This is a genomic window from Streptomyces sp. NPDC043996 (assembly GCF_056435225.1).
This window is the reverse complement of the sequence record NZ_JBWKEY010000015.1, coordinates 118,002-172,824: the sequence shown is the minus strand read 5'-3', so window position 1 is coordinate 172,824 and position 54,823 is coordinate 118,002. Positions and strand designations below refer to the sequence as shown.

Annotated in this window: 55 protein-coding genes and 1 pseudogene (1 of these 56 running past the window's edge); 23 read left to right on the top strand and 33 right to left on the bottom strand. The window is 72.7% G+C overall.

Features of this window, described 5'->3' with window-relative positions; genetic code table 11:
• Together AC07A4_RS33400 and AC07A4_RS33395 are read right to left on the bottom strand one after the other, a co-directional pair.
• A protein-coding gene (locus AC07A4_RS33400) for a response regulator (protein ID WP_478606033.1) crosses the window boundary here: on the bottom strand, positions 1-197 show its beginning. 325 nt of this gene lie to the left of the window's left edge; only the first 197 of its 522 coding nucleotides appear in the window; it begins with the start codon at positions 195-197; the stop codon falls past the left edge of the window.
• A gap of 184 nt (positions 198-381) precedes the next feature.
• On the bottom strand, positions 382-1,584 hold the full coding sequence (locus AC07A4_RS33395; RefSeq protein WP_478606030.1) for a geranylgeranyl reductase family protein: 1,203 nt from the start codon (positions 1,582-1,584) through the stop codon (positions 382-384).
• A gap of 219 nt (positions 1,585-1,803) precedes the next feature.
• Here AC07A4_RS33395 and AC07A4_RS33390 point away from each other — a divergent pair, with 219 nt between their 5' ends.
• Positions 1,804-3,162: a M20/M25/M40 family metallo-hydrolase gene (locus AC07A4_RS33390; RefSeq protein WP_478606028.1), complete on the top strand. Its 1,359-nt coding sequence runs from the start codon at positions 1,804-1,806 to the stop codon at positions 3,160-3,162.
• Between the two features lie 21 nt (positions 3,163-3,183).
• Here the strand turns inward: AC07A4_RS33390 and AC07A4_RS33385 are convergent, their stop codons facing one another.
• Complete coding sequence (locus AC07A4_RS33385) at positions 3,184-3,864, bottom strand: response regulator (RefSeq protein WP_478606027.1); 681 nt, start codon at positions 3,862-3,864, stop codon at positions 3,184-3,186.
• A 19-nt stretch (positions 3,865-3,883) separates the two neighbouring features.
• Positions 3,884-5,089 carry a sensor histidine kinase gene (locus tag AC07A4_RS33380; RefSeq protein WP_478606024.1) on the bottom strand — a complete coding sequence of 402 codons (1,206 nt, stop codon included), beginning with the start codon at positions 5,087-5,089 and terminating at the stop codon, positions 3,884-3,886.
• A gap of 470 nt (positions 5,090-5,559) precedes the next feature.
• Here AC07A4_RS33380 and AC07A4_RS33375 point away from each other — a divergent pair, with 470 nt between their 5' ends.
• The 3 genes from AC07A4_RS33375 (at position 5,560) to AC07A4_RS33365 (ending at position 8,992) form a co-directional block, all read left to right on the top strand.
• Positions 5,560-6,912 carry a tannase/feruloyl esterase family alpha/beta hydrolase gene (locus AC07A4_RS33375; RefSeq protein ID WP_478606022.1) on the top strand — a complete coding sequence of 451 codons (1,353 nt, stop codon included), beginning with the start codon at positions 5,560-5,562 and terminating at the stop codon, positions 6,910-6,912.
• A gap of 137 nt (positions 6,913-7,049) precedes the next feature.
• Positions 7,050-7,766, top strand: coding sequence for an MBL fold metallo-hydrolase (locus tag AC07A4_RS33370; RefSeq protein WP_478606262.1), 717 nt, complete (start codon positions 7,050-7,052; stop codon positions 7,764-7,766).
• A gap of 230 nt (positions 7,767-7,996) precedes the next feature.
• Positions 7,997-8,992 (top strand): helix-turn-helix domain-containing protein, encoded by a 996-nt coding sequence (locus tag AC07A4_RS33365; RefSeq protein WP_478606020.1) that lies wholly within the window; start codon positions 7,997-7,999, stop codon positions 8,990-8,992.
• Between the two features lie 15 nt (positions 8,993-9,007).
• Here the strand turns inward: AC07A4_RS33365 and AC07A4_RS33360 are convergent, their stop codons facing one another.
• Positions 9,008-10,051, bottom strand: coding sequence for an NUDIX hydrolase (locus AC07A4_RS33360; protein WP_478606018.1), 1,044 nt, complete (start codon positions 10,049-10,051; stop codon positions 9,008-9,010).
• Here AC07A4_RS33360 and AC07A4_RS33355 point away from each other — a divergent pair.
• Positions 9,948-10,745, top strand: a complete 798-nt coding sequence (locus tag AC07A4_RS33355) for an STAS domain-containing protein (RefSeq protein ID WP_478606016.1) — start codon at positions 9,948-9,950, stop codon at positions 10,743-10,745. The genes AC07A4_RS33360 and AC07A4_RS33355 overlap by 104 nt on opposite strands.
• A 151-nt stretch (positions 10,746-10,896) precedes the next feature.
• Here the strand turns inward: AC07A4_RS33355 and AC07A4_RS33350 are convergent, their stop codons facing one another.
• Both AC07A4_RS33350 and AC07A4_RS33345 read right to left on the bottom strand, forming a co-directional pair.
• The gene (locus tag AC07A4_RS33350) at positions 10,897-10,974 is read right to left on the bottom strand and encodes a 50S ribosomal protein bL37 (protein WP_478606259.1); all 78 of its coding nucleotides are present in this window, start codon (positions 10,972-10,974) and stop codon (positions 10,897-10,899) included.
• Between the two features lie 154 nt (positions 10,975-11,128).
• On the bottom strand, positions 11,129-11,533 hold the full coding sequence (locus AC07A4_RS33345; protein ID WP_478606014.1) for a MerR family transcriptional regulator: 405 nt from the start codon (positions 11,531-11,533) through the stop codon (positions 11,129-11,131).
• 59 nt (positions 11,534-11,592) lie between these two features.
• Here AC07A4_RS33345 and AC07A4_RS33340 point away from each other — a divergent pair, with 59 nt between their 5' ends.
• Positions 11,593-12,522: an NAD(P)-dependent oxidoreductase gene (locus AC07A4_RS33340; RefSeq protein ID WP_478606012.1), complete on the top strand. Its 930-nt coding sequence runs from the start codon at positions 11,593-11,595 to the stop codon at positions 12,520-12,522.
• Between the two features lie 53 nt (positions 12,523-12,575).
• Here AC07A4_RS33340 and cpt read toward each other — a convergent pair whose 3' ends face one another.
• Complete coding sequence (gene cpt / locus AC07A4_RS33335) at positions 12,576-13,115, bottom strand: chloramphenicol phosphotransferase CPT (protein WP_478606009.1); 540 nt, start codon at positions 13,113-13,115, stop codon at positions 12,576-12,578.
• A 37-nt stretch (positions 13,116-13,152) separates the two neighbouring features.
• Entirely contained in the window at positions 13,153-13,866 is a 714-nt protein-coding gene (locus tag AC07A4_RS33330) for a TetR/AcrR family transcriptional regulator (RefSeq protein ID WP_478606007.1), read from the bottom strand.
• A 182-nt stretch (positions 13,867-14,048) separates the two neighbouring features.
• On the opposite strand from AC07A4_RS33330, the gene AC07A4_RS33325 reads away from it, so the two are divergent.
• On the top strand, positions 14,049-14,414 hold the full coding sequence (locus AC07A4_RS33325; RefSeq protein WP_478606004.1) for a hypothetical protein: 366 nt from the start codon (positions 14,049-14,051) through the stop codon (positions 14,412-14,414).
• 22 nt (positions 14,415-14,436) lie between these two features.
• On the opposite strand, the gene AC07A4_RS33320 is transcribed toward AC07A4_RS33325, so the two are convergent.
• The 4 genes from AC07A4_RS33320 to AC07A4_RS33305 all read right to left on the bottom strand — a co-directional run bounded on the left by AC07A4_RS33320 (position 14,437) and on the right by AC07A4_RS33305 (position 18,465).
• Complete coding sequence (locus AC07A4_RS33320; protein WP_478606001.1) at positions 14,437-15,201, bottom strand: hypothetical protein; 765 nt, start codon at positions 15,199-15,201, stop codon at positions 14,437-14,439.
• Between the two features lie 142 nt (positions 15,202-15,343).
• Positions 15,344-16,273 (bottom strand): carbohydrate ABC transporter permease, encoded by a 930-nt coding sequence (locus AC07A4_RS33315; RefSeq protein WP_478605998.1) that lies wholly within the window; start codon positions 16,271-16,273, stop codon positions 15,344-15,346.
• Complete coding sequence (locus AC07A4_RS33310) at positions 16,270-17,184, bottom strand: carbohydrate ABC transporter permease (RefSeq protein ID WP_478605996.1); 915 nt, start codon at positions 17,182-17,184, stop codon at positions 16,270-16,272. The genes AC07A4_RS33315 and AC07A4_RS33310 overlap by 4 nt, the downstream gene beginning before the upstream one ends.
• A 21-nt stretch (positions 17,185-17,205) precedes the next feature.
• Positions 17,206-18,465: an ABC transporter substrate-binding protein gene (locus AC07A4_RS33305; RefSeq protein WP_478605994.1), complete on the bottom strand. Its 1,260-nt coding sequence runs from the start codon at positions 18,463-18,465 to the stop codon at positions 17,206-17,208.
• A 277-nt stretch (positions 18,466-18,742) separates the two neighbouring features.
• Between AC07A4_RS33305 and AC07A4_RS33300 the strand changes: the two genes are divergently transcribed.
• Positions 18,743-20,800, top strand: a complete 2,058-nt coding sequence (locus tag AC07A4_RS33300) for an NPCBM/NEW2 domain-containing protein (RefSeq protein ID WP_478605991.1) — start codon at positions 18,743-18,745, stop codon at positions 20,798-20,800.
• An 85-nt stretch (positions 20,801-20,885) separates the two neighbouring features.
• Here AC07A4_RS33300 and AC07A4_RS33295 read toward each other — a convergent pair whose 3' ends face one another.
• The gene (locus tag AC07A4_RS33295) at positions 20,886-21,857 is read right to left on the bottom strand and encodes an ROK family protein (RefSeq protein ID WP_478605989.1); all 972 of its coding nucleotides are present in this window, start codon (positions 21,855-21,857) and stop codon (positions 20,886-20,888) included.
• Positions 21,858-22,406: 549 nt separating this feature from the next.
• On the opposite strand from AC07A4_RS33295, the gene AC07A4_RS33290 reads away from it, so the two are divergent.
• Positions 22,407-23,393 (top strand): LacI family DNA-binding transcriptional regulator, encoded by a 987-nt coding sequence (locus AC07A4_RS33290; RefSeq protein ID WP_478606256.1) that lies wholly within the window; start codon positions 22,407-22,409, stop codon positions 23,391-23,393.
• Between the two features lie 18 nt (positions 23,394-23,411).
• Here the strand turns inward: AC07A4_RS33290 and AC07A4_RS33285 are convergent, their stop codons facing one another.
• The gene (locus AC07A4_RS33285) at positions 23,412-24,722 is read right to left on the bottom strand and encodes a DUF6986 family protein (protein WP_478605986.1); all 1,311 of its coding nucleotides are present in this window, start codon (positions 24,720-24,722) and stop codon (positions 23,412-23,414) included.
• Between the two features lie 283 nt (positions 24,723-25,005).
• Between AC07A4_RS33285 and AC07A4_RS33280 the strand changes: the two genes are divergently transcribed.
• Entirely contained in the window at positions 25,006-25,911 is a 906-nt protein-coding gene (locus tag AC07A4_RS33280; protein ID WP_478605983.1) for an endonuclease/exonuclease/phosphatase family protein, read from the top strand.
• Between the two features lie 65 nt (positions 25,912-25,976).
• Here AC07A4_RS33280 and AC07A4_RS33275 read toward each other — a convergent pair whose 3' ends face one another.
• The 4 genes from AC07A4_RS33275 to AC07A4_RS33260 form a co-directional block, all read right to left on the bottom strand.
• Positions 25,977-26,939: an electron transfer flavoprotein subunit alpha/FixB family protein gene (locus tag AC07A4_RS33275; RefSeq protein WP_478605981.1), complete on the bottom strand. Its 963-nt coding sequence runs from the start codon at positions 26,937-26,939 to the stop codon at positions 25,977-25,979.
• A gap of 57 nt (positions 26,940-26,996) precedes the next feature.
• Positions 26,997-27,785: an electron transfer flavoprotein subunit beta/FixA family protein gene (locus AC07A4_RS33270; RefSeq protein WP_478605978.1), complete on the bottom strand. Its 789-nt coding sequence runs from the start codon at positions 27,783-27,785 to the stop codon at positions 26,997-26,999.
• 230 nt (positions 27,786-28,015) lie between these two features.
• Entirely contained in the window at positions 28,016-28,522 is a 507-nt protein-coding gene (locus AC07A4_RS33265; RefSeq protein WP_478605975.1) for a flavin reductase family protein, read from the bottom strand.
• A gap of 267 nt (positions 28,523-28,789) precedes the next feature.
• On the bottom strand, positions 28,790-29,125 hold the full coding sequence (locus tag AC07A4_RS33260; protein WP_478605973.1) for a thioredoxin family protein: 336 nt from the start codon (positions 29,123-29,125) through the stop codon (positions 28,790-28,792).
• A gap of 281 nt (positions 29,126-29,406) precedes the next feature.
• On the opposite strand from AC07A4_RS33260, the gene AC07A4_RS33255 reads away from it, so the two are divergent.
• Positions 29,407-30,135 (top strand): lysophospholipid acyltransferase family protein, encoded by a 729-nt coding sequence (locus tag AC07A4_RS33255; RefSeq protein ID WP_478605971.1) that lies wholly within the window; start codon positions 29,407-29,409, stop codon positions 30,133-30,135.
• Positions 30,136-30,170: 35 nt separating this feature from the next.
• On the opposite strand, the gene AC07A4_RS33250 is transcribed toward AC07A4_RS33255, so the two are convergent.
• The 7 genes from AC07A4_RS33250 to AC07A4_RS33220 form a co-directional block, all read right to left on the bottom strand.
• Complete coding sequence (locus AC07A4_RS33250; protein WP_478605969.1) at positions 30,171-30,860, bottom strand: B3/B4 domain-containing protein; 690 nt, start codon at positions 30,858-30,860, stop codon at positions 30,171-30,173.
• 164 nt (positions 30,861-31,024) lie between these two features.
• Entirely contained in the window at positions 31,025-33,268 is a 2,244-nt protein-coding gene (locus AC07A4_RS33245) for a glycosyl hydrolase family 95 catalytic domain-containing protein (RefSeq protein ID WP_478605967.1), read from the bottom strand.
• Positions 33,269-33,447: 179 nt separating this feature from the next.
• Positions 33,448-34,050 carry a transglutaminase domain-containing protein gene (locus AC07A4_RS33240; protein ID WP_478605964.1) on the bottom strand — a complete coding sequence of 201 codons (603 nt, stop codon included), beginning with the start codon at positions 34,048-34,050 and terminating at the stop codon, positions 33,448-33,450.
• 122 nt (positions 34,051-34,172) lie between these two features.
• Positions 34,173-35,243, bottom strand: a complete 1,071-nt coding sequence (locus AC07A4_RS33235; RefSeq protein WP_478605961.1) for a threonine aldolase family protein — start codon at positions 35,241-35,243, stop codon at positions 34,173-34,175.
• Complete coding sequence (locus tag AC07A4_RS33230; RefSeq protein WP_478605959.1) at positions 35,240-35,980, bottom strand: SDR family NAD(P)-dependent oxidoreductase; 741 nt, start codon at positions 35,978-35,980, stop codon at positions 35,240-35,242. The genes AC07A4_RS33235 and AC07A4_RS33230 overlap by 4 nt, the downstream gene beginning before the upstream one ends.
• Before the next feature lie 26 nt (positions 35,981-36,006).
• Entirely contained in the window at positions 36,007-37,410 is a 1,404-nt protein-coding gene (locus AC07A4_RS33225; RefSeq protein ID WP_478605957.1) for a DUF6421 family protein, read from the bottom strand.
• Positions 37,411-37,491: 81 nt separating this feature from the next.
• Entirely contained in the window at positions 37,492-38,526 is a 1,035-nt protein-coding gene (locus tag AC07A4_RS33220; RefSeq protein WP_478605955.1) for an alpha/beta hydrolase, read from the bottom strand.
• A 580-nt stretch (positions 38,527-39,106) separates the two neighbouring features.
• Between AC07A4_RS33220 and AC07A4_RS33215 the strand changes: the two genes are divergently transcribed.
• From AC07A4_RS33215 to AC07A4_RS33205, 3 genes are all read left to right on the top strand, one after another.
• Positions 39,107-39,853: a lysophospholipid acyltransferase family protein gene (locus AC07A4_RS33215; RefSeq protein WP_478605953.1), complete on the top strand. Its 747-nt coding sequence runs from the start codon at positions 39,107-39,109 to the stop codon at positions 39,851-39,853.
• 77 nt (positions 39,854-39,930) lie between these two features.
• Complete coding sequence (locus AC07A4_RS33210) at positions 39,931-40,056, top strand: hypothetical protein (protein ID WP_478605951.1); 126 nt, start codon at positions 39,931-39,933, stop codon at positions 40,054-40,056.
• Between the two features lie 76 nt (positions 40,057-40,132).
• The gene (locus AC07A4_RS33205; RefSeq protein ID WP_478605948.1) at positions 40,133-40,816 is read left to right on the top strand and encodes a glycerophosphodiester phosphodiesterase; all 684 of its coding nucleotides are present in this window, start codon (positions 40,133-40,135) and stop codon (positions 40,814-40,816) included.
• A gap of 51 nt (positions 40,817-40,867) precedes the next feature.
• Here AC07A4_RS33205 and AC07A4_RS33200 read toward each other — a convergent pair whose 3' ends face one another.
• A complete protein-coding gene (locus tag AC07A4_RS33200) occupies positions 40,868-41,422 on the bottom strand; it encodes a GNAT family N-acetyltransferase (protein ID WP_478605946.1) in 555 nt (184 codons plus the stop codon).
• Between the two features lie 102 nt (positions 41,423-41,524).
• Between AC07A4_RS33200 and AC07A4_RS33195 the strand changes: the two genes are divergently transcribed.
• Positions 41,525-41,911 carry a VOC family protein gene (locus AC07A4_RS33195; RefSeq protein ID WP_478605943.1) on the top strand — a complete coding sequence of 129 codons (387 nt, stop codon included), beginning with the start codon at positions 41,525-41,527 and terminating at the stop codon, positions 41,909-41,911.
• 10 nt (positions 41,912-41,921) lie between these two features.
• Here the strand turns inward: AC07A4_RS33195 and AC07A4_RS33190 are convergent, their stop codons facing one another.
• Both AC07A4_RS33190 and AC07A4_RS33185 read right to left on the bottom strand, forming a co-directional pair.
• Positions 41,922-42,455 carry a MarR family winged helix-turn-helix transcriptional regulator gene (locus AC07A4_RS33190; protein WP_478605940.1) on the bottom strand — a complete coding sequence of 178 codons (534 nt, stop codon included), beginning with the start codon at positions 42,453-42,455 and terminating at the stop codon, positions 41,922-41,924.
• Between the two features lie 44 nt (positions 42,456-42,499).
• A complete protein-coding gene (locus AC07A4_RS33185; protein ID WP_478605938.1) occupies positions 42,500-44,161 on the bottom strand; it encodes an FUSC family protein in 1,662 nt (553 codons plus the stop codon).
• 219 nt (positions 44,162-44,380) lie between these two features.
• On the opposite strand from AC07A4_RS33185, the gene AC07A4_RS33180 reads away from it, so the two are divergent.
• The 4 genes and pseudogenes from AC07A4_RS33180 to AC07A4_RS33165 all read left to right on the top strand — a co-directional run.
• Entirely contained in the window at positions 44,381-44,926 is a 546-nt protein-coding gene (locus AC07A4_RS33180) for a DUF5134 domain-containing protein (RefSeq protein WP_478605936.1), read from the top strand.
• A gap of 179 nt (positions 44,927-45,105) precedes the next feature.
• Positions 45,106-46,038, top strand: a complete 933-nt coding sequence (locus tag AC07A4_RS33175) for a M56 family metallopeptidase (RefSeq protein ID WP_478605934.1) — start codon at positions 45,106-45,108, stop codon at positions 46,036-46,038.
• Positions 46,039-46,071: 33 nt separating this feature from the next.
• Entirely contained in the window at positions 46,072-46,773 is a 702-nt protein-coding gene (locus AC07A4_RS33170; RefSeq protein ID WP_478605932.1) for a phosphatase PAP2 family protein, read from the top strand.
• 134 nt (positions 46,774-46,907) lie between these two features.
• A pseudogene (locus AC07A4_RS33165) lies at positions 46,908-47,042 on the top strand (hydrolase); the annotation flags it as partial.
• 29 nt (positions 47,043-47,071) lie between these two features.
• On the opposite strand, the gene AC07A4_RS33160 reads toward AC07A4_RS33165, so the two are convergent.
• Complete coding sequence (locus tag AC07A4_RS33160; RefSeq protein WP_478605930.1) at positions 47,072-47,260, bottom strand: DUF2630 family protein; 189 nt, start codon at positions 47,258-47,260, stop codon at positions 47,072-47,074.
• Positions 47,261-47,499: 239 nt separating this feature from the next.
• On the opposite strand from AC07A4_RS33160, the gene AC07A4_RS33155 reads away from it, so the two are divergent.
• The gene (locus AC07A4_RS33155) at positions 47,500-48,117 is read left to right on the top strand and encodes a TetR/AcrR family transcriptional regulator (protein ID WP_478605928.1); all 618 of its coding nucleotides are present in this window, start codon (positions 47,500-47,502) and stop codon (positions 48,115-48,117) included.
• A gap of 19 nt (positions 48,118-48,136) precedes the next feature.
• On the opposite strand, the gene AC07A4_RS33150 is transcribed toward AC07A4_RS33155, so the two are convergent.
• Positions 48,137-49,648, bottom strand: coding sequence for an LVIVD repeat-containing protein (locus tag AC07A4_RS33150; RefSeq protein ID WP_478605926.1), 1,512 nt, complete (start codon positions 49,646-49,648; stop codon positions 48,137-48,139).
• Positions 49,649-49,823: 175 nt separating this feature from the next.
• Here AC07A4_RS33150 and AC07A4_RS33145 point away from each other — a divergent pair, with 175 nt between their 5' ends.
• The gene (locus tag AC07A4_RS33145; RefSeq protein WP_478605925.1) at positions 49,824-50,537 is read left to right on the top strand and encodes a DUF305 domain-containing protein; all 714 of its coding nucleotides are present in this window, start codon (positions 49,824-49,826) and stop codon (positions 50,535-50,537) included.
• Positions 50,538-50,563: 26 nt separating this feature from the next.
• On the opposite strand, the gene AC07A4_RS33140 is transcribed toward AC07A4_RS33145, so the two are convergent.
• The gene (locus AC07A4_RS33140) at positions 50,564-51,355 is read right to left on the bottom strand and encodes a DUF6214 family protein (protein WP_478605923.1); all 792 of its coding nucleotides are present in this window, start codon (positions 51,353-51,355) and stop codon (positions 50,564-50,566) included.
• A 238-nt stretch (positions 51,356-51,593) separates the two neighbouring features.
• Here AC07A4_RS33140 and AC07A4_RS33135 point away from each other — a divergent pair, with 238 nt between their 5' ends.
• A complete protein-coding gene (locus tag AC07A4_RS33135; protein ID WP_478605920.1) occupies positions 51,594-52,958 on the top strand; it encodes an FAD-dependent oxidoreductase in 1,365 nt (454 codons plus the stop codon).
• Between the two features lie 104 nt (positions 52,959-53,062).
• On the opposite strand, the gene AC07A4_RS33130 is transcribed toward AC07A4_RS33135, so the two are convergent.
• Positions 53,063-53,431, bottom strand: a complete 369-nt coding sequence (locus tag AC07A4_RS33130) for an ArsR/SmtB family transcription factor (protein ID WP_478605917.1) — start codon at positions 53,429-53,431, stop codon at positions 53,063-53,065.
• Between the two features lie 169 nt (positions 53,432-53,600).
• Here AC07A4_RS33130 and AC07A4_RS33125 point away from each other — a divergent pair, with 169 nt between their 5' ends.
• Complete coding sequence (locus AC07A4_RS33125; RefSeq protein WP_478605915.1) at positions 53,601-54,686, top strand: NADH:flavin oxidoreductase/NADH oxidase; 1,086 nt, start codon at positions 53,601-53,603, stop codon at positions 54,684-54,686.
• Positions 54,687-54,823: the final 137 nt, after the last annotated feature.

The window sequence follows — 54,823 nt, the reverse complement described above, 5'->3', positions numbered from 1 at the left end:
ACGTCAAGCCCGTCTATGCCGGGCATCCGGACGTCTAGCAGGGCGACCGTCACGTGCCCTCGCAGAATCTCCTTGAGGGCGTCGTCCCCGTTGGTCGCGCATGTCGTCTCGTATCCGAGCGGAGCCAGCGCGCTTTCGAGCGCGAACAGGTAGTCCTCGTGGTCGTCGACCACGAGGATCTTCGAGTTCGACGGCATGTATGGAGTCCCCTCGTCCAAGTAACCAGCCTATGCCCCTGGCGAGTTGAGGAAACCTTCATGCATGGGCCAAGGCGATTTCTCTTTCGCCACAATGGTCACATCAAGCACAGAAACTTCATACGTGGCCGCCCTCAGGCGCCCGGGGCGGACACACGCGCAGTCGCCCGCCCCGTCCGGCGCGCTAGCGGTCGAGCCTGCCGAGCACGCGGTGCGCCATCGGGTGCGTGCGCACCAGATCGGCGAGCGTCGTCGAGCCGCGGGTGATCTTCGCGAACGCGTTCCACGCCGGGCGGAAGCCCGTGATCGCCGCGTGCAGCAGGCCGGGGCGGCGCTCGAAGACGGACAGCATGCGCCGCCCGACGCCCATCTCCACGCCGAGGCCCGCCTTGATGGCGAAGGCGTAGTTCAGCGCCTGGCGGCGGGCGTCCACCGCGTCGCTCGCCTCGGCGATGCGCACCGCCCACTCGCCCGCGAGCCGCCCCGAGCGCAGCGCGAACGAGATGCCCTCGCGCGTCCACGGCTCAAGCAGGCCCGCCGCGTCGCCGCAGACCAGGACGCGGCCGCGGGAGAGCGGCGAGTCGTCGCTGCGGCAGCGCGTGAGGTGTCCCGAGGAGATGCTCGGCTCGAAGCCCGCGAGGCCGAGGCGGGCGATGAAGTCCTCCAAGTACCGCTTGGTGGCGGCGCCTTCGCCGCGCGCGGAGATCACGCCGACGGTCAGCGTGTCGCCCTTGGGGAACACCCAGCCGTAACTGCCCGGCATCGGGCCCCAGTCGATGAGCACCCGGCCCGCCCAGTCCTCCGCGACCGTCGCGGGCACCGGGATCTCCGCCTCCAGGCCGAGGTCGACCTGGTCCAGCTTCACCCCGACGTGCGCTCCTATGCGGCTGGCGCTGCCGTCGGCGCCGACGACCGCGCGCGCGAGCACCGTCTCACCGCTCCCCAGGACCACGGCGACCGTGCGCCGGTCGGGCACCGCCGGGCCGTGCTGCTCCACGCGCGCGACGGTGGCGCCGGTGCGCAGCTCGGCGCCCGCCTTCTGGGCGTGCTCGACGAGCTGCTGGTCGAACTCGGGACGGTTGATGAGCCCGAACAGCGTCTTGCGCGAGCGGCGGGTGCGGGCGTACTTGCCGTCCAGGGAGAACGTCACCGCGTGCACGCGGTCGCGCAGCGGCAGGTCGAAGCCCGGGGGCAGCGCGTCCCTGGACGGGCCGATGATGCCGCCGCCACAGGTCTTGTACCGCGGCAGTTCGGCCTTCTCCAGCATCAGGACACTGCGTCCCGCGACGGCCGCCGCATAGGCCGCCGAGGCTCCCGCGGGGCCCGCGCCGACCACGACGACGTCCCACACCTGCCGCGCGTCGTCTGCTGACTTCTCGCTGCTCACGTTGGTCTTCCGCTCCCGATCCCCGTCTTGGCCGCGCTGTCCTCAGCTCTTCTGAGGCATCCTACGGCGCACGCTCCGGCAACCCTCCTGTGGGAGGATCAAGCGTGTGCGCCCCGCGCACCCCGTCCAGCGGCGGGCGCGGCGCCCACCCCTTACACCGTCGCGACACCGCCCCACCCCGTCCTCAGGGACAACGTCGCACCTACGAGGAGCGTGCCCATGCCGTCGCATCCGATCGCCGAGACCGTCGCCTCCCTCATGCCGCGGGCGAAGGCGGAGCTCACCGAGCTGGTGGCCTTCAAGTCGGTGGCGGACTTCGCGCAGTACCCGAAGAGCGAGAGCGAGGCCGCCGCGAACTGGGTGGCCGACGCGCTGCGCGCCGAGGGCTTCCAGGACGTCGCGCTGCTCGACACCCCCGACGGCACGCAGTCGGTGTACGGCTTCCTGCCCGGCCCCGAGGGCGCCCCGACGGTGCTCCTGTACGCGCACTACGACGTGCAGCCGCCCCTCGACGAGGCCGGCTGGGCCACGCCCCCCTTCGAGCTGACCGAGCGAGACGGCCGCTGGTACGGGCGCGGCAGCGCGGACTGCAAGGGCGGCGTGGTCATGCACCTGCTCGCGCTGCGCGCCCTGAAGGCGAACGGCGGCGTGCCCGTGAACGTGAAGTTCATCGCGGAGGGCTCCGAGGAGCAGGGCACGGGCGGCCTTGAGCGGTACGCCGAGGCGCACCCCGACCTGCTGCGCGCCGACTCCATCGTCATCGGCGACGCGGGCAACTTCCGCGCCGGTCTGCCGACGGTCACCGCGACACTGCGCGGCATGACCCTCGTCCGCCTTGAGGTCGACACCCTCGAAGGCAACCTGCACTCCGGGCAGTTCGGCGGCGCCGCCCCGGACGCGCTCGCCGCGCTGGTGCGGGTCCTTGACTCGCTGCGCGCCGCGGACGGCTCGACGACGATCGACGGGCTCGACGCCGCGGGCGTCTGGGACGGGCTCCAGTACGACGAGGACGCCTTCCGCAAGGACGCCAAGGTCCTGGACGGGGTCGGCCTGATCGGCGACGGCACGGTCGCCGACCGCATCTGGGCGCGCCCCGCGGTCACCGTCCTCGGCATCGACTGCCCGCCGGTGGTCGGCGCGACCCCGTCGGTGCAGGCCAGCGCGCGGGCGCTGATCAGCCTGCGGGTGCCGCCGGGCATGGACGCCGCGCACGCCTCCAAGCTGCTGCGCGCCCACCTGGAGGCGCACACGCCGTGGGGTGCCCGGGTGCGCACCGAGCAGGTCGGCCAGGGCCAGGCGTTCCGCGCGGACATCACGAGCCCGGCGTACGAGGCGATGGGCGCGGCCCTGAGCGAGGCGTACGACGGCCAGCGGATGCAGGCCTCCGGCATGGGCGGCTCGATCCCGCTGTGCAACACGCTGGGCGCGCTGTACCCGGACGCGGAGATCCTGCTCATCGGCCTGAACGAGCCCGAGGCGCAGATCCACGCGGTCAACGAGAGCGTGTCCCCTGACGAGCTGGAGCGCATGTCGGTCGCGGAGGCGCTGTTCCTCCAGCGGTACACGGCCGGGGTCTGACGGCCGCCGCCGCTGCCAGGGTCACAGCAGCCCGTTGTCGCGCGCGTAGAGCGCCGCCTGGGCGCGGCCGCGCAGGCCGAGTCGGGTGAGGATGCGCGAGATGTGGTTCTTGACGGTGCCCTCGCTGAGGTAGAGCCGCGAGGCGATCTCCCGGTTGGTGGCCCCGGCCGCGACGAGCCGCAGGATCTCGATCTCGCGGGCGGTGGGCGGCCCGCCCGGCGCCGGAGCGGCGGGCGGGGGCGCGGCCGCCGGTGGCGGGGGCGGCGCGGCGGCCAGGCGCCGGGTCACCGCCGGGTCGAGCTGGGCGACGCCCCGGTGCGCGAGCCGTACGGCGTCGGCGAGTTCGGCCGCGGGCAGGCTCTTCAGGAGGTAGCCGACGGCGCCGGCCCGCAGCGCCCGTACGACGTAGTCGTCGTCGTCGAACGTGGTCAGCATGACGGCCTTGGGGGCGGGCGCCCGCTCCCCGAGGGCATGGACGGCCTCGACGCCGTCCATGCCGGGCATGCGCACGTCCATGAGGACCACGTCCGGCCGCAGGGACAGCGCCGCGGCCACGGCCCCCGCGCCGTCGGCGGCCGTGCCCACCACCTGGATGCCGGGCTGGATGGCGAGCAGGGAGGCGATGCCCTCGCGGACCAGCTCCTGGTCGTCGACGACGAGCACGCGCACGGCGTCCGGGGGCCCGGGTTCCGGTGTGCTCATGCGGTACGTCCCGGTGCGCTCATGGCGTACGTCCCGTCGTCCCCGGCGCCGCCGCCGTCGACGCGGCGCGGGGCACCGTCACCGTCACCGTCGTGCCCGCGCCGGGCTCGCTGTCCACGCGCAGCTCGCCGCCGAGCAGGTGCAGCCGTTCGCGCAGTCCGCGCAGCCCGACGCCGGGGGCGTGCCGCGCGGAGCCGGGTCCCGGCAGGCCCCGGCCGTCGTCCGCCACGGTGAGCCGCGCGGACGCGGGGCCGTAGGCGACGCTGACCGTCACGGCCGTCGCCGCCGCGTGCCGGCGGGCGTTGGTCAGGGCCTCCTGAGCGGCCCGGTACAGGGCCGTCAACTGGGCCGTGCCGTACCCCGTCTCCTGCCCCGCGATGTCGAGGCCGACCCGGGGAACGCCGCCTTCCGCGTGCCGGACGAGGTCGGTGAGCGCCGCGGACAGCGAGAACGGCTCGTCCCGGTCCCGCAGGGCCCGTACCGACTGGCGGACCTCCTCCAGGGCGCGCCGCGCCGACCAGCGGGCGGCGGCGAGGGCCTGGTCGGCGGCCGCGGCGTCCCGGTCGCGGAAGGCCTCGGCCTTCTCCACTTGGACGGCGATGGCCGTGAGGTGGTGGCCGAGGCTGTCGTGGATCTCGCGGGCGAGGCGGTTGCGCTCCTCGGCCGTGGACAGTTCGGCAACCCGGGCCGCGTACATCCGCAGCCGGCCGTGGGAGGCGGTGAGTTCGGCGACCGTCGACTCCAGGCGCCGCCGCGCCTCCTGCTCGCCCGTCGCGACGGCCGCCATCGACACCGCGAGCACCAGGCCGAGCCCGAACATCAGCAGGTCGGAGATCGCCTCGACGTCCCGGTACCAGCCGTCGACGGCGAGGACGTACCAGCCGAGCAGCGCGCTCGCGCAGGCCGAGGCCAGGGTGAGGGCCACCCGCCGCCCGAACGCGAAGTAGGCGGTGAACGGCACCAGGACGAAGAGCACTCGCGACAGGCCAGCGCCGTCGCAGGCGGCCACCGCGACGAACAGGGCGAGGCGGGCGAGGAACACGCCGACCACGGCGGCGCGCGCCGCGGGTCCCGGCCCCCGTCGGCGCTCGGCCGCGTCCAGCGCGAACAGCGCGGCGAGCCCGGCCACGAATCCGGCCGTGCGCGGGAGCGGCTGGGGGTTCTCGCCCGCGAGTTCGTACGCCACGCCCGCGATCAGGACGGCCGCGTACAGCACGGGTGACACCCACGGCACGGCGCGCGCCGGGCGCACGGGCGGCGGCGCTAGGGTCCTGCTGGTGGATCTCCGTGGGTGAAGGAGCGGCGTTCGGTGCGTGCTCTCGGCGTGCCGGGCGGAAGTCCTAGTAGCGGAGCTACTTGGGCTTTCGTCCGGTGCGGCGAGAGGGCGTGCCGGGCGACGCGACGCCGCGGAGATCCACCAGCAGGGCCCTAGGGCGGTGCGGGTCCATGGTGTGGCCGTCATGCGCGCCTCCCCCGTCGGCCTGCGGTCACCGTACTGGGCGGGGGCTCGCCGCCACGACCCTCCGGGCGCGGCCGGTGGTGCTCTGGCCGTTCGGCACGTGCCGAACGGCTACGGCCGCGCGGTGGGTGCCCGTCCGCTGTCCGGTCGGCACTCACCGCCGCGGACCGCCGTTCCCTACGGTCGCCCTGCCCGTGCGCCCCTCCCAGGGCGCCGCATCGCGGAAGGGACCCCGCATGATCCGTCACCTCGCCTCCGTCACCGCGGCGTTGCTGCTCGCCGCGCTCACCCCGGCCGCGACGGCCGCGCCCCCGGACGGCTGCTCCGCCGAGCGGCTGCGGGTGCCCGGCGCCGAGAAGACCGTCGGCGCCTGTCTGCGGGACCTGACCACGGCGGGCACGGTCGCCTCGGGCCACACCGACCCCGCCGACTGGGCGGGCCTGGTGGCTCCCGGCACCCGCGGCCCGTCGTCGGAGGTGCCGGGCGTGCAGCTCGACGGCTACTTCCCCGACTCCTCACGCACGAACCCCACGCACGGCTGGGACCACGACAGCCAGTTCGTGATCCGGCTGCCCGAGCGCTGGAACGGCGGCCTGGTGGTGGCGGGGCCGCCCGGCGTCCGCGAGCAGTACGCCAACGACCGCACCATCGGCGACCACGTCCTGGCGCGGGGCTACGCGTTCGCGGCCACCGACAAGGGCAACACCGGTCCTACGCTGTACCGCGACGGGCGGCGCCCCGGCGACGCGATCGCCGAATGGCACCGGCGTCTGACCCAGCTGACCGTCGCCGCCCGGCTCGTCGCCGCCCGGCACTACGGCAGCGCGCCCCGGCACACCTACGCGGCGGGCATGTCCATGGGCGGATATCTGGTGCGCTGGCAGCTGGAGAACGTGCCCTGGCTGTACGACGGGGGCCTCGACTGGGAAGGGGTGCTCCTGACCCGCGAGTCCCCCAACCTCCTCGCGACGCTGCCGCCCGCGCTGCGCGCGTACCCGCGTCTGGTGGCGGGCGAGCCGGGGGCGCGCCGGGCCATGGCGGCCGCCGGGTACCCGCCGGAGTCCGAACCGCTGTGGGACGCGCACTACCGCGCACAGTGGGACACCTTCCAGCGGCTGATCCGCGAGGAGGTCGACCCCGGCTACGACGGCGCCACCGAGGCCGGGACGCCGTTCTGCCGCGAGGGCACGGGGCGGGGCTGCGACACGGACTACGACTACGCGGCGCGCCCGCGTGCCGTGCACGACACCGTGGCCCGCCTGGCCCTGACCGGACGCGTCGGGCGCCCCCTCGTCACCGTCCACGGCACCCTGGACGCGCTGATCCCCATCGGCCCGGGCTCCGACCGCTACGCGCGCCTTGTCGACACCGCGCGCCGGGGCGCGCACCACCGCTACTACCGGGTCGTCGGCGGCAACCACACGGACGGCCTGTACGGCGCGCACCCTGCGCTCGTGCGCCCGCTGCTACCGTGCGCGCGCGACGCCTTCGACGCGCTGACGGCCTGGGTGGAGGACGGCACGGCGCCGCCGCCCAGCCGCACGGTTCCGCGTCCGCAGGGCGACCCGGTGCATACCTGCGCGCTCTGAAGGGAACGCCCCGGCCGCCGCGCGGCGGCCGGGGCGCTGTTGGCGCTCGCGCTCTGCCCCGGGCAGAATCCGTCCGCTCAGGGTGAAGGGCCCTCGCCCCGGTGCCGGGGCGTTCGTACGGTCGCCGCATGAACGCGATCGAGATGACCGAACTCCGGCCCCGGCTCCACCTCTTCCGCTTCGCCATCGGCCAGGCCTACCTGTGGCGCGACGAGGACGGCCTCACCCTGATCGACGCGGGCCCGCCCGGTTCGGGGCCCGGCATCGTGGACGCGCTCACCGGGCTCGGGCTGCGCCCCGGCGACCTGCGGCGCGTCGTCCTCACGCACTTCCACAGCGACCACGCGGGCGGTGCGGGCGAGGTGGCAGCCCTGACCGGGGCGACGGTGCTCGCGCACTACCTGGACGCGCCGATGGTCCGGGGCGAGGCCCCGGGGACCGCGCCGGTCCTCCAGGACTGGGAGGAGCCGCTGTTCGCGACGGCGTCGAAGGACGTCCCGAAACCGACCGAACAGCGGGTGTACGCCGCCGAGGTCCAGGAAGTGACGGACGCCGACGTCCTGCCCTTCGGCGGCGGCGCGCGGGTCGTCGGGGCGCCGGGGCACACGTCCGGCAGCATCGGCGTCCATCTGCCGGAGCACGGCGTCCTGTTCACGGGTGACGCCGTCGCGCACGCCCCCGAGCCGGGTGTGCTCCTCGGCGTCTTCAACCAGGACAGGGCCCAGGCCGTCGCCTCGTTCCACCGCCTCGCCGCGCTGGACGCCGACACGGCCTGCTTCGGCCACGGCGACCCGGTCCGCACGGGCGCCACGGCGGCGCTGCGCGCGGCTGCGGCGCGATACGAGCGGGTCTGATCCCCTGCCGACGCCCGTGACCGGGGCCCACGATTCCGCTCCTCACCTCTGAGGAAGACCCGGTACCTCTGGGGAAAACCCGGTTCCTCGCCGCCGAAAAGAGACTCCTGCCGGGCCGAACCTGCTGGTAGAAGGGGGGCAACGGGGGCGACATCCGGGGGCCCCGTCCATGCGCCGCTCCGTGCTCCCGGGCGCCCCGCCACGGGGACGACCGGCACGGGGGAACCGGAATGCTCAGAATTCACTTCACCTCTGACGACCTGGCACGCACCCGGTTCAGCGAGGAACCGGACCCCATGTGGGAGGTGAACATCAGCCTCCACCGCCTCCAGCGCCGCGACGCCTCCGTCCTCTTCGGCCCCTGGCGGCAGCAGGTGGCCCCGCACCTGCCCGCGGCCACCCGCCAGCTCGCCGTCCTCTCCCCCGCCCGCGGCTACACCTGTGACTTCCTGACGCCGGGGACCGGCCAGAGCCTGGCCGCGCAGACCGAGGCCCTGCGCGCCACGCCCCGCCGACGGCTCCGCGCCGACCTGGAGACCTTCCACCGCATGCACCCGGGCGTGCGGCTGCCCGCGTGGGCGGCGGACCTCGCGACGGGCTCGGCGCGTCCGCTCGGGCGGCTCGCCGACACCGCCCAGCTCTACTTCACCACCGGACTGCGGCCGTACTGGCCGACCATCCGCGACGCCATCCGCCATGACGTGATGCTGCGCGCGCGGCAGGTGGCGCACGGCGGCTGGGCCGCCGTTCTCGGCAGTCTGCACCCGTCGGCGCACTGGCACTACCCGGTGCTCAGCCTGGACTTCCCCGTCGATCAGGACCTGCGCCTGGAGGGCCGGGGCCTGCTGCTCCAGCCCTCCTTCTTCTGCCGCTACCGCCCGACCGTCCTCTTCGACCCCAGCCTCGAACCCGTCCTCGTCTACCCCATCGAGCACCGGCCGGGCTGGGAGCGCCCCGGCCACGGCCCGCGGGCCCGGGGCTCGCTCACGGCGCTGCTCGGCCGGGCCCGGGCCCTGCTGCTCGACGCCGCGGCCGACGGCACGTTCACCACCGGTGAGCTGGCCCGGTACACCGGCCTGAGTCCCTCCAACGCCAGTCGGCACCTGGCGGCGCTGCGCGAGGCGGCGCTGATCTCCAGCCGCAGGTACCGCAACACGACGCTGCACACGATCACCGGGCTCGGGGCCGCGCTCCTGGACGGCCGTCGGCCCTCGCTGCGCGCCTGAGCGGGCCGCCCGGCCTCATCCGCCGACCGGCTCGCCCGCCTCCAGGTACAGCGACACGCCCCGCTCCCGCGCGCGCAGCGCCCAGCGGAGGCGTTCGTAGCGCACCGGCGGCAGCAGCCGGGCGGCCTCCTCCTCGGTGACGAAGCGCCAGTCGCGCAGTTCCGGCCCCGGCAGCAGCAGGCGCTGGACGTCCGCGCCGTCGAGGACGCCGCCGTCGAAGAGGAAGCGCATCCCTCCGTATCCGGGCGGCGCGGGCGGCTCCCAGTCCGCGACCAGCAGCCGGGGCGCCTTGGTGAGGAGCAGTCCGGTCTCCTCGGCGACCTCGCGCACCCCGGCGCGGGCGGGAGCCTCGCCGCGTTCGACGACACCGCCGGGGAACTCCCAGCCCGGCTTGTACGTCGGGTCGACGAGCAGCACCCGGTCCCGCTCGTCGAAGAGCAGCACGCCCGCGGCGACGGTCTCCGCGGTGGGCTCGGGGGTCTGCACGATGTCGCAGACAGAGGCGGCCCCGGTGCGCACGGCCTCGGCGATGCGCTCCGCCGTCTCGTACGGGGTCAGGGCGCTGGTGTCGAGACGGTGGGCGTCCGCGCCCAACCAGGCGGTGAGCGCGGCGAGGTAGGGCTCGATGTGGTCGAACGACCACTGCCGGACGCTCAGTTCGCCGTCGGGTGGGTCCGGAGGCAGGTCGCGCTCGGCTATGCGCGCACGCAGGATCGTTTCGTCCGGAGCGAGCAGAACATGGCGTATGGGTATGCGCCGGGAGGCGAGACCGCCGAATATCTCGTCGCGGTACTCCTGCCGCAGCAGTGTCATCGGCACCACCAGGACCCCGCCGAGCTCGGCGAGGAGTCCGGCGGCCGTGTCGATCACCAGGCGCCGCCAGATCGGCAGGTCCTGGAAGTCACCGACCTCGGCGAGGTGTTTCGCCGGCAGCAGATGCGGGAGCGCGCCGCCGATGACCTCGGGGTCGAAGAGCGTGCTGTTCGGGATCAGCTCGATCAGTTCCTGCGCGGCGCTGGTCTTTCCCGCACCGAACGCGCCATTGATCCAGACGATCACGGTTCCCCCTCTTCTGTTGGCCCCCAGTGGCTTGCCCGCAACACAGTGCCACGGAAACCAGCCGCTGATGAGGGCGACTACCGCCAGACCAAAAGCCGCCACATCATGTCAAGTCCCTCAGAACAACTTCCCCCCATCGAGTGGCACGGCCCCCGTACGAATCGTTCCCGCACCGCACGGCGGGCCCCTGGCCGCTAGCGTGATCCGCCAGGCACCCCGGCCCCTGGTGACCTCCTCATTCCGGTTGCTTCATCGCATCAGCCCCGGCTTCACGTGCCGACCGGGGCCCGCCCTGGGGGGACTAGTGCATCAGGACGAACTGAGCGAAATCGCTTGCGAGATTCCGGAGTTACCGCCTCGGGTCTATGAGTCCGGGGACAGCGTCGTGGTCGAACTGCACGGCGACATCGACGTCGTGGCCTTCCAGCGCGCGCTGCCCGTGGTCGACCCGGTGACGTCGGGAGGTGCCGAGACCGTCGTCATCGATCTGAGCCACGCGACGTTCTTCGACTGCTCCGGCCTCGCCCTGCTCCTGCGGGCACAGCGGCGCCTCGCCTCGCGGGGCGGCCGGCTGCGGGTGGTGTGCAGCGATCCGATGACGCTGCGCGTCATGGGCATCACCGGCGTACGGGTCAGTCTGTCGCCGGTGGCGTCGCTGCGGGAGGCGCTGGCGCGGCCGGGGCCCGAGCCCTAGGGCCCGGCGGCCTGCGCTGGCCGCGCCGCCTGCGCTGTTTCTGCCCTGTCTGCCCTGTCTGCCCGAAGATCGCGGGGCGGCCCGCTCCCCCGAGCCGCCCCGACCGCGCCCCGGGGCGCCCGGACCCATCGGCCCGGCGCCCCGGACGCGCTCAGGACTGCGGCCGCTTCCCGTGGTTGGCCGCGTGCTTGCGGCGGCTCTTCTTCTTGCGTCGTCGCCTCGAGGACATGGATGTGCTCCTCTCTCGGCCGGTTCGGGCGGGGCGCCCGGTGACACCGGGTGCGCCGCGAGCGGGCGGGGTGCGTTTCCGCCTGCTTGGCGCGTTTCCACCGTCGCACACCGCCGTCACGGCCGCGATTCGCCGCCGCCGCGCGCCCGCCGCGTCACGGCGCGCTCGCGTAGCAGGCCCCCTCCGCGCGGACCGCGTCGGGCGGGCCGGGCAGCGGCGCGGTGATGATCTCCTGTAGCCGGTCGCGGGCGGCGAGGAGACCGGCGATGGCCTCGTCGATGCGGTCGCGCTCCTTGGTGAGGTCGGGCAGCATGCCGGTGCAGGCGGGGGCGAGCACATCGCCGTCGTCGACCATGCAGGGCAGCAGCTCGGCGATGGTGGCGGTGTTCAGCCCGGCGGCGAGCAGGACGCGGATGCCGCGCACGGTGGTCACGTCCTCTTCCGTGTACTCGCGATAGCCGCTGGGCCGCCGCACCGGAGCGAGCAGCCCCTGCTCCTCGTAGTAGCGCAGCAGCCGCTGGCTGACCCCGGTCCGCCGCGCGAACTCGCCCATGCGCATGTGATCACCACCACGTTCCGTTGACTCTCACATCGATGTGAGAGATCAGTCTAGGGCGCATGACGAACCACGCATCGACGACCGCGACCACCACCCCAACTGCCAGCGCCACCACCCCCGTCACCGTTCTCGGCCTTGGCCCCATGGGTCTCGTACTCGCCGAGACCCTCCTGGCCAAGGGCCACCCGACCACGGTCTGGAACCGCACGGCCGAGCGCGCCGACCCCCTCGTCGCGCGGGGCGCGCGCCGGGCCGCGAGCGTCGCGGAGGCGCTGTCGGCGAGCCCGGTCACGGTCATGTGCCTGGACACGTACGACACGATGTACGAGGTCCTCGGCTCCGCCGGGGACGCCCTTGACGGGCGGGTCCTGGTGAACCTCAACTCCGGTACGCCGCAGGAGGTGCGGGCCGCCGTCGCCTGGGCTTCCGAGCGCGGACTCGGCTATCTCGACGGCGCCATCATGGTGCCGCCGCCCCTGGTCGGACAGCCGGACGCGGTCTTCCTGTACAGCGGACCGCGCCCCGTCTTCGAAGAGCACCGGGCGACGCTCGCGAGCCTCGGCGATCCCCGGTTCCTGGGCGAGGACCCGGCGCTCGCGGTGCTGTACAACACGGCTCTGCTGCACATGATGTACGCGACCATGAACGGATTCCTGCAGGCGTCCGCCCTTGTCGGCTCGGCGGGGGTGACGGCGACCGAGTTCTCCGCTCTCGCGCTCGACTGGTTCATGCCCTCGGTCCTCGGCCCCATGATGGCCGAGGACGTACCGCAGCTGGACGAGGGGAACTACCCTGGCGCCCTGGGCACGTTGGTGATGAACGTCAACGCCCTGGAACACATCGCTCGCGCTTCCGCCGAGCAGGGCGTCCACACCGAACTGCCGGTACTGATGCGGGAGGTCGCCGAGCGCGCGGTGGCCCAGGGACACGGCGCGGACAACTATCTGTCCGTGTACGAGATCTTCAAGCAGGCGTCACCGGCCGCCTGACGCCGTCGGCCCGCTGAGCGCACCATCGCCACCCGCCCCGTCTCGTCCCCCGCTCACCCCGGGCCGAGGCGGGCGGCGATGGTGCGCGCGCACTCCAGGGACTCGGTGTGCGTGGTGTCCACCTCCACGTCGTAGACCATGCCCTGGTGCACCGCGTCCGCCTGCGCGGCGGCCATGCCGAGGGCCCGGTCGCCTCGCGCGACCTCGCGACCGGCGGCGACCTCACTGGCGCACCGGACGCCGACCCAGAGCGCGGGCAGGTCGCCCAGCGCCTGCCGCCACCGGTCCTGGGACGCGGAGCCGCTGAGGAAGACCTCGTCGATGACGACCCTGGCGCCCGCGCGGACCATCGCCACCACGCCCTCCGTCCAGGCCGCCTCCAGCGCCCTGAACTCCGGCCCCACGCTCACCGTGCCGTCCGCGGCGATCTCGATCCCGTCGTCCGACGCCCGCATCCTCGCGGGCAGCGCGTCGACGAAGGAGTCGGCCCCGAACGCCAGCCACGGATCGGGGAGTACGGCCTGCAGGCACCGTACGATCCCGGACTTCCCCGAGCTGGAGCCGCCGTTGAGAATGATCAGTCGCGTGGTCATCGCGCCACCGTACGACGTGTCCGGTGATCGCCCCACGCTATTTCCGGTGCGCCAGCAGGCCGTCCAGCTCGGCCGCGAAGAGCTCGGCGGGGTCGAAGCCCATCCCGCCGAAGTGACCGGCGAGCTCCAGGGAAAGCACGCCGTGCAGCCGCGTCCAGAACGACAGGGCCCGGTGGAGGGCCGCGGGCGGGGCGGGGTGGCCGTCGGCCCAGTCCCGGTGGTCCGCCAGGTGGGCGCCGAACGGGGTCGTCGGGCCGTCCGGGACGAGCTCCGCGCAGGCGTCGAGCAGGGGCGCCATGATCTCGGAGGCGATGGCGGTGATGTCGTCGGGCGCGTGGTAGCCGGGGACGGGGGTGCCGTAGATCAGGAAGTACCGCTGGGGGTGCGCCAGGGCCCAGTCGCGCAGGGCGTGCGCGAGTCCGGCGAGGTCGGCACCGGCGGCGGAGGCCGCGCCGATGGTGTCGGCGAGGTCGCGATAGGCGTCCCGGACGAGTTCGGTGATCAGCTCGTCGCGGCTGGCGTAGTAGCGGTACAGCGCGGGGCCGCTCATGCCCATCCGCTTGGCGATCGCGTTGAGGGAGAGCCCGGACGCCCCCGCCGTGGCGATCTGCTCCCAGGCGTGCTCCTTGACCTCCGCGCGCACCTGGCTGCGGTACCGCTCCCGCGGGGTCTTCACCGCCGCCGTCCTGTCGGCCGCTCCGCCTGTCGCCGCGTCCGACTTCACGCCCGACTTCACGTCCGCCTTCGCCATGGCCCGCCGCCCCTCACCGCATCGCTACGCCCACAAGATTCAGTTAGAAGCTATCACGAACCCATTGACCTCCTCGCCCAGCGCGAGTTACAACTTCTAACGAGCACGCGGCCCCCTAGCTTCCGCGTGAGGCCTAGAGGCCGTGCCACCCACCCGCACCCCCCTTAGACGAGGAGAACGCCATGACCACGACCGTCGCAGCAGACACCGCCCGCGCAGTCCGGTACGTCCCGCTCTCGGTGACCGTCTCCGCCTGGGCGGTCCCGGTCATGGTCATCGGCCAGTTCGCCCTCATCTCAGGCGTCCCCGTACTCATCGCCCTGGTCGGCACCCTCCGCCGCGTCCCCGACCGCGCGGTGCGCGGAGCGGCCTCGCTCGTCGCCCTCACGTTCGCGATCCCGCTCACCATCTGGCTGACGCGGCCCGACGGGGCGCAGAGCCTGTCCAAGGACATGCACCCCGCCTTCGCCGCACTGATCGTCGCCGCGTCAGCCACCTTCCTCGTGACCCTTCACCGGGCCCGGGCCCGGCAACGCGCCACCCGCTGACACGACTGGAGTCGCCGTCCCGTCAGCGCGGCCCGTCGTCGTGCGGCGGTGGCTGGTTGTCGTGGTCGGCGGGCGCGACACGGTCGTCGATGACGATGCGCACGGGCCCCGCGTCGGGGCGGGGTGTGGCGCCGAGGGAGCGCACGGTGCCAGCGATGCGCTCGTACAGGTGCTGGGCGATGGCCGCGGTGCCGGGAGCGGCACTCGGGGCGTGATGGACGGCGCGCACCCGCGTGAGGGCGGCGACGAGGCTGAGGCCGGAGACGTCGACGCTGACGACTCCGTCGCTCTCGGAGACGGCGCCGGGAATGTGGAAGTGCCGGTCCTGTCCGGCGTGCTCGACGAGGAACGCCCAGGTGTCGCGGTGGACTTCGAAGTGAGCCGCCGAGACGCCCGCGGCCCTGCTGAGGAGCCCGGCGTGGTCGTCGCCGGTCTCGCCGCGAGGCACCGCGCCTTCGGCTGGAGACGCGGCGGCGGCCGGGGCGGGTGGTGACGGTTCAAGGCCGGGACCGCGGTGGTTGAGGGCATCCAATGCGGCACGGAGCGCGGCGAGTTCGGTGGCGATGGTCGCGAGCGGGTCGCGCACGGTGTCACCAGCGCGGTCGAGCCCGTCGCGGACGACGGAGCGGATCTCGGCGAGGCCGGTGCTGATGGCCGCGTTGGCGTCGCGGCGGGCCTGGTCGATGGCGTGCTGCTGATCGGCGACCCACTGGCGCAACTCGGCGAGTTCCCGAAGCGTCTGGTGGATCAGACCGGTGGTGTCGGCCCCCTTGCCGAAGACGGACATGCGCTCCCCTTTGCCTCGATGATCTCGATGACCTCGATGGAAAGGGAAAGCGTGGCGAGGTGCCGACATGTCGACAAGTGCGTGATCCGGACAGCGGCGCCGGGCCGTGGCGCTCCCGAATCCCCCGTCAAAAACGGCCCCCTCACCCCTTACTCGACCCCAGCGTCAGGCCCGCGATGAAGTGTCGTTGCAGGAGGAGGAAGACGAGGATCGTCGGCAGAGCCACCAGGACCGAGCCCGCGGCGAGCAAGTTGTAGTCGGTGAAGAACTGGCCGCGGAGGTTGTTGAGTGATGACGTGATGGGGAGTTTGTCCGGGTTCGAGATGAAGATGAGGGCCCAGAGGAAGTCGTTGTAGATCCAGGTGAATTCCAGGGTGGCGAGGGCCGCGAGGGCGGGGCGGCACAGGGGCAGCGTGATCCGCCAGAACTGCGTCCACACCCCGGCGCCGTCCACCACCGCCGCCTCCAGGATCTCCTTGGGCAGGGTGCGCATGAAATTGGAGAGGACGAAGACGCAGAATCCCACCTGGAAGCCGATGTTCACGACGATGACCGCCCAGTACGAGTCATAGAGGGTCATCGAGTCGGACATCCACCACGGCAGTTCGATCTCCAGGAAGAGCACGTACAGCGGCGTGACGAGGACCTGCGGAGGCAGCAGGTTTCCCGCCGTGAAGAACATCAGGAGCACCAGGCCGCCGCGAATGTTCAGGCGCGACACGGCGAAGGCGACGAACGACGCGAGGAACAGCGTCACGATCACCGCGGGCACGGCGATGATCAGCGTATTGGTGAAGTACTTGCCCATGCCGGAGGCGGTGTAGGCCTCGCGGTAGTAGTCGAAGGACAGCTTCTTCGGCAGGGAGAAATAGCCGTGCTCCGCCGTTTCCTCGTACGGGCGCAGACTCGCGTACACGGCGAGCAGCAGCGGGGCGACGAACGCCAGGCACACCGCGGAAAGGAAGATGTGGACGCCGTACTTTCCGCGGCGCGGCGGACGGCGCGACCCGGAGGGCTCGCGCGCCGGGGCCGTCTCGGCGGCCCGCGGCGTGGGGTGCGGTTCCGTGGTCATGTGTCGCGCGCTCCTCTCAACTCCTGGACCAGGAACGCCACGACGAACCCCAGCGAGACGCAGAGCAGCACGACCGCGATGGCCGAGCCGAATCCGATGCGGCTCGCCTCGCCGATGATGTTGTCGGTGATGAGGACCGACAGGAGTTCCAGGCCGTTGCGGCCCTTGTTCACCGCGTACACGATGTCGAAGGCGCGCAGGGCCTCGATGACGGTGATCACGCCGACGATGACGTTGACGGGGCGCAGGGTGGGAAAGGTGACGCGGAAGAACGTCTGGCGTTCGTTCGCGCCGTCGATCGCCGCGGCTTCCTTCAGGGCGGGGTCCACCGATTTGAGACCGGCCAGGTAGAGGATCATGACATAGCCGGTGTGCCGCCAGCTCGCGGCGAGCATCATCATCCACAGATTGACGCTGGAGTCGCCGAGCCAGTCGATCGGGTCGTTCTCATTGGCCAGGATGGTGTTGACGACGCCCTGGTCGGTGCCGAGCAGCAATTGCGCCATGAAACCGACGACGGCGAGCGAGAGCACGACGGGCAGATACAGCACGGACTGGTAGAAGCGGCTGAAGCGGATGCCCCGGTCGACGAGGACGGCGAGGAACAGGCCGAAGGGCGTCGCGACGAGCCCGAGGAAGGCGATCCACAGCAGGTTGTGGCGCACGGCGGGCCAGAACGCCGGATAGTCCTGGACCAGGTTCTCGTAGTTGTCACCGCCGACCCAGTGGATGTCCCCGATGCCGTCCCAGGATGTGAAGGAAAGGCCGATGGAAGCGAGGGCGGGACCCCACACGATGACGATGTCGAGCAGGACGGGTATGCCCAACAGCGCGGCAAGGACGGCGATGTCACGGCGGGTGAAGCGCCGCGTCGTCCGGCCCCGGGCGCGCCGCGCGGTGTTCTGCGGCACGAAGTGCGTTCCCCCTTCAGCTCACGTGGAGAAGATGTCCTTCTTCTGCCGTTCGATGCTGTTGACGAGCCCGTCGACGTCCTTCGGATTGCCGATGAAGTCCTGAAGGGCCTTGATCATGACGGTCTGGGCGAAATCAGGGCGCGTATCGCGGTCAAGGAACTGGGAGATGTGCTTGGCCTTGGAGACGAGCGCCGCGGATTTCTTCTGCAGCGGGCTGTACTTGCCTGTGTCGGCGCCGTCGTTGACGGCCACGTTGTTCGGGTCGCCCTTCAGATAGACGTCCTCGGCCTCGGCGGTGCCCAGCCACCTCAGGAGGTCCTTGGCGCCCTCGACGTTCCGGGACTTCTCGGGGACGAGGAATCCGTCGATGGGGGCTTCCACGGCGTCCCTGCCGTGGAGCGGGTCGATCTCGGGGAAGGGGAAGAAGTCGATGTCGTCGCGTTCGGCCGCGGGGAATTGCGAGCCCGGGTGCGGCATGCCGAAGACCGCCATCCCGGTCTTGCGCCGCTGGAGCCCCTGTCCGGCCTCCTCCCACGTCCTGCCGAGGGCCCCTTTTTGGTAGTACGGCATGAGTTCGCGCCAGACGTCGAAGACCCGCTTGACCTTCCGGTCGGTCCACGCCTCCTCGCCCGCCATCAGGCCCTTGTGGAACGCGTATCCGTTGAGGCGGAGATCGATGTAGTCGAAGGTGCCCATCGCGGGCCAGCCGTCCTTGTCGCAGAAGGCGACCGGGGTGCCGTCCTTGTGCATCTTCTTGGCGAGGGCGATGAACTGGTCCCAGTTGTCGGCCTTTTCATACCCCCGCTGCTCGAAGAGGCTCTTCCGGTGGAAGACGGCCCAGGGATAGTAGTAGTACGGCACGAAGTACTGCTTTCCCTCGTGCGTGGACTGTTCCCGCAGCGCCGGGGAGAATCCCTCGAAGCCCTTCCACACGTCGCTGATCTCGACGAGCAGGCCCTTCTCCGCAAAGTACTGCATGCGGTACCCGGCGAACCACATGAAGACGTTGTCGGGCGAACCCCGCAGATAGCGCGTGATGTTCTGCTGGAACTCGTTGTGCTCCGTGGTGTTGACCTTGACGCGCTTGCCGCTGTCCTTCTCGTACGCCTTGAAGGCCGCCGCGAACGCCGCCTTGGGCACGGCGTCGGAGGCGTTGGAGCCCACCGTGACCTCGTTCTTGTTCCCGCCGGGCCCGTCGCCGCACGCGCTGAGCAGCGCCGGAAGCGTGACCGCCCCCGCGCCGACGGCCACACCACGGAGGAGATTCCGGCGGGACATCCGATGTCCTGCCACGCTCTTCGGGGCAATCGGATCATTGGAGCCAGCGAACACTGTCCGTGCCATGTCCCCCTCCTCGGGGTGCAACCCAACACAACCGAACGCGAGGCTTGGATCTCACTCTCCACCGCCCCCGGCCGTCAAGGGGTTTGGCGTCGAATGCTCGAACCGTTACCGCTCCTCTTCCAACACAGTTCAACACGCTCTACCGTAAGCGCGCACACGCGACGCGTACATGAAGACATCCCATCTTCCGCGAGTACGGAGGAGCGTAACGATGCGTCACCTTCCCATCCCCCCAGCCCGCCGAAGAGTGGTCGGATCGCTCGCCGCGGCCCTGCTGTGCGCCGCGGGGCTCAGCGCGCCCGCCGTCGCGGGCGAGGCCGCACCCCCACGGCAGGGCCCGCCCCCGAGCACCGAAGGGCCCCGGCTGCCCGGCAGCCTCGCCCTCACCCCGCCCATGGGCTTCAACAACTGGAACGCTACCCACTGCCGCGCCGAGTTCGACGAGTCCATGGTCAAGGGGATCGCCGACATCTTCGTCGCGAAGGGCCTCAAGGACGCGGGCTATGAGTACGTGAACCTCGACGACTGCTGGGCGCTGCCCCAGCGCGACGCCCAGGGCAAGCTCGTGCCCGACCCCAAGCGCTTCCCCCACGGCATCAAGGCCGTCGCGGACTACGTGCACGCCAAGGGGCTCAAGCTCGGCATCTACACCAGCGCCGGCACGAAGACCTGCAACCAGGCGGGCTTCCCCGGCGCGCTCGGCCATGAGCGCGGCGACGCGCGGCAGTTCGCCGACTGGGGCGTCGACTACCTCAAGTACGACAACTGCAATAACCAGGGCGTCGACGCCAAGAAGCGCTACACGGCGATGCGCGACGCGCTCAGGGACGCCTCCGAGGCGACCGGGCGGCCGATCGTCTACAGCATCTGCGAGTGGGGCGAGAACAAGCCCTGGGAGTGGGCCGCGGACGTCGGCCACCTGTGGCGCACGACGGGCGACATCAGCGACAACTGGGGCTCCATGCTGTCCATCATGAAGCGGAACCTGCCGCTCGCGCGCCACGCGGGGCCGGGCCGCTGGAACGACCCGGACATGCTGGAGGTCGGCAACGGCGGCATGACCGCCACCGAGTACCGCACGCACTTCTCCATGTGGTCGATCATGGCCGCGCCCCTGCTCATCGGCTCCGACCTGCGCAAGGTCTCCCCCGAGACCTTCGAGATCCTCGGCAACAAGGACGTCATCGCCGTCGACCAGGACCCGCTCGGCAAGCAGGGCGAGGTCATCTCCTCGGCGGGCGGCCGCTGGGTCGTCGCCAAGGAGATGAAGGACGGCAGCCGCGCGGTCGCGCTGTTCAACGAGACCGGAAGCTCGCAGTCCGTCTCGACGACCGCGCGGGCCGTCGGACTGCCCCAGGCCCCGGGCTACACGCTGCGCGACCTCTGGAAGCACGAGAGCTTCCAGACCGCGGGCCGCATCTCCGCGACCGTGCCCGCGCACGGCACCGTCCTCGTGCGGGTCACCGCCGACGGCACCTGGCCGGGCAAGCCGCCCGCCGTCGAACTCGGCCTGGACGGCGCCCCGCTGGTGGAGGCGGGCAAGGCCGGCAAGCTCCGCACCCGGGTCACCAACCTCGGCCGCGCCCCGGCACGCGACGTACGGGCCTCCCTGACCGGCCCGGCGGGCTGGCGCATCGAGGCGACGTCCCCGGCCACCGCCGCCGCGCTGCCCACCGAGCGGACCCTCGCCACGTCATGGAGCGTGACGGCGCCCCCGGCCACGCCCACGGGCGCGTACTCCCTGGAGCTCAGCACCAGTTACCGCGGGCCATCAGGCACCCGCGTGCGCGGCGCGCTGCCGCTGACCGCGCGGGTGGTCGTCGCGCCGCCTGCGGGGAACTCCGCCCTGAGCGACCTGCCCTGGGTCTCCACCAGCAACGGCTGGGGGCCCGTCGAGAAGGACACCAGCAACGGCGAGAGCCGGGCGGGCGACGGCAACCCGATCACCATCGGCGGCCAGGTGTTCGCCAAGGGGCTCGGCGTGCACGCCGAGAGCGACGTCGCGTACTACACCGGCGGGGCGTGCGAGAAGCTCACCGCCAAGGTGGGCGTCGACGACGAGAAGCAGGACAAGGGCACCGTCGCGTTCGAGGTCTGGGCGGACGACAAGAAGGTCGCGGCCACCGGCGTCCTCACCCACGCGATGCCCGCGCGTGAGCTCTCCGCCGACGTCAGCGGCGCCGACGCGATCCGTCTCGTCGTCACCGACGGCGGCGACGGCATCGACTCCGACCACGCGGACTGGGCGGAACCGGTGCTCGGCTGCTGAACGGAGGTGACGTACCGGGGTCCGGGCACGCGCCCGGGCCCCTTCGCGTACGGCACAGCCCCGCACCTCCGTGGGAGCGGGCCGCTCAGCCGTTGACCGCGGGCCGCAGGCGCGCCACCGTCGGCTCGGGGAACGCCCGCAGCGCGGCCGCCGCCGCGCCCACCAGGCCCGCGTCCGTGCCCATCAAGGCGGGCGCGACGGCGAGGCGCCGCACGAAGGACAGCGTGGCGTAGTCCCGCAGGCTGCGGCGCAGCGGCGCGAACAGGACGTCGCCCGCCATCGCCACGCCCCCGCCGATCACCGCGATGTCGATCTCGACGAGCGTGGCGGTCGCGGCGATCCCGGCCGCGAGGGCCTGGGCCGCGCGGTCGAAGGAGGCGAGGGCGACCGGGTCGCCCGCGCGGGCGGCGCGGGCGACGGCGGCCGCGGACGCGTCGCCGTCGGAACCCGGGCGCCAGCCCGCCTCCAGGGCGCGCCGCGCGATGTTCGGGCCGCTCGCGATCCGCTCGACGCAGCCGCGCGCGCCGCAGGGACAGGCATCCCCGTCCAGGTCGACGCTGATGTGACCGATGTGGCCCGCGTTGCCGGTGGGTCCGGGGTGCAGCGCGCCGCCGAGGATCAGACCGCCGCCGACCCCGGTGGAGACCACCATGCACAGGGCGTTGTCGTGGCCGCGGGCGGCGCCCTGCCAGTGCTCGGCCGCCGCCATCGCGACGCCGTCGCCGACCAGTTCCACGGGCAGCCCGTCGGTGGCCGCGCGCACCCGCTCCACCAGCGGAAAGCCCCGCCACCCTGGCACGTTGACGGGGCTGACCGTGCCCGCGGAGGCGTCCACGGGGCCCGCGCTGCCGATGCCGACCGCGCGCACCTCGCCCCAGGCCTCGGCCCCGCTCAGCTCGCCGATCACGTCCTCGACCGCCCGCATCACGGTGTCGCCGTCCTCGCGCGCGGGCGTCGGCCGCTGGACGCGCGTGCGGATCCGGCCGCGGCCGTCCACCAGGGCTCCGGCGATCTTGGTGCCGCCGATGTCGAGTGCGGCGACGAGGTCCGTGGGCATCAGTGTCAGATCTCCTGGTGAAAGGGCAGGCCGGAGAGTGCGCAGGACAGTGTCTCTTGCATCTGACAACGTTGTCCAGGGCTTGGGTCAAGGCCTGGGGGCCTCACGGCCCCTAAGGGACCCCACGATGTCGCCGCGCCCCGGTCCTTCGGCGACGGCGCACGCACGCCGCGTCCGACCGGCGACCCGCCCCCGCCTGCTGAAGCCGTATGCGGCGCCCCGTATACATAGGGGACGTCGAGGCACGTCAGATGGACCCCCCGCGCGGTGGAATCCCGAACTTCCGCACGCGGGCGGGCCCCGATGCGCACACTGAGATCCGCGAGATCCGCGTACGGCGAGCGCGGGCACGTCCCGCCCGCCGTACTCGTACTCGTACCCGTACTCGTACGCAGCAGGACCCGTAGCACCCGCACCCGTAGTGGACGACAGACAGGACAGCGCACCGTGGCCGAGACCGCCCGCACCCCCGTCTCCCGCCGACGCCCCGGTGGCGGACCTTCGCACGACCCGGCGGACCCCAAGAGCCGGTACGGCAACCGGCCGACGATGAAGGACGTCGCCGCGCGCGCGGGCGTGGGCCTGAAGACGGTCTCCCGCGTCGTGAACGGCGAGCCGGGCGTCACGCCCGACACCGAGCGCCGGGTGCAGGAGGCCATCGACGCGCTCGGGTTTAGGCGCAACGACAGCGCGCGCGTGCTGCGCAAGGGCCGCACGGCGAGCATCGGCCTGGTCCTCGAGGACCTCGCCGACCCGTTCTACGGACCGCTGAGCCGCGCGGTGGAGGAGGTGGCGCGGGCGCACGGCGCGCTGCTCATCAACGGATCCAGCGCCGAGGACCCGGACCGGGAGCAGGAGTTGGTGCTCGCGCTGTGCGCCCGGCGCGTCGACGGCCTCGTGATCATCCCCGCGGGCGACGACCACCGCTATCTGGAGCCGGAGATCGCCGCGGGCGTCGCCACGGTGTTCGTGGACCGCCCGCCGGGGCGGATCGACGCGGACGTGGTGCTCACCGACAGCTTCGGCGGCGCCCGGGACGGCGTCGCGCACCTGATCGCGCACGGCCACCGGCGCATCGGCTTCATCGGCGACCAGCCGCGCATCCACACGGCCATAGAGCGGCTGCGGGGCTATCGCGCGGCGATGGCCGACGCCGGGATCGAGGTCGACGAGGACTGGGTGTCGCTCGGCCCCACGCACCCGGAGCGCGTGGCGCGGGCCACCGAGGCGATGCTGACGGGCCCCGCCCCCGTCACGGCGGTCTTCGCGGGCAACAACCGCGTGACGGTCACGGTGGTGCGCGTCCTCGCGGGCCTGCCCCGCTCCGTCGCCCTGGTCGGCTTCGACGACATCGAGCTGGCCGACCTCCTCGACCCGGGCGTGACGGTCGTCGCGCAGGACGCGGCCCAGCTCGGCCGCACGGCCGCGGAGCGCCTGTTCCGCCAGCTGGACGGGGCGTCGGGCCCGCCCGAGCACGTCGAGCTGCCGACGCGGCTCATCACCCGGGGGTCGGGGGAGCTGCCGCCCGCGGACTGACCGCGGGCGGCGGCCGCGCTACGTGGCCTGCGGGGTCAGATCGCCCCGGCGCGGGCCCGCGTACACCTGGAGCCCGGCCAGGGTGAGCCCGGTGAGCCGGGTGACCTCGGCGGTGTCGAGCGCCCCGCAGTCCAGGCCGCGCAGCAGGTATCCGGCGAGCGCCTTGGCGGTGGCGGGCTCGTCGGCCACGTCGCCGCCCGCCGACCGGTTGGCGTACGCCGACAGGCGCGCCGCGGCCTGCTCGAAGCCCTCGCGGTAGAACGCGAACACGGCGGCGTACCGCGTCGGGATGTGCCCGGGGTGCATGTCCCAGCCCTGGTAGTAGGCGCGGGCCAGGGCGCGGCGGGTGAGGCCGTAGTGCAGCCGCCAGGCGTCGTGGACCTTCGCCGTGGGGCCGACGGGCAGGACGTTGGTGGAGCCGTCGCAGACGCGTACGCCGGTGCCCGCGGCGGCGACCTGCATGATCGCCTTGGCGTGGTCGGCGGCCGGGTGGTCGCTGGCCTGGTAGGCGGCGGACACGCCGAGGCAGGCGCTGTAGTCGAAGGTGCCGTAGTGCAGCCCGGTGGCGCGCCCCTCGGCGGCGTCGATCATGCGGGCGACGGCCGCGGTGCCGTCGGCGGCGAGGATGGCCTGGCTGGTCTCGATCTGGATCTCGAAGCCGATGCGGCCGGGGGCGAGCCCGCGGGCCTTCTCGAACTCCTCCAGGAGCCGCGCCATCGCGGTGACCTGCTGCGGATACGTCACCTTGGGCAGCGTGAGGACGAGCCCGTCGGGCAGGCCGCCCGCCTCCATGAGGCCGGTCAGGAAGACGTCGAGGGTACGGATGCCCCGGTCGCGGACGGCGGCTTCCATGCACTTCATGCGGATGCCCATGTACGGCGCGGCGGTGCCCCGCGCGTACGCCTCGGCGATGAGGCGGGCCGCGCGCGCGGCGTGGGTGTCCTCGTCGGCGTCGGTGCGGCCGCCGTAGCCGTCCTCGAAGTCGACGCGCACGTCTTCCAAGGGTTCGCGCTCCAGTTTGGCCCGGACGCGGGTGTAGACGGGTTCGGCGAGGTCGTCGGAGAGGCCGAGGACGGCGGCGAAGGAGGCGGCGTCCGGGGCGTGCTCGTCGAGCGTGGCGAGCGCCTGGTCGCCCCAGGAGCGGAGGGTGTCGGCGGCGAACAGCTCGCCGGGCACGTACACGGTGTGGACGGGCTGGCGGGTGCCGGGGTCTCCGGGATAGCGGCGCTCGAGCTCCTCGTCGACCGGCGCGAGCGAGGCGCTCACGCCGTCGCTGACCGCGCCCGCGAGGCTGGTCGCCACCTTCTCCTGCTGCCCCGGCTGACTCATCTGTGCATCCTCCACCTTCATAGTGCGGCGTGCCGCGTTCACGGTGTTCCATGAAGGGCGTTCAGGGCAACCACCCCCCACCACCCCACACCTATTCCGCTTCACGGAATCGAGAATCCGTATGGCGAAGTTATCCGTGTACCTTCCCCCTGGTCAACACCTTCTCGCGTCCCGGACCCCGGCCGTTCACGCCCGCCTCAACCGGCTCGTGCACGCTCCGGTGGGCGCCTGCGCGCCCACCGAGCACGACGGAGCCCACCCCCGACCGACCCAAGGAGACCGCGTGCCGACCGACACCTCCGTGACCCGCCGCTCCGGCCTGCGTACGGCCGTGGCCACCGCGACGGCCGTCACGGTCCCCCTGCTCGCCACGGCGCTCGCCGCCGCGCCCGCGCACGCGGTGGAGCGCCCGGGCCGCCGCCTGGAGGTGATGTCCTTCAACCTGCGCTACGCGAGCCCGACCCCGCCCAACTCCTGGCCCGAGCGCCGCCCGGTGACACGGGAGCTCCTGCGCCGTGCGCGCCCCCATGTCATCGGCACCCAGGAGGGCCTCTACCAGCAGGTGCGGGACATCGCCGAGGACCTCGGTCCGCACTACGCGGGGATCGGCACCGGCCGCGCGGGCGGCAGCCGGGACGAGTTCATGGCCGTGTACTACGACACCCGCCGGCTCACCCCCGTCGAGTACGAGCACTTCTGGCTGTCGGACACCCCGGACGTGATCGGCTCCAACACCTGGGGCGGCGGCTCGATCCGCATGGTCACCTGGGTCCGCTTCCACGACCGGCGCACCGAGCGCCAGCTGTACGTCCTCAACACGCATCTGGACAACTCCAGCCAGTACGCGCGCACACGGGCCGCCCGGCTGATCTCCGACCGGCTCTCCGCCCTGGACCGCACCCTGCCGCGGATCGTCACCGGCGACTTCAACGTCGCGGCCCACAAGAACCCGGTCTACGACACGCTGCTGACCGCGGGCCTGGTCGACACCTGGGACGCGGCCGACGAGCGCGGCAAGCAGTACGCCACCTTCCACGGCTACAAGCCGCTGGTGCCGGACGGCGACCGCATCGACTGGATCCTGGTGTCCCCGGGCGCGCGCACGCACGCGGCGGCCATCAACACCTTCGCCCTTGACGGGCAGTTCCCGAGCGACCACCTGCCGGTGCAGGCCAGCCTGACGCTGTGACGACAGCGAGGCCCCCGGCCCCGCGCGCGGCGGGACCGGGGGCCTCGACAAGGACCTCGACGAGCTCAGCCCTTGCGGGACTTGACCTCTTCGGTCAGCTGCGGGACGACCTCGAAGAGGTCGCCGACCACGCCGTAGTCGACCAGGTCGAAGATCGGGGCCTCGGCGTCCTTGTTGATGGCCACGATGGTCTTCGAGGTCTGCATGCCCGCGCGGTGCTGGATCGCGCCGGAGATGCCGGAGGCGATGTACAGCTGCGGGGAGACCGACTTGCCGGTCTGGCCGACCTGGTTGGAGTGCGGGTACCAGCCGGCGTCGACGGCGGCGCGGGATGCGCCGACGGCCGCGCCGAGCGAGTCGGCCAGGTCCTCGATGATCCGGAAGTTGTCGGCGCCGTTGACGCCGCGGCCGCCGGAGACCACGATCGCGGCCTCGGTCAGCTCGGGGCGGCCGGTCGACTCGCGCGGCGTGCGCGCGGTGACCTTGGTGCCGGTGGCCTGCTCGGAGAAGCTCACCGAGAGGGCCTCGACGGCGCCCGCGGCCGGGGCGGCCTCCACCGGCGCCGAGTTCGGCTTGACGGTGATGACCGGCGTGCCGTTGGTGATGCGGGACTTGGTGGTGAACGCCGCCGCGAACACGGACTGCGTGGCCACCGGGCCCTCGTCGCCGGACTCCAGGTCGATGGCGTCGGTGATGATGCCGGACTTGATGCGGACCGCGAGGCGGGCCGCGATCTCCTTGCCCTCGGCGGACGACGGGACGAGCACGGCGGCCGGGGACACGGCGTCGTACGCGGCCTGCAGCGCGTCCACCTTCGGCACGACCAGGTAGTCGGCGAACTCCGGGGCGTCGGCGGTGAGCACCTTGACCGCGCCGTGCTCGGCGAGCGTGGCGGCGGTGGCCTCGGCGCCGGCGCCGAGCGCGACGGCGACGGGCTCGCCGACGCGGCGGGCGAGGGTCAGCAGCTCCAGGGTGGGCTTGCGGACGGCTCCGTCGACGTGGTCGACGTAGACGAGAACTTCAGCCATGGGACTTCAATCTCCTGCGAGTACGAAGAAGTGGGGCGGTTGAGGGGTGACTGAAGCTCAGATGAACTTCTGGCCCACGAGGAACTCAGCGAGCTGCTTGCCGCCCTCGCCCTCGTCCTTGACGATCGTGCCCGCGGTGCGCGCGGGACGCTCGTCCGCCGAGTCGACCTTGGTCCAGGAACCCTCGAGGCCGACGTCTTCGGCGTCGATGTCCAGGTCGTCCAGGTCCAGGGACTCCACCGGCTTCTTCTTGGCCGCCATGATGCCCTTGAAGGAGGGGTAGCGGGCCTCGCCCGACTGGTCCGTGACGGACACCACGGCCGGCAGGGACGCCTCCAGCTGCTCCGAGGCGCTGTCGCCGTCACGGCGGCCCTTCACGACGCCGCCGTCGACGGAGACCTCGGAGAGCAGCGTGACCTGCGGGACGCCCAGACGCTCGGAGAGGATCGCCGGAAGCACGCCCATGGTGCCGTCCGTCGAGGCCATACCGGCGATGACGAGGTCGTAGCCCGTCTTCTCGATGGCCTTGGCGAGCACCAGCGAGGTGCCCATGACGTCCGAGCCGTGCAGATCGTCGTCCTCGACGTGGACGGCCTTGTCGGCGCCCATCGAAAGAGCCTTGCGCAGCGCGTCCTTGGCGTCCTCGGGGCCGACCGTCAGGACCGTGATCTCGGCGTCGTCGTCCGCCGCTTCCTTGATCTGCAGGGCCTGCTCGACCGCGTACTCGTCGAGCTCCGAGAGCAGACCGTCCACGTCGTCACGGTCGACGGTCAGGTCCTCGGCGAAGTGCCGGTCGCCGGTGGCGTCGGGCACGTACTTCACACAGACAACGATCCTCAAGCTCACGCCGGCTCTCCTACTGCATCGTCATTACTGGGCTGCTGCCTTGGCGGCGGTAACTGCCTTCTTGCAGGCAGCATAGGCGCCTGAAGCGGCGGATTCCGACCGGGGCGGCCCCCGCTCCGACCGGAATATTACTCATGAGTACACCCAGAGCTTTCCCACTAAGCAAGCGCTTTGAACTGTGACCTTCGCAACGCTCCGTAATCGCCCGCACCGCGCGTGAGCGGGAACTCTCAGTCGCGCAGCGCGTTGAAGCGCCCTTGGTGGTAGAGCAGCGGCCTGCCCGGCCCCGACGGGTCGCCGACGACGGCCTCGGCGAGGACGACGCGATGGTCGCCCGCGGGCACCCGCGCGACCACGCGGCACACCAGCCAGGCGAGCACGCCGTCGAGGACGGGCACCCCGTGGGGTCCTTCGAACCAGCGCGTGGGGGCGCCGAACCGGTCGGCGCCGCTGCGGGCGAAGCGCGCGGCGAGCTCTTCCTGGCCCTCGTCGAGCAGATGGACGCCGACGTGCTCGGCGCGGGATATCGCAGGCCAGCTGGAGGCGCCGGTGCCGATGCCGAACGAGATCACGGGCGGCTCGGCGGACACCGAGGCGAGGGAGGTGGCGGTGAAGCCGACGGGTCCGGTGCCCCGTGCGGTGATCACGGCGACTCCGGCCGCGTGCCGCCGGAAGACGGAGCGCAGGAGGTCGGGCGAGGCGAGCTGCGGAGTACCGAGGTCGGGCGTGGCCGTCATGGAGTTTTTGTCCTTCTTCGGGAGGTACGAGCGGGTCCGTGGCTGCTCAGTGGGACCAACAGCGCGCACTGGCATGGCGGGCTAGGTCCACATGGACGCGCTCGTACAGAAGGAGCTCCGGTGGCATGACAGCAGGCTGACGATCAATGGCCGGTGCAGTCAAGTGCGGACGGTCAGATGAAAGATGCGTCACGCGCGCGTAGGGGGATGTTTGGCGCGGCGCCGACCGCGGGTCGCGCGCCTGCCCGCCGACCGGGGCGCGGCGCCTCACAGGGCCGCCCCGAGGGCCGCGATGACATCGGCCTTGCGCGGCTGGCCCGAGGCGCGGCGCACGACGCGGCCGTCCGCGTCCAGGACGAGCACGGTCGGCGTCTTCTCCACGCGCAGCTCACGCACCAGGCCCAGGGCGCCCTCGGCGTCGATCTCCACGTGCGTGACGCCGGGAACCATCGCGGCGACGTCGGCGAGGACCCGGCGCGTGGCCCGGCACGGCTGGCAGAACGCGCTGGAGAACTGCACGAGCGTGGCCCTCTCGCCCAGCGGCCCGCCGAGCTCCCCCGCGCCGAGCCGCCGCCCGGCCTCGCGTCCGCGCACTGCTGCCACGCGTGCCTCCTGCCTCTCCGCCACCCGGCTCCGTACCGCCTTCCGGCCCCGTCAAGGGCCCCCTGGCGGCCGCATACGGGCGCCGCCTACGTCATTGTCCTCAAGCCGCGCGCGGGCCCAAAGATTCCGACGTGACGAGAATCTCGCGCTAGTGGGGAACCACCGCTGGCTTGCCGCTCGTTCTTGGGGCACGATCTGCGGAGCCGTATACCTACGGATCCGTAACTTGGTTTCCTGCCAAAGGCCCTCTCCTCTGGCAGAGATGAAGGGCCTCCCCACCCATGGCAGAACTCGTCTACCGGCCAGTCGTCGGCGTCGCCAGGACCTTCTTCAAGGCGCTGGACCTGAAGATCGACTGCAAGGGTTCCGAGAACATCCCGCGCCAGGGCGGCGCGGTGCTCGTGAGCAACCACATCAGCTATCTCGACTTCGTCTTCAACGGCCTGGCGGCGCTGCCCCAGAAGCGCCTGGTGCGCTTCATGGCGAAGGAGTCGGTGTTCCGCCACAAGATCTCCGGGCCGCTGATGCGCGGCATGAAGCACATTCCCGTGGACCGCAAGCAGGGCGAGGCGGCCTATGCCCACGCCCTCGCCTCGCTGCGCTCGGGTGAAATCGTCGGCGTCTTCCCCGAAGCGACGATCTCGCCCTCGTTCACGCTGAAGTCGTTCAAGTCGGGCGCCGCGCGCCTGGCGCAGGAGGCGGGCGTCCCGCTGATCCCCATGGCCGTGTGGGGCACCCAGCGCCTGTGGACCAAGGGGCACCCGAAGAACTTCAAGCGCCAGCACATCCCGGTGACGATCCGCGTGGGCGAGCGCGTCGAGGCCCCCAAGGACCAGTACGCGGGCGCGATCACGCGGCGCCTGCGCGAGCGCTGCCAGGAGCTCCTCGACGCCGCGCAGCGCGCCTACCCCGCGCGCCCCAAGGGCCCGGACGACACCTGGTGGCTGCCCGCCCACCTCGGCGGCACGGCCCCGACGGCGGCCGAGGTCCGCGCGGCCGAGGCGCACTGACACGAGGCGATGCGCGGAGATCCACCAGGAGGGCCCTAGCCCACGGGCGCGTGGACGGTGAGCCGCACGCCGGGGCTGAACTTCTCCAGGAGCTCCGCGAGTTCGGCGCCCGCCGCCTCCAGGCCCGCGTCCGGACCCATGCCCTCAAGCAGGAAGATCCCGTTCACCGTCTCCTCGGTGAGGCGGGTGCGCGGGCCCTGCCGCCAGTTCCAGCGGCGGCAGGTGACGCCCTCGTCGTCACACCAGACGATTTCGCCCGCGTCAGGGTGCTCCACGCTCGGCTCGCCGCCCGCCATGGTGACGAAGTCCTCGTCACCGGTGGCGCGCACCAGGCGCATGCCGCCCTCGACGCGGTCGAGGTCCTCACCGCCGACGGGGATCAGATGGGCCACGCTGATCGCGTTGTAGACGTCGACCAGGGTGTTGATCCGGGGCAGCCCGCCGTCGGCGAGGGCGCGCTTGGCCAGGGCCTCGGCGGAGTTGCGGGTGCGCGAGGGCTTCGCGCCGAACGCCGTGTAGGCCGCGCGCCAGGCCGCCATGTGCGGGTCCTCGTGCGGGGCGCGGCCCTCCAGGCGCGCGGCGAGACGGCGCGCGGCGTCGTCGAGGAGGGCCGACGTGCCGTCGCTGCTGGGGCCGTTGACGAGGCCGTGGGCCTCGATGGCGAGGTGGGTGAAGCCGGGGACGAGCGTGCGCACCTCGTCGGACACGGTGAGGGTGAACGTCATGGCCTGCCTTGGTTCGCTGGTGAGCTGGTTCGCTTGGTTTGCTGGCGAGTTGCTTCGCCAGACTCGACGAAGTACAGCATAGAGCACCAGGCAGTGCATCGCAATGGACTATCGAGTCAGTCGGCTCGCCCCCAGGCCGCCTCGCCCCCTCCCCGGGCCGTGCCCTACGGCAGCCCCCACGCGGGCTCCGTCCCGTTCGCCGTCACGTCGCGCGGTGTCAGGGAGGGCCGGGCTCCCTTCGGTGCGACCACGGCCGTCTGCCCCCGCCGCAGCGGCACGCTGATCACGTCGCGCCCTTCGTAGGGCAGCGCCCCGCCCCGCTCGTCCCGTACCTCGAACTCCCCGGCGATGCCGTGCCGCAGCCGCAGCGGCTCCCCCGCCTCGCTCCGCACCCGCACCCACTCCGTGCGCCCGCCGCGCCGCGAGGCGTCGACGAGGAACGCGCCCTGCGTGCGCACCCGCTGGAGGCTGGCGTCCGGCCAGGTCTCGGACACGGCGGGGAAGACCTGGACCACTCCCCCATGGCTCTGGGTCAGCATGTCAAGGAGCGACTGGCCCGCGCTGACCGGGCTCTCCAGAGCGAAGTTGGAGCCTTCGCGATACATGGTGTTGGGCGTGAGCGCGCAGTTGTCGGTGACCTTGCCGTCGAGGAAGAAGCGCAGGTGGCGCAGGGCGCGCTCGGGCTCGTGGAAGAGGGTTTCCATGGAGGCGGCCGCGGCGTGGCTGTAGCCGTGCCAGCTGCTGCGCATGCTCGCCCAGTGGTCGAAGGTGCGCCTCTCCAGGCGTTCCTGGAGCGGGTAGAGCCACAGCAGGTGCGAGAAGTGGCGGTGCGAGTCAGCGAGCGGCACACCCGCGCCGATCATGACGCCGTTCTCCCCCTGGTGGTAGGGCACCAGACGGTCGCGGATGTCGCGCCACTGCTTCTGGTGCGGGTCGCGCAGCCGCAGCCGCCGCGCGGAGTCCAGGAGCGCGGTGACGCCCCAGCGCAGCAGCGACAGGTCGTAGGTGCAGTCGGCGGCGTTCTTGTACTCGGGCGAGCGGGTCTCGGGCAGGTGCAGCTTGCCGTCGGAGCCCTCGGTGAGATGGCGGGCGTAGTACCGCACCGCCCCCGCGAGGACGGGGCGGATCACCCGTCGCAGCACGTCGTCATCCATGTGGTGGCGGTAGGTGACCCAGGCGTTGTGCAGGGCCCAGGTGAGGTTGCCGGTGTGGTCGTTGGGGCTGGTGCCGGGGACGCCGACGTAGCGGGGGCCCGAGCGCAGCTGCCAGTCGCCGGGGTGGCAAAGCGCGTAGGTGTCGCCGTCGCGCAACTCGGGCCGGATGTTGGACTCCAGGTTGCGGTGGTGCTCGGCGAACGCCGTGGTGACCGCGTCGAGTTCACGGTGGTTGGAGCCGTTGGCGATCGGATACGTCACCTGGACGTTGGTGTTCCACCAGATGCTGGTCCAGTTGTTGCCCGACTCGGGGAACCACGGCCCGAAGACCGGGGTGACCGGGCCGTGGCCACGCGTGGCGCAGGCGAGCTTGTACAGCTGGATCCAGTAGAAGCGCTGGACCCGCTTGTCGGGTACGGACACGAAGCTGCGCCGGTTGAAGGCGTGCCACCAGCGGCGGTGGCGTGCCACGGCGTCCGCGGGTGAGCCGTCGAGCGCCTTGTCGACGGTGCGCAGGGCGGTGGCGCGGCCCGTCGAGTCCGGGTGCCCGTACGCGATCGTCGCCGCCAGGAGCCGCTGGGAGCCGGAGCGCCGCTCGCGCCAGGCCGTGGTGTAGCCGCCGCCCGCGTGCAGGGGCTGCTCGACGAAGTCGGGGCCCTTGGCCGGGTCGGGGTTGGCCGTGTAGTCGGGCGGGACGCGGATGGTGCGGGTGGTGCGCGAGGGCAGCGCGGTGAAGCCCCAGGCCGCCGACTCCTCGCCCGCGCTCGGCTCCCACGACACGAGGAGGACGTCCTCCTGGCTGAGGATCAGGGCCGTGAAGGCCACGCCGCCCCGCGTCGTGGTGAGGGTTCCGGTCAGCTCGGCGGCGTCGAGGTCGAGGCGCAAGGCCACCGCGGTGACGGTCCCGGCGAAGGTCAGCGTGAAGAAGCCGACGCCGAGGCGCGAGTACCCGATCGCCGCCTCCCACTGGCCGCGCTGGTCCTGCACATACGAGTGGTTGATCATGAGGCGCAGCGCGTTGCCCTCGCCCGGCGCCGCGTACAGGTGCGCGGCGAGGAAGCCGTTGCCGAGGAACGGCCCCTCCTGCCAGCCGCGCGGGAGGCGCCGCCACACCGGGGCGGCGTCGCGCAGCAGCGCGGTGTGCGCGTCGGCGCGGGAGGCGTCCGGGGCGGCGGCCCAGGCGACCGGTGAAGCGGCCGCGGCGAGGGCTCCGCCGGCGCCGGCGACGAACGTGCGCCGCGAGATGGGAGTCATGGCGGGGCCTCTCCAACGACGGTGCGGACAGGGCGAGTTGGCCTAGGCAGCATCGGCGCCGCGAGGTGTCACGTCAAGGAATCCGACAGGAATAGGTCGGATGGCTGGCCCCGCACCACGCCGCACAACCCCGCTCTAGGAGCATGAGCGGCGTGAAACCTCCCACCACATCCGATGTTTCACCGCTGAGTGAGCTCCTCCGGGAGCGTCCTCCAGAGGTGGGGGCGGTCCGGGGCCGCCTTGAGGGTGTCGAGCGTCGCGGGGTCGGGCGCGGCGTACAGCGTCGGATAGTCGACCTCACCGGCCGCCGCGTCCACGGGGAAGGCGAGCCGCTCACCGTCCAGGGAGAAGCGGGCGTCCACCCCCGGCTTGTTGCCGCGGGGGTCCTGCCGGTGCCAGGAGCCGTGGAAGCGGACCGCGACCAGGCCGTGCAGCACGAACGCGCCGCCGTCGTCGTGGCGCAGCCGCTGGTAGCACAGGGCGGTGGGGATGTCCTCGGCGCGCAGCAGCGCGGCGAGCGCGTGGGCCTTGGCGTGGCAGATGCCGGTGCCCTGTTCCAGGACGTCGGAGGCGCGCCAGGTCACGCGCGGATCCCCGGAGTCCGCGGAGTGGGGGATGGTGTCGCGGACGAACTCATAGGCCGCCTGGGCGTATACGTATGAGTCGCCGCTGTTCTTGGCGAGGCGCGCCGCGGTCTCCCGGACGACGGGGTGCGTATGGTCGATGGCCTCGTCAGCCGCCAGATAGGCGGAGAGGTCTGGGGTGTCCTGGATCAGTTCCATGGGCCGCGAGCATAGAAAAGCGACCGATCAAGAGTCAATGACTTTTCGATCGGTCGCATATCTATGCAGACGCTGTCTCTGTCATGCAGATGCTGTCTCTGCCCTACGGGAAGTGGCCCGGGTCAGCGGGCCATCTCCTCCTTCAGTGCCGCCACGAACGCGTCCACGTCGTCCTCGGTGGTGTCGAAGGCGCACATCCAGCGGACGTCGCCCGCCGCCTCGTCCCAGAAGTAGAAGCGGAAGCGCTTTTGGAGGCGCTCGCTCACGTCGTGCGGCAGGCGCGCGAAGACCGCGTTGGCCTGCACCGGGTGCAGGATCTCCACGCCGTGCACCGCGCGCACGCCCTCGGCCAGGCGCTGGGCCATCTCGTTGGCGTGGCGGGCGTTGCGCAGCCACAGGTCCCGGGTGAGCAGCGCCTCGAACTGCACGGACAGGAAGCGCATCTTGGAGGCGAGCTGCATGGACAGCTTGCGCAGGTGCTTCATGTGCCGCACGGCGTCGCGGTTGAGGACGACGACGCACTCGCCGAACAGCGCGCCGTTCTTCGTGCCGCCGAGGGAGAGGATGTCGACGCCGACGGCGTTGGTGAACGCCCGCATCGGCACGTCGAGCGAGGCGGCCGCGTTCGCCAGGCGCGCGCCGTCCACGTGCACCAGCATGCCGAGGCCGTGGGCGTGGTCGACTATCGCGCGTATCTCGTCCACCGTGTAGACGGTGCCGAGTTCGGTGTTCTGCGCGAGCGAGACCACCTGCGGCATCGCCCGGTGCTCGTCCTCCCAGCCGAAGGCCTGACGGTCAATCAGCTCGGGGGTGAGCTTGCCGTCGGGCGTCGGCACGGTGAGCAGCTTGATGCCTGCGACCCGCTCGGGGGCGCCGCCCTCGTCCACGTTGATGTGCGCGCTCTCGGCGCAGATCACCGCGCCCCAGCGGTCGGTGACCGCCTGCAGGGCCACGACGTTCGCGCCGGTGCCGTTGAACACCGGGAACGCCTCGGCGCTCGCGCCGAAGTGGCCGCGGATCACCTGCTGGAGGTGGTCGGTGTACTCGTCCTCGCCGTAGGCGACCTGGTGGCCGCCGTTGGCGAGCGCGATCGCGGCCATCACCTCGGGGTGCGCGCCCGCGTAGTTGTCGCTCGCGAAGCCGCGGACGCCCGGGTCGTGGTGACGCCGGGCGTCGGTCTTCGGAGGGTTCACGGCTTCTCGGTCAGCCACAGACGGTTTCCGTTCACTTCCGATGCGGGCCGCTCCCACACCCCGGCGATGGCCTCGGCCAGCTCCTTGACGTCGGTGAAGCCCGCGAACTTCGCGCTGGGGCGCTCCGCGCGCATCGCGTCGTGCACCAGTGCCTTGACGACCAGGATCGCAGCCGCAGCGCGCGGCCCGTCCTCGCCCCCCGCCTTGCGGAAGGCGTCGGCGAGCGCGAGGGTCCAGGCCTCGGCGGCGGCCTTCGCGGCCGCGTACGCCGCGTTGCCCGCGGTGGGCTTCGACGCGCCCGCGGCGCTGATCAGCAGGAAGCGGCCCTGGCCGCTGCGCTGGAGGCCGCCCTCGAAGGCGAGCGATGTGTGCTGGACCGTGCGGATCAGGAGGTCTTCCAGGACGTCCCAGTCGCCGAGGTCGGTGTCGGCGAAGGACGAGCTGCCCCGCCAGCCGCCGACGAGGTGCACCAGGCCGTCGATCCGGCCGAACTCCTTCTCCGTGCGGTCGGCCCAGGCGCGGGCCGCCGCCGGGTCGAGCAGGTCCACCGTGTCACCGGTGACCGTGGCTCCGCCGTGCGCGTACCGCGCCGCGTCCACGGCCTCGGCCAGGCGCGAGGCGTCGGCGTCGGAGGCGACGACCGTCGCCCCGGCCTCCGCCAGGCGGAGCAGGGTGGCCCGCCCCGCGGGCCCCGCGGCCCCCGCCACCGCGATCACGGCTCCGTCGAGTGCGGACATGGTCCTCGCCTCCTTGCTGCGGCCGCTCACGCGGCGATCGTCTCGGCGCCGGACTCCGCGGTGATCCCCTTGGTGGAGGCGATCACGTGCTTGAGCTTCTTGGAGAGCGCCTCATAGAACATGCTGAGCGGAAACTCGTCCGGAAGCACGTCGTCCACCAGTTTGCGCGGCGGCAGCGAGGTGTCCAGGGCCTCGGGGCCCTTGGCCCAGCGCGATCCGGGGTGCGGGGCGAGATACGTCGACACCAGCTCGTATCCGGCGAGCCAGTGGACGAGCTTGGGGCGGTCGATGCCGTCCCGGTAGAGCTTCTCTATCTCGGCGCACAGCTGGTTGGTGACCTGCGGGGCCCGCTGCCAGTCGATCTTGAGCTTGTTGTCGGTCCAGCGGACCACGTCGTGCCGGTGCAGGTACGCGAAGAGCAGCTGGCCGCCGAGGCCGTCGTAGTTGCGCACGCGCTCGCCCGTGACCGGGAAGCGGAACATCCGGTCGAAGAGCACCGCGTACTGCACGTCACGGGCCTGCGGGACGCCCTCGGCCTCCAGCTTCACGGCCTCCTTGAAGGCGGTGAGGTCGCAGCGCAGCTCCTCCAGGCCGTACATCCAGAACGGCTGCCGCTGCTTGATCATGAAGGGGTCGAAGGGCAGGTCGCCGTGGCTGTGCGTGCGGTCGTGGACCATGTCCCACAGCACGAACGCCTCCTGGCAGCGCTGCTGGTCCTCGACGAGCGCGCGGATGTCGTCCGGCAGCTGGATGCCGAGGATGTCCACGGCGGCCTCGGTGACGCGGCGGAAGCGGGCGGCCTCGCGGTCGCAGAAGATGCCGCCCCAGGTGAAGCGCTCGGGGGCCTCGCGCACGGCGATCGTCTCGGGGAAGAGGACCGCGGAGTTCGTGTCGTACCCGGCGGTGAAGTCCTCGAAGGTGATGCCGCAGAACAGCGGGTTGTCGTAGCGGGTGCGCTCGAGGTCGGCGAGCCACTCGGGCCAGACCATGCGCAGGACGACCGCTTCGAAGTTCCGGTCGGGGTTGCCGTTCTGGGTGTACATCGGGAAGACCACCAGGTGCTGGAGGCCGTCCTCGCGCCGGCTCGCCGGGTGGAAGGCGAGCAGCGAGTCGAGGAAGTCCGGCACCTGGAAGCCGTCTTCGGCCCAGCGGCGCAGGTCGACCGTCAGCGCCGCGAGATAGGCGGCGTCGTGCGGGAGCAGCGGGGCCAGTTCCTGGATCGCGGCTGTCGCGCGGGCCACGGCCAGCTCGGCTTCGGCCCGCGCCGGGGCGCCCTCGCCCTCGAAGTCGATCGAGCCGTCCTGGGACTGCCAGGGCCTGATCTCCTCGACGGCACCCTTGAGCACCGGCCAGGCCGGGTGGTCGACCACTCGTCCGTCACGGGAGGCACCCGGAGTGTCCACCGGTGCCTGCACAAGAATTTCCGTCATGTCCCATCCTCCACGGGAGAACCTCGCGTATGGACACCGTATGTGTGCGAGGTTCTCCGCCACAAGGGGGAACTCGGGAAATTATCCTGCCCCACCCCCTGCCAGGCCGCTGTTTTTCCTGTCGTCCAGGGCCGAGGCGATGGCTTCTGCCACGGTTTCCTGTGCGGCGCGGGCGTCGGCGAGCAGTTCGGGGAAGCCGAAGAAGCCGTGGAACATCCCGGGGTAGCGGCCTTCCGTGACGCGGACCCCGGCGCCCCGCAGCCGGGCCGCGTACGCCCGGCCCTCGTCGCACAGCGGATCGCAGCCCGCGGTGACGATGTGCGCGGGCGGCAGCCCCGTGAGATCGGCGAGCAGCGGGGACACGCGGGGGTCGTCCGGCCTCGCGTGCGGGCCCAGGTACTGCGCCCGGAACCAGCGGCAGTGGGCCCGGGTCAGGAAGTAGCCCTCGGCGTTGGCGGCGAAGGACGCGGCGCCCTGGCGGGCGTCGACGGCCGGGTAGACGAGCACTTGCAGGGCGATGTCCGGGCCGCCCGCGGCGCGCGCCGTGAGCGCGGCGACGGTCGCGAGGTTGCCGCCCGCGCTGTCGCCCGCGACCACCAACGCGCCGTCCTCGCCACCGAGTTCGGCGAGGTGGGCGGCCGCCCACACGACGGCGGCGTACGCGTCGTCCACCGCGGCGGGGAAGGGGTGCTCGGGGGCGAGCCGGTAGTCGACGGACACGACGGCGGCCCGCGCGCCCCGGCACAGCTCGCGCGCGATCGCGTCATGCGTGTCCAGGCCGCACAGGACCCAGCCGCCGCCGTGGAAGAAGACGACGGTGGGGCGGGCCGCCGGAAATCCTTTGGTGCCGGGCTCCGGCAGGTACACGCGCACGGGCAGCTCCGGCGCGCCGGGCGGCCCCGGCACGAGCCGGTCCGCGACGGAGCCGACGGGCGGCGGCGGGAACGGCCACGGCGGCGCGGCGGCCAGCACCCGGCGGGCCTCCGCCGCGTCGGTGACGGCGCCGCCGAGGTCGGGGAAGTGGGAGGCCATCGCGTCCACGAGGAAGCGCGCTTCGGGGGCGAGACGGTCGGGGGCGCTGGGGCGCGCGCCGGGTTCGGGGGAATCGGGACTCATGAAGCGGCCTTCCTGTCGGGATGGCTGGGGACGGCTCGGCATGGCTCGGGACGGCTCCGGGCAGCAGCGCCATGGCCCCCCTTCTAGCCGCACCGGCGCGATGTCTCCAGGCACGCGCGGCACTCCGACCCGACGCCCGCGCGAGCCGCCCCCGGCTTTGCCTCACAGGCACGAAGGACGAGTACGGTCACCTCCGCATGGCGGCCAACGCGAAAAACACGCCGAAAAACCGTCAGCGGAAAGAGGCGGTGGCATATCGACGGAGCGCGTGACGCTCGCCGCGAGAAAGCGAAGAGGAAGGGCAAGGGCACCCACGGTCGCGTACAAAACGCGGCCAAGCTCCCCCTCTCCCCTGATCACCACTCCCAACTCCCCTGCCCCTACCACGTCGTATACATACGCTACGACTCCCAACATTTCACCCCGCCAATAGTTCCGATCGGCGTGGCTCCCCTGTTTTTCAGCCGTATCGCACGCCTCGTTCCCCTGGCTCGATTCGCCTTCTCCCACGCGCCCCTAAAGGCGACTAGCGTGCCCCGGCGCGGGGGAATTTCGGGGAACTCAGGAGGGGATCCACGCGATGTTCTACGCCGTGTTCAGGTGCGTCGTCCTGATACCGCTGCTGCGGTGGCTGTTCCGGCCGCGGATCGAGGGGCTCGACCGCGTCCCGCGCCACGGCGCGGCCATCGTGGCGGGCAACCACCAGTCGTTCTGCGACCAGTTCCTGCTCGGCGTGACGCTGCGGCGGCGCATCAGCTTCCTCGCGAAGGTCGAGTACTTCACGGGTGCGGGCCTGCGCGGCCGGATCGCCGCCGCGTTCTTCCGCGGCATCGGCGCGATCCCCGTGGACCGGTCGGGGGGCGGCGCCGGGCGCGCGGCCGTCGAGTCCGGGCTCGGCGTGCTGGCCAGGGGCGGTCTCCTCGGGATCTTCCCGGAGGGCACGCGCTCGCACGACGGGCGGCTCTACAAGGGCAAGGTCGGCGTCGCGGAGATGGCGCTGCGCTCCGGCGCGCCCGTGATCCCCTGCGCCATGATCGGCACGTTCGAGGCCCAGCCCGCGGGCCGCCGGGTCCCGAGCCTCGTACCGATCACGCTGCGCTTCGGCGAGCCGCTGGACTTCTCCCGGTACCGGGGCATGAGGGACGAGCGCGCCGCGCTGCGCGCCATCACCGACGAGATCATGTACGCGATCCTGGAGCTCTCCGGGCAGGAGTACGTCGACCAGTACGCGATGGAGGCCAAGGCCCAGGCCGGGCGGCGAGGCCCCGCGGACCGGGTCCGCGCCCACGCCGGTCAACCTCCCGCCGACGCGCCCACCCACGGGTGAGACAGCTCGCGGTCACGGGGCCCACGGCGGTAGGACGGTCCGGGTCAGCCGTCCCCGCCGCAGGGAGCAGAGAAGCGTTGAGCACCCGCGCCGTTCTTGTCGCCGCCCTCATCACCGGACTCCTCCTCGGCATCGTCGGCACCAGATCGGACGACTCCGGTCCGTCGCGTCGTGACGGTCCCCTCGTCGAGGCGGGCGATTAGGCTGCGGGCTTGCCGCGTGGTCCTGAGCCGCCGCACCGCGCGGATCCGAGCCGCCGTCGACGGAAGCGAGTGAACCTTGAACTTCGTCACCATCGGGCACCGCGGTGTCATGGGCATCGAGCCCGAGAACACCCTGCGTTCCTTCGTCGCCGCGCAAGCCGCGGGTCTGGACGTCATCGAACTCGACCTGCACCTCAGCAAGGACGGCGCCCTCGTCGTCATGCACGACGCCGACGTGGACCGCACCACCGACGGCAGCGGCGCCATCGCCGAGCAGACCCTCGCCGAGCTGCGCGGGCTCGACGCGGGCAAGGGCGAGCGCATCCCCGTCTTCGAGGAGGTCCTGGACGCGGTGCAGGCGCCGCTGCAGGCCGAGATCAAGGACGTGGCGGCCGCGCGCGCCCTCGCCGACGTCCTGCACGCGCGCGACCTGGTGGGCCGGGTGGAGGTGCTCTCCTTCCACGACGAGGCGATCGCCGAGATCGCCCGCCTGGTCCCCGGCGTGCGCACCGCGCTCGTCGCGAGCCGCTACGGCCTGGACGTCGTGGACCGCGCCACGGCCGTCGGCGCGACCACGCTCGTCCTGAACATCCGCAGACTGACCCTGGAAGTCGTCGAGCGGGCGCGCAAGGCCGACCTGCGGATCATCGGCTGGGTCGTGAACACCCAGGACGATCTGCGTCTGGTGCGCGCGCTGCAGCTCGACGGCGCGACGACGGACTACCCCGACATCAAGCGCACGGGCCGCTTCACGGCCTGAGCACCGCCGCGCGCACGGCGGGATGCGGGCGCCGCTGCCGGGCGCCCGGGATCAGCCGAGCTCCTTGACAAGCAGCTCGAACTGCAGGTCGTCGCGCTGCGGAACGCCGAAGCGCTCGTCGCCGTACGGGAAGGGCGTCATCTTTCCCGTACGGCGGTAGCCGCGCCGCTCGTACCAGGCGATGAGCTCCTCGCGCACGGAGATCACCGTCATATGCATCTCGCGCACGCCCCACGCCGTGCGCGCGGTGCGCTCCGCCTCCGCCATGATCACCTTGCCGAGGCCCGCGCCCTGGAGCGCCGGGCTCACCGCGAACATCCCGAAGTAGGCGTGCTCCCCGCGGTGTTCGAGCTGGCAGCAGGCGACGACGCGGCCCCCGCGCTCCACGGCGAGCAGCCTGCTCCCGGGCGCGTTGATGACCGCGGCGACGCCCGCGCGGTCGGTGCGCTGCCCCTGGAGGATGTCCGCCTCGGTCGTCCACCCGGCGCGGCTGTCGTCGCCTCGGTACGCCGACTCGATGAGCGCGACCAGGGCGTCGGTGTCGGCCTCGGTGGCGTCACGGAAGGTGAGGTCGCCGTGGGCGCTGGTGGGCGAGGCGGTTTCCATGGGCGCGTGTCTCCGATCTGCGGTGCCGCTGTTCCCACGCGGGGGAGCTCCTCTCCCGCCGCGCGCACCGCCGAGCGTAACCCGGCGCTAGGGTGCGGCCGCATGGTGCACGTACTCAGCAGCAGGATCCTGCTCCGCCCCACCGACCCCGAGCGGTCCCGGGCCTTCTACGGCGGGGACCTCGGCCTCGCGGTGTACCGGGAGTTCGGCACGGGCCCGGACCGCGGCACGGTCTACTTCCTCGGCGGCGGCTTCCTTGAGCTCTCCGGCCGGGCCGATGAGCCGCCGTCGAGCGCGGTGCGGCTGTGGCTCCAGGTCGACGACGTCGCCGCCGCGCACGAGGAGCTGTCCGCGCGCGGCGTCGAGGTCCTGCGGCCGCCGGTCAAGGAGCCGTGGGGCCTGGTCGAGATGTGGATCGCCGACCCCGACGGCACCCGCGTCGCGCTGGTGGAGGTGCCCGAGGAGCATCCGCTGCGCTACCGGCCCTGAGGGCGGCGGCTCAGCCCCGGGGGACGCCGAGGCGCCCCTCCAGCTGGCCGAGCAGGTCCCCGAGGAGCGCCGCGAGGTGCTCCCGGCCGTCGTCCGCGAGCCCGGCGAGCACCGCCGTCTCGTACGTCAGCTGCTCGGGCAGGATCGCGTCCACGAGGTCGCGGCCCGCGTCCGTGAGGCGGACGTGGGCGACGCGGCGGTCCCGGGCGTCGGGGCGGCGGTCGATGAGGGCGCGCTCCTGGAGCTGCTTGAGCCGCTTGGTGACGGCCGCGCCCGAGGAGTAGGTCTCCCTGGCCAGCTCGCCGGGGGTGAGCTCGTGGCCGGTGCGGCGCAGGGCGCCCAGGAGGTCGAACTCGGGGCGGGTCAGGCCCGCGCGGCGCAGCGGGGCGTCCTCGGCCTGCTGGAGGAGGGCGGCGCACCGGTTGATGCGGCCGATGATCTCCATGGGGGCGGTGTCGACGTCGGGGCGCGCCTCCCGCCACTGCCGGACCACCGCGGCCACCGTGTCGCCCGTCGCCGCCCGGCCGCCGTACCCACTCGTCATCCCCGTGCCTCACTCCTGGTGCCCGCGCTGGCGCGCACGCCCCGTCATCCATGCGCGCCCTCAGCGCGCGCTCCGCCACGTACCGTAGCCGCGAGCGTACGGTGTCCGGCGCGCTCGGCGACGGCCACCCGCTGGGCGGGGAGCTCGCGCTGCCACCATTCGCCGGCCGCGGTGTCGTGGGCGGTCCGCAGGGCGACGAGGCTCGCGGTGAGGCGGCGGCGGGCGCGGGGCAGGTCGGGGGCGGGGCCGGTGAGCGAGCGTTCGGCGGCGGCGCGGGCGCGCTCCGCCGCGGTGAGCGCGTGCTCGATCCGGTCGGCGGCCCGGCGGTTGGTGACGGCGACGGCGGCGGTCAGGCCGAGCAGCGCGCCGACGAGCGTATCCACGACGCGGTCGGCGATCAGCGCGCCGGGGTCCTGGAACCGGGTGAACTCCGTGACGAGCAGCGCCATCGGTGTCACACAGACGCAGCCCAGCCAGTAGTTGCGCGACATGAGGGCCTCCGCGCCGAAGGCGAGCAGGATGCCGCACCCGAGGAGCGCGGCGTGGCTGAGGTGCGCGAGCGGCGCGAGTGCGGCGAAGGCGAGGACGCCCACGAGGTTGCCGACGACGCGCTGCACCCCGCGGCTCCAGGTGAGGGTGACGTTGGCCTGGTAGAGCGAGGCCGCGGTGACCAGGGCCCAGTAGGGGCGGCCGACGCCGAGCGCGAGCGCGGCGTATCCGGCCAGGGCGCAGCCGACGGCGGTGCGCAGGGCGATGGGCAGCAGCGGGGAGCCCGGTCCGAGCAGGCGCCACAGCGGGGCGGCGGCCTCGGCCGCTTCGGCCCGCTCCAGCGGCAGGGGCGCGGGCGCGCGGCCCGGGTCCGGGACGGGGGCGGTGCCGCGCAGCCCGTCGGCCAGGGTGCGCAGCCGCGCCGGGTCGGCGGCGAGCGGCGCGGCGAGCGCGTCCTCGGCCGTCGCCGCGAGCGCGTGCAGGGCGGTGCGCCCCTGGCCGGTGCGGGTGGCGTGCAGGGACTGCCAGGCGGCGTGGACGGCGTCGGCCGCGGCGGTACGGGCCCGTTCGGGCGCGGGGCCGTCGGCGCGGTGGCGGGCGGCGGCCTCGGCGTACGCGGCGGCCGCCCGCAGGGCCCGGGCGGTGGCGCGGCGCTCGGGGCCGTGCGGGCGCCACGGCGCGGGGGCCATGCCCACGAGCCAGGCCACGGCCCCGGCGCCGAGCGTCAGCGCGAGATGACCGGGGACCCGGCCGAGGTCCTGCGGCGCGAACAGGCTCGCCGAGCTGACGAACGTGAAGATCAGATGGCCGGGCGGGCCGACCCGGGTGGCGTCGCACAGCGCCTTCTGCGCGGCGGCGAGGAGCGCGCCGATCGCCACAAGCGCCACCGCGGGCAGCGCGAGCGCGGCGGCGGTCAGCGCGACAGCCATGCTCGCCACCATGCCGATGACGACCCAGGCGAGGGCGCGGGCCCGGGCGGCGTACGGCAGTTGATGGGCGTACAGGGCGCAGAGGGAGCCCGCCATCGTGTACATCACGAGGTCGAGGCGGCCGAGTGCGAGCAGCGTCAGATGCGGGACGGACAGGGCGGCGGCGACGCTGAGGGCTGGCTTGAACCAGATGTCCGACGGCGCGGCGAGGCGCAGCGCCCCGGCGAGCGGCAGGGGGTGGGTCCGCGCGCGGAGCGGGGGCCGGGACGGGTTCGGTGAGCTGCTCATACCCAAAAGGTTAGCAAGTGTTTTACCTGAGAAATAAATGTGAGGGAGTGCGGAGCGGGAACGGGCAGGGGCAGGGGCGGCTCCCCCGCGCGCCGGGTCGCGAGCCCCCTCCGCTCCCCGTCCGCGCTCCCGCCGTACCCCCGTGCGCTCCCGTACGCCGCCCCGGCTCCGGGCATCGACACGACGACGGCGTCGACACGTCGATCGAGGAGGTGCGCGGTGCACGGACCGGGATCGGCGAGCTGGCTGCTCGTGGCGCTCTGCGCGGCGAGCGGCGCCTACTGTCTGCTGCGGATGCGCAGCCACGTGGAGGAGCAGCGCCGCACGGCGGGCGGTGAGGCGCTCATGGGCTTCGGCATGGCGGTGATGGCCGTCCCGGCGGCCGCCCTTTCGCCGCCCACCGGGGTGTGGGCCGGGTACGCGGCCGTGTTCGCCGTCGTCGGCCTTCGCGCCGCGTGGACGGCCCGGCGCCACGCGCACCACACCCACCACCTGGTGGGCGCCTTCGCGATGGTCTACATGTCCGCCGCGATGGTCACCACTCCCGGAGCGGGCCACGGCGGCGCGGGCGCCCCCTTGGTGACCGGCGCCCTGCTGCTGTACTTCGCCGGGCACGTCCTCGCCTCGGGCGCGCGCCTTGCTCCGGTGGGCGCGGCGGTGACGCCGGAGGCGGGCGTCGTGAGCTGGGCCGACCGGCCGGAGCTCGCCCTGGTGTGCCGCCTCGCGATGAGCACGGCGATGCTGGCGATGCTCCTGACGCTGTGACGGGTGGCCCTGTGGCGGGTGACCTTGCGAGGGGTGCCCCTGTGAGGCGTGGCCTTGTGGCGCGCGGCGGGCCCCGCTTCCCCGCCGCACCCCCCACACCCGCCCCGAGGCCGTGGCGTGCGTCACTTCCCGGCGAGGGCCCGTATCCCCGCGCGGGGCGCCCCTCATAGGGTTGACCCATGATGGTCCCCGTCGCGCTGTTGCTCCTGGGTGCACTGACCGCAGTCGTCGCCCCACGGATGCTCGCGCGGGCGGACTGGCCGGAACGCGAACCCGTGGTCGCGCTGTGGGCGTGGCAGTGCGTGGTGGCCGGTGTGCTGCTCTGCTGTGCCCTCTCGATGACCTTCAGCGCGGCCGCCGCCTGGCAGGCCGTGCGCGGGCACCTGTTCGCACCGGCGCCGCACGACGTGGTGGAGGCATACGCGCTGGGTCCGACGCCCTGGGCCACCGTGACGGCGGTGGCGCTCGCCTGCGGCGGCGTCTGGACGGCCCTGATGCTGACGCGCGAGATCGCCCGCGCGCGGTCCCGGCGCGCCCGGCGGCGCGCCGAACTCGCCGTACGGGCGCCTTCGTTGCCCGGCGAGGAGCCCGGCGCGGACCGTCTCGTCGTCCTGGAGGGCGAGCGCCCCGACGCCTGGTGGCTGCCGGGAACCGCGCCCCAACTGGTCATTACCACGGCCGCGTTGCGGCGACTGAAGGGCCGTCAGCTCGATGCGGTGCTCGCCCATGAGCAGGGGCACGCCGAGGCCCGGCACGACTGGCTGCTGCACTGCTCGGGCGCCCTCGCCGCGGGCTTCCCGCAGGTGCCGGTGTTCGCCGCGTTCCGCGCCGAGATGCACCGCCTGGTGGAGCTGGCCGCCGACGACGTCGCCTCGCGCCGCTTCGGCCGCCTGACGATCGCGCTCGCCCTCGTCGAACTCAACGAGGACCGCGGCGTGTTCGGCCCGTGCCCGAGCGCCCACGCGCACGTGCCGCAGCGCGTGCACCGGCTGCTTGCCGCCCGCCCCCGGCTCACCGCGGGGCGCCGCCTGCGGCTCACGGCCGCCGCGGCGCTCGTGCCCGTCGTCCCCCTGCTGGTGGCGTTCGTGCCCGCGCTGCGCGCGCTCGGTTAGGCACAGGACCCGCCCATCGGCCAGGATCACCCCATGCACTCCGAGCCCCGACCGCCCGCTTCGCCGTTCCGTGCCTCCAGGGTCGCCGCGCTGCTCGCGCCGCCGACGCTGCTGCTCCTCGTCCTGGTCTCCGCCGAGTGGCAGCCGCTGCTCGGCCTGGACGGCGACATCGCGCGGACCACGCACCGCTGGGCGGTGGCTCACCGGGACCTCACCCAGGCCGCGCGCGTCCTCACGGACTGGGTGTGGGACCCGTGGACCATGCGCGCCCTGTGCGCGGTCGTCGTCCTGTGGCTAGCCGCCCAGCGGACGTGGCGGCCCGCGCTGTGGCTCGCGGCGACGTGTCTGGTGGGCACGCTCCTCCAGCAGGGCCTCAAAGCGCTGGTGGGCCGGGAGCGGCCGCGCTGGCCGGACCCGGTGGACTCCGCGCACTACGCGGCGTTCCCCTCGGGCCACGCGATGACGGCGACCGTGGTGTGCGGTCTGCTCCTGTGGCTCCTGCGCGGGTACGGCGTCGGTGCCGCCGTCTGGTGGACCGGCCTCGGCCTGGCCGTGGTGTCCGTGGTCGGCGTCGGCCTCACCCGGATCTGGCTCGGCGTGCACTGGACGTCGGACGTCGTGGAGGGCTGGCTGCTCGGCGCCCTGACCGTGGCGGCGGCCATCGCGCTGTACGAGCGCTATGTGCCCGCCGCGGGGGGCGCCGCCGCTTCGGGGCACGTCGACAGCCGCGCCTGATCCCGCCCTGGCGGGGCCGGGCGCCCTGAACGGTGCGGCGGGCGCCCCGCAGGACCGCCGCCATGACGGTCACGGGCGTGCTGTTCGACTTCTCCGGGACGCTGTTCCGCGTCGAGTCCGCCGCGTCCTGACTGCGGGGCGCGCGCGTCGGCGTGGTCAGCGACGTCGGCTGGGATCCGCGGCCGGTGTTCCGCGCGCACGGTCTGGACGCGTACGTGGACGCCTCTGTCCTGTCGTACGAGCACGGGGGGCAGAAGCCCGATCCGAGGTCCTGCCTCGACACGGCCCCGTGAGGCCCTCAGCCCGCTTCGGACTTGGCGCGCCGCCTGCGCAGCAGATCCCAGCACTGGTCCAGCTCCCGCTCCAGATCCCCGAGCCGGGCCCGTTCCGTGGCCTCGTCGATCGCCCCGGACGCGAGCGATTCCCGCAGGGTCTTCTCGGCGTCGACCATCTCGCTGATCCGCGCCAGAATCTGCTGTTGATCCATGTCCCAGTGCCTCCTCGGCCCCTTCGCCCACTGTAAGGAGGCGCGGCCGGATCGGCGAGAAGAGGGCATGCGCGGGCGAAGGGAGGGGAGGAAGAGGGGTGCCGAGCGGAGGGGACTCCTGTGGGCAGGCAACACTCCCCCGCGGTGTTGCCTGCCCCAGGCAGCACCGGCCCATGTCGGCCAGGGCCGGTATGCGCTGAGTATATTGGTTGTGAGCCAGTCAACGCAGGAGTTACAGGATGTCCCCGCGGAGCCCATCGGTCAATGAAGAGTTGCGGAGGCGTTCTCGGGAACGGCTGCTGCAGGCCACGGTGGAGCTGGTGAGCGAGCGCGGTTATGAGGCGACGACGCTCGCGGACATCGCCGATCGCGCGGGGTCCGCGCGGGGCCTGGTGTCGTACTACTTCCCGGGCAAGCGCCAGCTCCTGCAGTCGGCGGTGCACCGGCTCATGCACCGCACGCTGCAGGAGGCGCTGGAGCGCGAGCCCCGCGCGGCGGCGGGGGACGAGCTCCTCGCCCGCGCCATCGACGCGATCCTGGGGCTCGCGCGGGACCGCCCGGTCCTGATGCGCACCCACATGGCGGGCATCCTCCAGGCCGAGGGCTTCGTGCAGTGCCCGGAGCAGCAGCGCCTGGCGTTCCTGCTGCGCGACACCGTGGACCGCTACGGCTCCGCGGACGCCGAGACCGACTACCGCATGCTGCGCGCGCTGCTGATGGGCGCGGTGTTCGCGCTCCTGATACCGGGCGCGCCGATGCCCTTGGTGCGTCTGCGCGCGGAGCTGTTCCAGCGCTACGGCCTGGACTGGGAGCTCGGCGTCCCGCCGGGCGACGAACCGCCCGACGGGACGTACTGACACGCGTCCGGATCGTGTCTCAGTCGTGCCAGCCGAAGTACTCCGGCTGTGTCTGGACGTTCAGCTCGCGCAGCCGCACGCGCTTGGCCGGATCGGTGCGCTTGTCATGGAGCTTCAGCACGTCGAAGCCCTTGACCATGTCGTTCGAGTAGATGTGGCCGTTGTAGTAGTACGCCGACCACGAGCCGCCGCCGACCAGCTGGTCCGCGGAGAGCGGGCCGCGCTCGAAGTAGGCGATCTCCTTGGGCTTGGCCGAGTCGGTGAAGTCCCACACGGACACACCGCCCTGGTACCAGGCCTGGACCATGAGGTCCTTGCCCCTGACCGGGATCAGCGAGCCGTTGTGGGCGACGCAGTTCTCGGTGTTCGCCTGGTGGCGCGGGATCTTGAAGTAGCTCTTGAAGACCAGCTTGCGCTTGTCTCCCCAGCCCTTGATCTCGTAGATGCCGTCGGCGCCGCGGTTCGGTCCGATCTCGGCGTTGCAGGTGGCGCCGCCGCCCCCGCCGAGCTCGTCGGTGAACACGACCTTGTCGGCGCGCTGGTTGAAGGTCGCGGAGTGCCAGAACGCGAAGTTCACGTTGTCCTGGACCCGGTCGATGACCTTCGGGCGTTCGGGGTCCTTGATGGAGAACAGGATGCCGTCGCCCATGCAGGCGCCCGCGGCGAGGTCCTTCGAGGGCAGCACGGTGATGTCGTGGCAGCCGGTGGTCTTGGAGACGCCCGGGTTGGTGGGGCCGCCGGGGTTGCCGCCGCCGTCGGGGCCCTCACCCGGGAACAGGACCGGGAAGCCGACGAGCGCGGCCTTCTCGGGGGCCTTGCGCGGCACCTTGATCACGGAGATGCCGTCGTGCGGCGGCTGGCAGTCGGGGAACGCCGCGTTGGGCGCGTAGGAGGAGACGTAGATGTAGACGTCGCGGCGCTCGGGGACCAGCGTGTGGGTGTGCGAGCCGCACGCGGTCTCGACGGCGGCGACGTAGCGCGGGTTCCGCTTGTCGCTGATGTCGAAGACCTTCATGCCTTCCCAGGAGGACTTCTCCGTGGCGGGCTGTGTGGTGCTCGCGCAGGAGCTGTCGCTGCGCGAGGAGTCGGTCGACAGGAACAGCAGGTTCCCGGAGACCGAGACGTCGTTCTGCGCCCCCGGGCACAGGACCTGTGCGATGGTCTTCGGCTTCTTCGGGTTGCTGATGTCGAAGACGCGGAAGCCGTCGTAGTTCCCGGCGAAGGCGTACTTCCCCTGGAAGGCGAGGTCGGAGTTGGTGCCGGGCAGCGCGTCCTTGGGGATGTTGGCGACGTGCTCGATGTTGTCGGAGTGGACTATCTCGTCGGGGGCGGGTATCTCGCCGCTCTCGATGGCCCGCTTGGTGTCGTCGGCGTCGGACTTCGACACCTTCTTCGGGGCCTTGGGGGTGTCCCCCGGGTCGGGGGTCGCCGCCGCGGGGGCGGCGGTGAGCAGCGCGGCCAGGAGTCCGGCGGCAGCCGTGGCGACTCCTAGGCGTCTGCGCCGTGTACGGGGTTGGTTCAGCAGGGTCACTGCGTCCTCCCTTGTGGCCGTTCGAGGGCGAACGGTTCACGGACACCCGCAGTATCGTGCCCCTCATGTACAAATCAACAGACGTCAACACCCTTGTACTGAACATTTGCGATCACTGATGCTCATCGGCGTGCTAGGACGAACCCCAACACCCCCTGTGTTCCCGGAGGTTGCCGTGCTCCCCCGCCGTACGCCCCCCGCCCGTACGCCCGTTGCCCGCGCCCTCGCCGTGACCGCGCTCGTGACGGCCGCCGTCCTCACCCTGGGCGCCTGTGACGCGGATTCAGACTCCGGCTCCGGCTCCGGATCCAAGGGCCGCGCCAAGTCGCCCTCCTCGACCGGGCCTTCGGTGATCGCACCCGGCAAGCCCGGGGAGAAGGCGGCGACGCTGTCCGCCGAGGAGGCCGCGAAGCAGAGAACCGACGACGACCGGCCGAACTCGGCGGACTTCACCTACGTCGAACGGATGATCCCGCACCACGCCCAGGCCCTGGACATGACCCGGCTCGTCCCGCGGCGGGCGAAGTCGACGAAGGTGAGGCGGCTCGCCGAACGCATCACCGCCGCCCAGAAGCCGGAGATCGGCGCCATGGAGAGGTGGCTGAAGAGCCACGGCAAGAAGCCCGCGCGGGGCAGCCACGGCGCTCACCACGACCACGCGGGCATGCCGGGCATGGCCACGCCCGCGCAGCTGAGGCAGCTGCGCGCGGCCAAGGGCGCGGCGTTCGACGAGCTGTTCCTGAAGCTGATGATCACGCACCACTCGGGCGCCCTCACGATGGCCACGGAGGTGCTCTCGGACGGCAACAACCTGCTGGTCGAGGAGATGGCCAACGACGTCGTGGCGCAGCAGACGGCCGAGATCAACCGGATGCGCGGGATGGGCTGAGCGCCGCGGGGGCGCGGCGGCGGCGCTCAGCGACGGCGGTGGCGCGGCGCCAGATGCCCCGCGTCCCGCGCCCCGGCGATCAGGCGAAGGGACTTGCGGCGGCTGTGCCCCGTCGCGCCCATCACGGCGAGCACCGGGTCCCTGCCCTCGTCCTGGGCCACGCGGTACGCCTCGACGGCGGCCTGCCGGACCAGGCTGCCGCGCTGCACGGAGGGGCGGGCACGGCGCGCGGCCGCCACCTCGTCGGCGTGGCCCCACGGCCCTGCCGGCGGCCCGTACTGCTGGACGACGCCCCGGCAGACGTCCGCGAGCGGCCCCTCGATCCGGCACGCGAGGGCCACAAGATCGTGCAGCGGGAGCGGCGGCTCTGCGCGCAGGTCCTCGATGGCGACGTGCTCCTCGGAGACGGCGGCGAGGACGTCGACCCGGGCGCCGTCGAGGGCGAGGCGCAGATGGAAGAGGGGCGAGTGCCCCTCCGCGTCGGCGGCGCCCTCGGCGGCGGTGCCCTCGGCGGCGGTGCCCTCCGCGTCCCGGCCGTCCCCGCGGTCGCGCCCGTCACACCCGTCGCGCTCGTCGCGCTCGTCGCGGAAGAGGTAGTCGCCCATCGTCACGTGCGGCACCTCGTCGTACGTCTGCGCGTACGCCTCGTCGCACGTGCTGTCGTACGTCTCCCTGTACGGGTTCCCATACGCCCGCGTGCCCGGATCCTCGTACGCCGCCTCGTCCGCCCCGGCGTACGCCGATGACGTCAGCGGGGCGAGCAGCGCCGGAGGGGTCTCCGTGAGCGGCTGCGCGCCGGGCCAGTCCTGGCGCTCCACCGCGAGTAGATAATGATCACTTTCGTCGAAAAATGAGCTTTCCTGCACAGTCGCACGGTAGCCCTACAGTCACACTCCGCCAGGGCGGCACGCACGCCGCCACAGGCACGGCACCCTGTCAGCGGCACCCGCCAACGCGTCCGGCGGCACGTCTCCCCCTTGGCGCACACGGGTGCGATGCTGAAGGTCAGCCAGGCGTCACAACGTCCCCGGGCCGCCTCCCGGAAGGAGCGCCACCGTGCAGGTCGCCGTCGTGGGATCGGGTCCGAGCGGGGTCTACACCGCCCAGAGCCTGGTCCAGCAGATCCGCGTGCCGGACGTCCGGGTGGACGTGCTCGACCGGTTGCCGTGCCCGTACGGTCTGGTGCGCTACGGCGTGGCGCCCGACCACGAGAAGATCAAGTCCCTGCAGAACAACCTGCGGACCGTCCTTGAGCACGAGCGGGTGCGGTTCCTCGGCGGCGTGGAGGTCGGGCCGGGCGCGGTGGCCCCGGCGCGGCTGCTCGACTGCTACCACGCGGTCGTGTACTGCGTGGGCGCCGCCGCCGACCGCAGGCTCGGGGTGCCCGGCGAGGACCTCCCCGGGAGTTTCTCGGCGACGGAGTTCGTGTCCTGGTACAGCGCCCACCCGGACAGCGCGGCGGACGGCTTCGGGCCGCCGGACCGCTTCGTGCGCGGGGTGGACGCGGCCGTGGTCATCGGGGTCGGGAACGTCGCCGTGGACGTGGCGCGGATGCTGGCCCGCGGCGCGGCGGAGCTGCTGCCGACCGACATCCCGCACGAGGCGCTCGGCGTCCTCGCCGCGAGCCGGGTGCGCGAGGTCCACATGGTGGGGCGGCGGGGGCCATCCCAGGCGCGCTTCACCACCAAGGAGCTGCGGGAGCTCGGCTCCCTGCCGGACACCGAAATCCTGGTGGACCCTGAGGAGCTGGCGCTCGACCCCGCCTACGCCGATCCGTCCGGGCTGCCCGCCGCGACCCGCCGCAACGTGGAGGTCATGCGCGGCTGGGCCGCGCTGCCGCCGCGCGGCCTCGCGCGCCGGATCCGGCTGCGGTTCTTCCTGCGCCCTGTGGCGGTGACCGACGCGGCGGGCCGGGTCGGCGGCGTGCGCTTCGAGCGGACGCTGCCGGACGGGCGCGGCGGCGTGACGGGGTCAGGACGGTACGAGGACATCGAGGCGCAGCTCGTCCTGCGTTCGGTCGGCTACCGCGGGACGCCGATCGAGGGCCTGCCGTTCGACGCGGCCAAGGGCACGGTGCCGCACGCGGCGGGCCGGGTGCTGCGCGACGGGGCGGTGTCGCCGGGCGAGTACGTGGCGGGCTGGATCAAGCGCGGGCCGACGGGAGTGATCGGCACGAACCGGCCCTGCGCCAAGGAGACGGCGCAGTCGCTGCTCGACGACGTGAACGCCCTCACGCGGCGGGAGGTGGCGCCCGACCCGCTCGCGGCCCTGCGGGCGGCTGGCGCCGAGCCTGTCGAGTGGCAGGGGTGGCTGTCGATCGAGCGGGCCGAGGTGGAGCTGGGGCGGTCGCTGGGGCGGGGGCCGGTGAAGATCCCGGACTGGGCGGGCCTACGGGACGCTGCGCGCGGCGGTACCGGATGATCGGCGCTCCGCGCCTCGTCCTCAAGCGCCGGACGGGCTACGAATCCCGCGCCCGGCGCCTCCCGCTTGTCGGCCTTCGGCCTCGTCCTCAAACGCCGGACGGGCTAGGAGCTCGCCCCTGCGGCTAGGACTTCCCGCTCTGTCTGGAGGGTTGTCGCATTCAGGATGCTGTCCAGGAGGCCTGGGAACAGAGCGTCCAGGTCGGTGCGGCGGAGGGCGTTGAGTTTGGCCGTGCCGCGGTAGATCTGCTGGATCACGCCCGCCTCGCGCAGCACCCGGAAGTGGTGGGTCGTGGTCGACTTGGTGATCGGCAGGGCGAACTGAGAGCACGTCAACTCGGCTTGCTCCCCGGCCAGTTCGCGGACGATCTGGAGGCGCAGCGGGTCGGACAGGGCGTGCAGCACGCCTTCTAGGCGGATCTCCTCGCGCGCCGGATGGGCGAGCGCGCGGGTGCTCGGCGCGGCGGTCGTCATGGCGGCTCCAGTCTGCGGACGCGTACGGGACGGTTCCCCCACGTCTTCATAGTACGAGAATCTTCGTAGTTTGACATTTACCGTACTACGAAGGTTACCGTACGAAGGGCGGGTGCCGGCGGTGTGGCCTTCCCGCCCCCTCCCCCCGTCGTTCCGATTGGAGTCCGCCGTGAGCGCGCTGTTCGAGCCCTACACCCTGCGGAACCTGACCATCCCCAACCGCGTCTGGATGGCCCCGATGTGTCAGTACTCCGCCGCGGCCACGGGCCCTGCCGCGGGGGTCGCCACGGACTGGCACTTCGCCCACTACGCGGCCCGCGCCACCGGCGGCACCGGTCTGATCCTCACCGAGGCGACCGCCGTCAGCCCCGAGGGCCGCATCAGCCCCCGTGACCTCGGCATCTGGGACGACGCGCAGATCCCCGCGCTGCGCCGCGTCACGGACTTCCTGAAGAGCCACCGCACGGTGCCCGGCATCCAGCTCGCGCACGCGGGCCGCAAGGCGAGCACCGGCGTGCCGTGGCAGGGCGGCGGGCCGCTCGGCCCGGACGCGGGCGGCTGGCAGACGGTCGGGCCGAGCCCGGTGGCCTTCGCCGAAGGCTACGGCGTGCCCACGGAGCTGACGGTCGCGGACATCCAGCGCGTCGTCGGCGAGTTCGCGGACGCGGCCCGGCGCGCCCTGGCGGCGGGCTTCGAGGTCGCCGAGGTCCATGGCGCCCACGGCTATCTGATCGGCCAGTTCCTCTCCCCGCACAGCAACCGGCGCGCCGACGGCTACGGCGGCGACTTCGCGGGCCGCGCCCGCCTCGCCCTGGAGGTCGTCGACGCCGTGCGCGCGGTGTGGCCCGACGACAAGCCGCTGTTCTTCCGCGTCTCCGCCACCGACTGGCTGGAGGACGGCGCTCCCGGCTGGACCGCCGACGACACCGTCCGTCTGGCGCCGCTCCTCAAGGAGCGCGGCGTGGACCTGCTCGACGTCTCCACCGGCGGCAACGCCTCCGGCGTGCACATCCCCACCGCGCCCGGCTACCAGGTTCCCTTCGCCGCCCGCGTCAAGCGGGAGACGGACCTCCCCGTCGCCGCCGTCGGCCTGATCACGGAGGCCGCGCAGGCCGAGAAGATCCTCGCGGGCGGTGAGGCCGACGCCGTCCTGCTGGGCCGCGAGCTCCTGCGCGACCCGTCCTTCGCCCGCGGGGCCGCCCGGGAGCTCGGCGCCGAGTCGTACGTTCCGGACCAGTACCTGCGGTCGGTCTAGCCGAAGCCAGCACAGCACGGAACAGCACAGAACCGCACAGAAGCGGGGGGGGGGGGGGGGGGGGGGGGGGGGGGGGGGGGGGGGTGGGGGGGGGGGGGGGGGGGGGGGGGGGGGGGGGGGGGGGGGAGGGGGGGTCG

Coding starts and splice junctions, on each gene's coding strand:
- AC07A4_RS33390 (WP_478606028.1), top strand. CDS start 1,804: ATGCCGTCGCATCCGATCGCCGAGACCGTCGCCTCCCTCATGCCGCGG.
- AC07A4_RS33385 (WP_478606027.1), bottom strand. CDS start 3,864: ATGAGCACACCGGAACCCGGGCCCCCGGACGCCGTGCGCGTGCTCGTC.
- AC07A4_RS33375 (WP_478606022.1), top strand. CDS start 5,560: ATGATCCGTCACCTCGCCTCCGTCACCGCGGCGTTGCTGCTCGCCGCG.
- AC07A4_RS33365 (WP_478606020.1), top strand. CDS start 7,997: ATGCTCAGAATTCACTTCACCTCTGACGACCTGGCACGCACCCGGTTC.
- AC07A4_RS33355 (WP_478606016.1), top strand. CDS start 9,948: ATGACCTCGGGGTCGAAGAGCGTGCTGTTCGGGATCAGCTCGATCAGT.
- AC07A4_RS33350 (WP_478606259.1), bottom strand. CDS start 10,974: ATGTCCTCGAGGCGACGACGCAAGAAGAAGAGCCGCCGCAAGCACGCG.
- AC07A4_RS33345 (WP_478606014.1), bottom strand. CDS start 11,533: ATGCGCATGGGCGAGTTCGCGCGGCGGACCGGGGTCAGCCAGCGGCTG.
- AC07A4_RS33340 (WP_478606012.1), top strand. CDS start 11,593: ATGACGAACCACGCATCGACGACCGCGACCACCACCCCAACTGCCAGC.
- cpt (WP_478606009.1), bottom strand. CDS start 13,115: ATGACCACGCGACTGATCATTCTCAACGGCGGCTCCAGCTCGGGGAAG.
- AC07A4_RS33330 (WP_478606007.1), bottom strand. CDS start 13,866: ATGGCGAAGGCGGACGTGAAGTCGGGCGTGAAGTCGGACGCGGCGACA.
- AC07A4_RS33325 (WP_478606004.1), top strand. CDS start 14,049: ATGACCACGACCGTCGCAGCAGACACCGCCCGCGCAGTCCGGTACGTC.
- AC07A4_RS33320 (WP_478606001.1), bottom strand. CDS start 15,201: ATGTCCGTCTTCGGCAAGGGGGCCGACACCACCGGTCTGATCCACCAG.
- AC07A4_RS33315 (WP_478605998.1), bottom strand. CDS start 16,273: ATGACCACGGAACCGCACCCCACGCCGCGGGCCGCCGAGACGGCCCCG.
- AC07A4_RS33305 (WP_478605994.1), bottom strand. CDS start 18,465: ATGTCCCGCCGGAATCTCCTCCGTGGTGTGGCCGTCGGCGCGGGGGCG.
- AC07A4_RS33300 (WP_478605991.1), top strand. CDS start 18,743: ATGCGTCACCTTCCCATCCCCCCAGCCCGCCGAAGAGTGGTCGGATCG.
- AC07A4_RS33295 (WP_478605989.1), bottom strand. CDS start 21,857: ATGCCCACGGACCTCGTCGCCGCACTCGACATCGGCGGCACCAAGATC.
- AC07A4_RS33290 (WP_478606256.1), top strand. CDS start 22,407: ATGAAGGACGTCGCCGCGCGCGCGGGCGTGGGCCTGAAGACGGTCTCC.
- AC07A4_RS33285 (WP_478605986.1), bottom strand. CDS start 24,722: ATGAGTCAGCCGGGGCAGCAGGAGAAGGTGGCGACCAGCCTCGCGGGC.
- AC07A4_RS33275 (WP_478605981.1), bottom strand. CDS start 26,939: ATGGCTGAAGTTCTCGTCTACGTCGACCACGTCGACGGAGCCGTCCGC.
- AC07A4_RS33265 (WP_478605975.1), bottom strand. CDS start 28,522: ATGACGGCCACGCCCGACCTCGGTACTCCGCAGCTCGCCTCGCCCGAC.
- AC07A4_RS33255 (WP_478605971.1), top strand. CDS start 29,407: ATGGCAGAACTCGTCTACCGGCCAGTCGTCGGCGTCGCCAGGACCTTC.
- AC07A4_RS33250 (WP_478605969.1), bottom strand. CDS start 30,860: ATGACGTTCACCCTCACCGTGTCCGACGAGGTGCGCACGCTCGTCCCC.
- AC07A4_RS33245 (WP_478605967.1), bottom strand. CDS start 33,268: ATGACTCCCATCTCGCGGCGCACGTTCGTCGCCGGCGCCGGCGGAGCC.
- AC07A4_RS33240 (WP_478605964.1), bottom strand. CDS start 34,050: ATGGAACTGATCCAGGACACCCCAGACCTCTCCGCCTATCTGGCGGCT.
- AC07A4_RS33230 (WP_478605959.1), bottom strand. CDS start 35,980: ATGTCCGCACTCGACGGAGCCGTGATCGCGGTGGCGGGGGCCGCGGGG.
- AC07A4_RS33225 (WP_478605957.1), bottom strand. CDS start 37,410: ATGACGGAAATTCTTGTGCAGGCACCGGTGGACACTCCGGGTGCCTCC.
- AC07A4_RS33220 (WP_478605955.1), bottom strand. CDS start 38,526: ATGAGTCCCGATTCCCCCGAACCCGGCGCGCGCCCCAGCGCCCCCGAC.
- AC07A4_RS33215 (WP_478605953.1), top strand. CDS start 39,107: ATGTTCTACGCCGTGTTCAGGTGCGTCGTCCTGATACCGCTGCTGCGG.
- AC07A4_RS33200 (WP_478605946.1), bottom strand. CDS start 41,422: ATGGAAACCGCCTCGCCCACCAGCGCCCACGGCGACCTCACCTTCCGT.
- AC07A4_RS33195 (WP_478605943.1), top strand. CDS start 41,525: ATGGTGCACGTACTCAGCAGCAGGATCCTGCTCCGCCCCACCGACCCC.
- AC07A4_RS33190 (WP_478605940.1), bottom strand. CDS start 42,455: ATGACGAGTGGGTACGGCGGCCGGGCGGCGACGGGCGACACGGTGGCC.
- AC07A4_RS33185 (WP_478605938.1), bottom strand. CDS start 44,161: ATGAGCAGCTCACCGAACCCGTCCCGGCCCCCGCTCCGCGCGCGGACC.
- AC07A4_RS33175 (WP_478605934.1), top strand. CDS start 45,106: ATGATGGTCCCCGTCGCGCTGTTGCTCCTGGGTGCACTGACCGCAGTC.
- AC07A4_RS33170 (WP_478605932.1), top strand. CDS start 46,072: ATGCACTCCGAGCCCCGACCGCCCGCTTCGCCGTTCCGTGCCTCCAGG.
- AC07A4_RS33160 (WP_478605930.1), bottom strand. CDS start 47,260: ATGGATCAACAGCAGATTCTGGCGCGGATCAGCGAGATGGTCGACGCC.
- AC07A4_RS33155 (WP_478605928.1), top strand. CDS start 47,500: ATGTCCCCGCGGAGCCCATCGGTCAATGAAGAGTTGCGGAGGCGTTCT.
- AC07A4_RS33130 (WP_478605917.1), bottom strand. CDS start 53,431: ATGACGACCGCCGCGCCGAGCACCCGCGCGCTCGCCCATCCGGCGCGC.